General features: G+C 50.4%; 45 protein-coding genes and 1 tRNA gene (1 of these 46 running past the window's edge). 23 read left to right on the top strand and 23 right to left on the bottom strand.

The window, feature by feature from the left end; genetic code table 11:
• Nucleotides 1-955 carry the 5' portion of a glycosyltransferase family 2 protein gene (locus CIK99_RS02510; protein WP_094379427.1) on the bottom strand. It extends 74 nt beyond the left edge of the window, so the window shows 955 of its 1,029 coding nt (coding positions 1-955); the start codon lies at nt 953-955; its stop codon lies beyond the left edge, outside the window.
• Nucleotides 956-1,423: 468 nt separating this feature from the next.
• Between CIK99_RS02510 and gltB the strand changes: the two genes are divergently transcribed.
• Complete coding sequence (gene gltB, locus CIK99_RS02505) at nt 1,424-5,893, top strand: glutamate synthase large subunit (protein WP_094379424.1); 4,470 nt, start codon at nt 1,424-1,426, stop codon at nt 5,891-5,893.
• Between the two features lie 62 nt (nt 5,894-5,955).
• Nucleotides 5,956-7,299: a glutamate synthase subunit beta gene (locus CIK99_RS02500; protein ID WP_094379422.1), complete on the top strand. Its 1,344-nt coding sequence runs from the start codon at nt 5,956-5,958 to the stop codon at nt 7,297-7,299.
• Between the two features lie 59 nt (nt 7,300-7,358).
• Here the strand turns inward: CIK99_RS02500 and CIK99_RS02495 are convergent, their stop codons facing one another.
• The gene (locus CIK99_RS02495; RefSeq protein WP_371590817.1) at nt 7,359-7,985 is read right to left on the bottom strand and encodes an epoxyqueuosine reductase QueH; all 627 of its coding nucleotides are present in this window, start codon (nt 7,983-7,985) and stop codon (nt 7,359-7,361) included.
• Between the two features lie 148 nt (nt 7,986-8,133).
• On the opposite strand from CIK99_RS02495, the gene CIK99_RS02490 reads away from it, so the two are divergent.
• From CIK99_RS02490 to CIK99_RS02430, 12 genes are all read left to right on the top strand, one after another.
• Nucleotides 8,134-8,994 carry a peptide chain release factor N(5)-glutamine methyltransferase gene (locus tag CIK99_RS02490; RefSeq protein WP_094379420.1) on the top strand — a complete coding sequence of 287 codons (861 nt, stop codon included), beginning with the start codon at nt 8,134-8,136 and terminating at the stop codon, nt 8,992-8,994.
• A gap of 100 nt (nt 8,995-9,094) precedes the next feature.
• Nucleotides 9,095-9,730: an orotate phosphoribosyltransferase gene (gene pyrE, locus CIK99_RS02485; RefSeq protein ID WP_094379418.1), complete on the top strand. Its 636-nt coding sequence runs from the start codon at nt 9,095-9,097 to the stop codon at nt 9,728-9,730.
• A 23-nt stretch (nt 9,731-9,753) separates the two neighbouring features.
• Complete coding sequence (locus CIK99_RS02480; protein WP_094379447.1) at nt 9,754-10,227, top strand: SRPBCC family protein; 474 nt, start codon at nt 9,754-9,756, stop codon at nt 10,225-10,227.
• A gap of 8 nt (nt 10,228-10,235) precedes the next feature.
• A complete protein-coding gene (gene argH / locus CIK99_RS02475) occupies nt 10,236-11,579 on the top strand; it encodes an argininosuccinate lyase (RefSeq protein WP_094379416.1) in 1,344 nt (447 codons plus the stop codon).
• A gap of 176 nt (nt 11,580-11,755) precedes the next feature.
• A complete protein-coding gene (locus CIK99_RS02470) occupies nt 11,756-12,289 on the top strand; it encodes a hypothetical protein (RefSeq protein WP_094379414.1) in 534 nt (177 codons plus the stop codon).
• Between the two features lie 130 nt (nt 12,290-12,419).
• Nucleotides 12,420-12,505 (top strand) — tRNA-Leu (locus CIK99_RS02465).
• Nucleotides 12,506-12,617: 112 nt separating this feature from the next.
• Nucleotides 12,618-14,288: a hypothetical protein gene (locus CIK99_RS02460; protein ID WP_094379412.1), complete on the top strand. Its 1,671-nt coding sequence runs from the start codon at nt 12,618-12,620 to the stop codon at nt 14,286-14,288.
• A 29-nt stretch (nt 14,289-14,317) separates the two neighbouring features.
• Nucleotides 14,318-15,325: a DUF4369 domain-containing protein gene (locus tag CIK99_RS02455; RefSeq protein ID WP_094379410.1), complete on the top strand. Its 1,008-nt coding sequence runs from the start codon at nt 14,318-14,320 to the stop codon at nt 15,323-15,325.
• Between the two features lie 47 nt (nt 15,326-15,372).
• Entirely contained in the window at nt 15,373-16,920 is a 1,548-nt protein-coding gene (locus CIK99_RS02450) for a YifB family Mg chelatase-like AAA ATPase (RefSeq protein WP_094379408.1), read from the top strand.
• 357 nt (nt 16,921-17,277) lie between these two features.
• Nucleotides 17,278-17,697, top strand: a complete 420-nt coding sequence (locus CIK99_RS02445; RefSeq protein ID WP_094379406.1) for a hypothetical protein — start codon at nt 17,278-17,280, stop codon at nt 17,695-17,697.
• Nucleotides 17,698-18,355: 658 nt separating this feature from the next.
• On the top strand, nt 18,356-19,066 hold the full coding sequence (locus CIK99_RS02435) for a transposase (RefSeq protein ID WP_094379402.1): 711 nt from the start codon (nt 18,356-18,358) through the stop codon (nt 19,064-19,066).
• The gene (locus CIK99_RS02430) at nt 19,048-19,938 is read left to right on the top strand and encodes an IS982 family transposase (protein ID WP_371590816.1); all 891 of its coding nucleotides are present in this window, start codon (nt 19,048-19,050) and stop codon (nt 19,936-19,938) included. The genes CIK99_RS02435 and CIK99_RS02430 overlap by 19 nt, the downstream gene beginning before the upstream one ends.
• A gap of 362 nt (nt 19,939-20,300) precedes the next feature.
• Here CIK99_RS02430 and CIK99_RS15680 read toward each other — a convergent pair whose 3' ends face one another.
• Genes CIK99_RS15680 through CIK99_RS02385 form a run of 10 tightly spaced genes read right to left on the bottom strand, consistent with a single transcriptional unit; the run spans nt 20,301 to nt 32,062 of the window.
• Nucleotides 20,301-21,404 carry a TlpA disulfide reductase family protein gene (locus CIK99_RS15680; protein ID WP_254047694.1) on the bottom strand — a complete coding sequence of 368 codons (1,104 nt, stop codon included), beginning with the start codon at nt 21,402-21,404 and terminating at the stop codon, nt 20,301-20,303.
• Between the two features lie 8 nt (nt 21,405-21,412).
• The gene (locus tag CIK99_RS15675; RefSeq protein WP_254047693.1) at nt 21,413-22,447 is read right to left on the bottom strand and encodes a TlpA disulfide reductase family protein; all 1,035 of its coding nucleotides are present in this window, start codon (nt 22,445-22,447) and stop codon (nt 21,413-21,415) included.
• Nucleotides 22,448-22,465: 18 nt separating this feature from the next.
• A complete protein-coding gene (locus CIK99_RS02420) occupies nt 22,466-23,812 on the bottom strand; it encodes a hypothetical protein (protein WP_094379400.1) in 1,347 nt (448 codons plus the stop codon).
• Nucleotides 23,813-23,835: 23 nt separating this feature from the next.
• Nucleotides 23,836-24,702, bottom strand: a complete 867-nt coding sequence (locus tag CIK99_RS02415; RefSeq protein ID WP_094379398.1) for a DUF4105 domain-containing protein — start codon at nt 24,700-24,702, stop codon at nt 23,836-23,838.
• Nucleotides 24,692-25,399 (bottom strand): fibrobacter succinogenes major paralogous domain-containing protein, encoded by a 708-nt coding sequence (locus CIK99_RS02410; RefSeq protein WP_094379396.1) that lies wholly within the window; start codon nt 25,397-25,399, stop codon nt 24,692-24,694. Before CIK99_RS02410 ends, CIK99_RS02415 begins: the two co-directional genes overlap by 11 nt.
• 11 nt (nt 25,400-25,410) lie before the next feature.
• Nucleotides 25,411-26,325, bottom strand: coding sequence for a hypothetical protein (locus tag CIK99_RS02405; RefSeq protein WP_144007874.1), 915 nt, complete (start codon nt 26,323-26,325; stop codon nt 25,411-25,413).
• Between the two features lie 30 nt (nt 26,326-26,355).
• On the bottom strand, nt 26,356-27,960 hold the full coding sequence (locus CIK99_RS02400) for a RagB/SusD family nutrient uptake outer membrane protein (protein ID WP_094379393.1): 1,605 nt from the start codon (nt 27,958-27,960) through the stop codon (nt 26,356-26,358).
• A gap of 20 nt (nt 27,961-27,980) precedes the next feature.
• Nucleotides 27,981-31,526 carry a SusC/RagA family TonB-linked outer membrane protein gene (locus tag CIK99_RS02395; RefSeq protein ID WP_254047692.1) on the bottom strand — a complete coding sequence of 1,182 codons (3,546 nt, stop codon included), beginning with the start codon at nt 31,524-31,526 and terminating at the stop codon, nt 27,981-27,983.
• A gap of 51 nt (nt 31,527-31,577) precedes the next feature.
• Nucleotides 31,578-31,763: a DUF4974 domain-containing protein gene (locus CIK99_RS02390; protein WP_094379391.1), complete on the bottom strand. Its 186-nt coding sequence runs from the start codon at nt 31,761-31,763 to the stop codon at nt 31,578-31,580.
• Entirely contained in the window at nt 31,763-32,062 is a 300-nt protein-coding gene (locus tag CIK99_RS02385; protein ID WP_254047691.1) for an AbiEi antitoxin N-terminal domain-containing protein, read from the bottom strand. Before CIK99_RS02385 ends, CIK99_RS02390 begins: the two co-directional genes overlap by 1 nt.
• Before the next feature lie 874 nt (nt 32,063-32,936).
• Between CIK99_RS02385 and CIK99_RS02380 the strand changes: the two genes are divergently transcribed.
• Nucleotides 32,937-33,965, top strand: a complete 1,029-nt coding sequence (locus CIK99_RS02380) for a hypothetical protein (protein ID WP_094379389.1) — start codon at nt 32,937-32,939, stop codon at nt 33,963-33,965.
• 7 nt (nt 33,966-33,972) lie between these two features.
• Here the strand turns inward: CIK99_RS02380 and CIK99_RS02375 are convergent, their stop codons facing one another.
• The 11 genes from CIK99_RS02375 to CIK99_RS02325 form a co-directional block, all read right to left on the bottom strand.
• The gene (locus tag CIK99_RS02375) at nt 33,973-34,785 is read right to left on the bottom strand and encodes a DUF4249 family protein (protein WP_094379387.1); all 813 of its coding nucleotides are present in this window, start codon (nt 34,783-34,785) and stop codon (nt 33,973-33,975) included.
• 56 nt (nt 34,786-34,841) lie between these two features.
• A complete protein-coding gene (locus CIK99_RS02370; RefSeq protein WP_254047690.1) occupies nt 34,842-36,908 on the bottom strand; it encodes a TonB-dependent siderophore receptor in 2,067 nt (688 codons plus the stop codon).
• Between the two features lie 258 nt (nt 36,909-37,166).
• Complete coding sequence (locus CIK99_RS02365; RefSeq protein ID WP_144007873.1) at nt 37,167-38,198, bottom strand: hypothetical protein; 1,032 nt, start codon at nt 38,196-38,198, stop codon at nt 37,167-37,169.
• Nucleotides 38,199-38,363: 165 nt separating this feature from the next.
• Nucleotides 38,364-38,768, bottom strand: coding sequence for a hypothetical protein (locus CIK99_RS02360; RefSeq protein ID WP_144007872.1), 405 nt, complete (start codon nt 38,766-38,768; stop codon nt 38,364-38,366).
• Nucleotides 38,768-39,955, bottom strand: a complete 1,188-nt coding sequence (locus CIK99_RS02355; protein ID WP_094379381.1) for a hypothetical protein — start codon at nt 39,953-39,955, stop codon at nt 38,768-38,770. Before CIK99_RS02355 ends, CIK99_RS02360 begins: the two co-directional genes overlap by 1 nt.
• A 97-nt stretch (nt 39,956-40,052) precedes the next feature.
• A complete protein-coding gene (locus CIK99_RS02350; RefSeq protein WP_094379379.1) occupies nt 40,053-41,174 on the bottom strand; it encodes an OmpA family protein in 1,122 nt (373 codons plus the stop codon).
• A gap of 33 nt (nt 41,175-41,207) precedes the next feature.
• Nucleotides 41,208-43,853 carry a hypothetical protein gene (locus CIK99_RS02345; protein WP_094379377.1) on the bottom strand — a complete coding sequence of 882 codons (2,646 nt, stop codon included), beginning with the start codon at nt 43,851-43,853 and terminating at the stop codon, nt 41,208-41,210.
• Nucleotides 43,854-44,133: 280 nt separating this feature from the next.
• Nucleotides 44,134-44,907, bottom strand: a complete 774-nt coding sequence (tatC, locus tag CIK99_RS02340; protein ID WP_094379441.1) for a twin-arginine translocase subunit TatC — start codon at nt 44,905-44,907, stop codon at nt 44,134-44,136.
• An 11-nt stretch (nt 44,908-44,918) separates the two neighbouring features.
• Nucleotides 44,919-45,119 (bottom strand): twin-arginine translocase TatA/TatE family subunit, encoded by a 201-nt coding sequence (locus CIK99_RS02335; RefSeq protein ID WP_094379375.1) that lies wholly within the window; start codon nt 45,117-45,119, stop codon nt 44,919-44,921.
• Between the two features lie 17 nt (nt 45,120-45,136).
• Nucleotides 45,137-46,531: an aldo/keto reductase gene (locus tag CIK99_RS02330; RefSeq protein ID WP_371590815.1), complete on the bottom strand. Its 1,395-nt coding sequence runs from the start codon at nt 46,529-46,531 to the stop codon at nt 45,137-45,139.
• Between the two features lie 25 nt (nt 46,532-46,556).
• Nucleotides 46,557-48,077 (bottom strand): 4Fe-4S binding protein, encoded by a 1,521-nt coding sequence (locus tag CIK99_RS02325; protein WP_094379371.1) that lies wholly within the window; start codon nt 48,075-48,077, stop codon nt 46,557-46,559.
• Between the two features lie 167 nt (nt 48,078-48,244).
• On the opposite strand from CIK99_RS02325, the gene CIK99_RS02320 reads away from it, so the two are divergent.
• The 8 genes from CIK99_RS02320 (at nt 48,245) to CIK99_RS02280 (ending at nt 57,497) form a co-directional block, all read left to right on the top strand.
• Nucleotides 48,245-49,123, top strand: coding sequence for a YicC/YloC family endoribonuclease (locus tag CIK99_RS02320; protein WP_094379369.1), 879 nt, complete (start codon nt 48,245-48,247; stop codon nt 49,121-49,123).
• Nucleotides 49,124-49,140: 17 nt separating this feature from the next.
• A complete protein-coding gene (gene gmk / locus CIK99_RS02315; RefSeq protein WP_094379367.1) occupies nt 49,141-49,713 on the top strand; it encodes a guanylate kinase in 573 nt (190 codons plus the stop codon).
• A 2-nt stretch (nt 49,714-49,715) separates the two neighbouring features.
• On the top strand, nt 49,716-52,166 hold the full coding sequence (gene nadD, locus CIK99_RS02305; protein ID WP_371590814.1) for a nicotinate (nicotinamide) nucleotide adenylyltransferase: 2,451 nt from the start codon (nt 49,716-49,718) through the stop codon (nt 52,164-52,166).
• Nucleotides 52,167-52,289: 123 nt separating this feature from the next.
• On the top strand, nt 52,290-53,333 hold the full coding sequence (locus CIK99_RS02300) for an acyltransferase (protein ID WP_254047689.1): 1,044 nt from the start codon (nt 52,290-52,292) through the stop codon (nt 53,331-53,333).
• Between the two features lie 58 nt (nt 53,334-53,391).
• Nucleotides 53,392-54,435 (top strand): acyltransferase, encoded by a 1,044-nt coding sequence (locus CIK99_RS02295; protein WP_254047688.1) that lies wholly within the window; start codon nt 53,392-53,394, stop codon nt 54,433-54,435.
• Nucleotides 54,432-55,295, top strand: a complete 864-nt coding sequence (locus CIK99_RS02290; protein ID WP_094379363.1) for a decaprenyl-phosphate phosphoribosyltransferase — start codon at nt 54,432-54,434, stop codon at nt 55,293-55,295. The genes CIK99_RS02295 and CIK99_RS02290 overlap by 4 nt, the downstream gene beginning before the upstream one ends.
• Nucleotides 55,296-55,373: 78 nt before the next feature.
• Nucleotides 55,374-55,982, top strand: coding sequence for an HAD-IB family hydrolase (locus CIK99_RS02285; protein WP_094379361.1), 609 nt, complete (start codon nt 55,374-55,376; stop codon nt 55,980-55,982).
• A 75-nt stretch (nt 55,983-56,057) separates the two neighbouring features.
• Nucleotides 56,058-57,497 carry a DUF6080 domain-containing protein gene (locus tag CIK99_RS02280; protein ID WP_094379359.1) on the top strand — a complete coding sequence of 480 codons (1,440 nt, stop codon included), beginning with the start codon at nt 56,058-56,060 and terminating at the stop codon, nt 57,495-57,497.
• Nucleotides 57,498-57,671: the final 174 nt, after the last annotated feature.

The raw sequence follows: 57,671 nt of genomic DNA, 5'->3' as shown, positions 1-57,671 counted from the left end.
GTAGCAAGGGTCGGTATCTTAATGTCTTCACCACCTTATAATATATCATGCCCATGGAGCGGACAGACGCATCTCGCGAGAAGATGAGTTTGTGGTAAATGGAAAACGGGCTGCAGTCGTAGTCAGCGGGTAGATAGTCGATGAGCGACGACGGCTCGCGTTTGTTCAGCACCGCCGTCTTAAACACGTTCTCGATGCCGAAAGCCAGGTCGGTCTTATACGAATTGAAGTCGGCTGTGGAACGGAAGAAGTCATACACCATCGTGTGAGCTTTCATCAGCGAGACAAGATTCTTGTCGCTGATGCTATGCGTATAGCTATTGGCATTATCAACCCTGTAGTAATACACATAAGCATCCACTGCCGCGCGCTTAGCCAGATACAACACCTGCGGTACAACCGAAAAGTCCTCTGCATAATCTACACCTTCCTGATGGAATATGGCATTATCGACGATAAGACTCCTTCTCATCAGCCGTCCCCAGATACGGTTATCGACAAGTTCTGACGAACTAACCAGCAGTTTGATATTTATCTCCGTTCTGCCCTCGAAATGTCTGAATTCCTTTGCCACACGACTGTCGGTGGCATGATAATAATTTCCATCCACCAAGTCGGCGCCCGTCTTCATAGCCTGTTCGGCCAGTGTCGCCACCATGTCGGGACTCACCCAGTCGTCGCTATCCACATGTATCACGTAGTCGCCAACGGAAGCCATCAGCGCCGTCTTTCTGGCAGCCGCCAACCCCCGGTTTCTGTCGTGTCTTATGATTTTCACCTTGTCTCTCTCAGGGTATCTCTTCCTTACTTCCTCCAGGATTCCTATACTATTGTCAGGCGAACAATCATCGACAAAGACATATTCGATGTCATTGCATGTCTGTTCGAACAAGGACACGGCACATTTCTCTATGTACTTCTCCACCCCATATACAGGAACTAGTATTGAAACCATAAACGCAATAGTCAAGAATCTAAAAAATTACATATCACAAGCTGTTTGGACATTCCATGCCTATCCATAAAGCATTGCAAATATATTACTTATTCTGCAATTATCGTTTATTACATCCGCATTTTTAGGCATATTTAACTCCGAGTTCGCAAATCAACGACATTAAGTAAGAGGTTTCCCCGAGCAAAGCGAAAAAAGAAGGCAAAGAAGTAATGGCAGCACCTCCTTTGGGTTGTTTTATATCAAGGAATACCATGTATTTTTATCCATATAATAAAATGTTAGTAATTTATGCCTTTTACTTTCACTTTGTACAAAGTAGCACTTCTTTTTCTTTCCTATTGTAATAAGTCAGCATTTTCTAAACACAAAGAGCATAAAAAGAATGTCATTTAGACAGAAATATAGTAATTTTGCACGCAAAATGTAAGTAAAACAGGATTTAATTTAACTTAATGCAACTAAAATATGGCAAATGGATTGTATAATGCCGAATACGAGCACGATGCGTGCGGTGTCGGTATGGTGGTAAACATCCACGGTAACAAAAGCCACGAGCTGGTTGACAATGCGCTAAAAGTACTTGAAAACATGCGCCATCGTGGTGCAGAAGGTGCTGACGGCAGAACCGGCGACGGCGCGGGTATCATGCTTCAGATACCCCATGAGTTTATTCTTCTCCAAGGTATTCCCGTGCCCGAGAAGGGAAAATATGGTACTGGACTTGTCTTCCTTCCCAAGGACGAGAAGGCACAGAGCGACATCCTCTCGATAATGATCGAGGAAATTGAGCGCGAGGGACTCTCGCTCATGCATCTGCGCAACGTGCCTACAAATCCTGACTGCCTCGGCGACGCTGCACACACTACAGAGCCAGCCATCAAGCAGGTGTTTGTGACGGGCGTGACCGATGACAAAGTGCCTACCTTCGAGCGCACCTTATATATAATAAGGAAGAAGATAGAGAAGCGAGTGAAGGACAAGGACTTCTATATCTGCTCGCTATCGTCAAAGAATATCGTATATAAGGGAATGCTCACCTCGCTGCAGGTAAGACAGTATTATCCCGACCTGACAAACAACTATTTCACAAGCGGTCTGGCACTAGTACACAGCCGTTTCTCAACCAACACCTTCCCCACATGGAGCTTGGCACAGCCGTTCCGCCTCCTTGCCCACAATGGCGAGATAAACACCATCAGAGGCAATCGTGGCTGGATGCAGGCACGTGAGAGCGTGCTTAACTCGCAGGCTCTCGGCGACATCAAGCAGATCTCGCCTATCGTACAGCCCAACATGTCTGACTCGGCTTCGCTCGACAACGTGTTTGAGTTCTTTGTCATGAGCGGACTGTCGCTGCCTCATGCTATGAGCGTCATGGTGCCAGAGAGCTTCAACGACAAAAACCCCATTTCGGAAGACCTCAAGGCGTTCTACGAGTACCACTCCATCCTGATGGAGCCATGGGACGGCCCTGCTGCTCTTCTCTTCAGCGACGGCCGCTTCGCTGGCGGTATGCTCGACCGCAATGGTCTGCGTCCCGCACGCTATACCATCACCAAGAACGACACTATGGTGGTTGCGTCAGAAGTGGGCGTGATGGACTTCGACCCGACAGAGATAGCCGAGAAGGGTCGTCTGCAACCTGGTAAGATCCTGCTCATCGACACTCAGGAAGGCAAGATCTACTACGACGGAGAGATCAAGGAGCGCCTTGCCGCCGACCATCCTTATCGTCAGTGGCTTTCCACCAACCGCATACAGCTCGAGAAACTCAAGAGCGGACGTAAGGTGGAGAACAGCGTTGACAACCTGCTGCAGCACGAGATTTTGTTTGGCTATGGCGAGGAAGATGTCGATGGCACAATAGCACCGATGGCCACGAAAGGCATGGAGCCTACCGCCGCCATGGGTAACGACACTCCGCTTGCCGTGCTTTCAGACAAGCCGCAGATCTTCTTCAACTACTTCCGCCAGCAGTTTGCACAGGTGACAAACCCCGCCATCGACTCTATTCGCGAGGAACTTGTGATGTCGTTGACGGAATATATCGGTCGCGTGGGATCGGGCATCCTTTCACCCGACGAGACCAACTGTAAGATGGTGCGCCTGCCGCATCCTATCTTGAACAACACGCAGCTCGACATCCTCTGCAACATTCGCTATAAGGGTTTCAACACCGTGAAACTGCCTATCCTCTTCGAGTGTGCCAAGGGCGAGGAAGGACTCCGCGACGCTCTCGACCAGTTGTGCAAAGACGCCGAACGCAGTGTTGACGACGGCTATAACTACATCATTCTCAGCGACCGCGACGTCAATGAGACTCATGCCGCCATCCCGTCGCTGCTGGCCGTATCTGCCGTTCATCATTACCTTATCTCTGTCGGCAAGCGTGTGCAGACAGCCCTTATCGTCGAGAGCGGTGAGATACGTGAGACAATGCATGCCGCCCTGCTGCTCGGCTACGGAGCGTCGGCGCTCTGTCCATATATGACATTCGCCATCCTCGACGACCTCGTGAAACGTCACAAGATACAAGAAGACTACGCCACGGCTGAAGCCAACTATATAAAGGCCGTGAAGAAGGGCTTGTTTAAGATCATGGCCAAGATGGGTATTTCCACCATACGCTCTTATCGTGGCGCAAAGATATTCGAAAGCATCGGTCTGTCAGAGAGTTTGCTGAAGAACTATTTCGGCACAAACGTCTCCACCATCGGCGGGATTGGCCTTAAGGAGATAGCCAAAGACGCCATACGCATGCACGACGAGGCGTTCTCGAAAAATATGCAGAGCGACTTCTTGCCAAACCTCGGACAGTTCCACTATCGCAAGGACGGCATCAAGCATGCCTGGAATCCCGAGACCATTGCCACCCTGCAACTGGCCACCCGCACGGGCAACTACGCTAAGTTCAAGCAGTACTCTAAGCTCGTCGATGAGAAAGACGCGCCGATATTCATCCGCGACTTCCTCGACTTCAAGAAGAATCCTATACCTGTAGATCAGGTGGAACCGGTAGAGAATATTGTCAAGCACTTCGTGGTGGGAGCCATGAGCTTCGGTGCGCTCTCTATCGAGGCACACGAGGCCATCTGTCTTGCCATGAACAAGATCGGCGGGCGCTCAAACACTGGCGAGGGCGGCGAGGACAACGCTCGTTTCCATGCCTTCGTTGACGGCGTGTCGCTGTCGTCAAAGACAAAGCAGATCGCCTCAGGACGTTTCGGCGTGACGACAGAATATCTTGTCAACGCCGAGGAGATACAGATCAAGGTGGCACAGGGAGCCAAGCCAGGCGAAGGCGGTCAGCTGCCTGGTTTCAAGGTCAACGAGATCATCGCCAAGACACGCCACTCCATACCTGGCATCTCGCTCATCTCTCCTCCACCTCATCACGACATCTACTCCATCGAGGACCTCGCCCAGCTCATCTTCGACTTGAAGAACGTCAATCCGAAGGCGGCTGTCAGCGTGAAGCTCGTGGCAGAGAGTGGCGTCGGCACCATCGCTGCTGGTGTGGCAAAGGCAAAGGCCGACCTCATCGTCATCTCGGGTGCCGAGGGCGGAACGGGTGCCAGCCCTGCATCAAGCATGCGCTTTGCCGGTATCTCGCCCGAGATCGGTCTGTCTGAGACACAACAGACGCTCGTAAAGAACGGACTGAGAGGTCACGTAAGAGTGCAGGTTGACGGACAGCTGAAGACTGGCCGCGACATCGTGCTCATGGCTCTCCTTGGAGCTGAGGAATACGGCTTCGGTACGGCAGCCCTCATCGTGCTCGGCTGCGTGATGATGCGTAAATGTAACCTCAACACATGTCCGTTGGGCGTAACCTCACAAGACCCTGAGCTGCGCAAGCACTTCATCGGTAAGTCGGATTATCTCGTCAACTACTTCACATTCCTTGCACAAGAAGTGCGCGAGTATCTGGCCGAGATGGGATTCACCAAGTTGGAAGACATCGTCGGTCACACCGAACTGATAGAAAAGAAAAAGCCGACAAGCGAGAAAACAGCTACGCTTGACTTCACCCGTCTGCTCAACAAAGAGGCCAACACATGCTCTCTATATCACACCATCAACCAGCCGCACGACCTCGACAACGTGCTCGACCAGCAGATCATACGTGCCGCACAGCGTTCCATCGCCGACAAGGAAGAGGTAAATCTCGACTATGCGATAAAGAACACCGACCGTGCCGTAGGTACAATGCTCAGCGGTATGATTGCTGAACGTTATGGCGAGGACGCTCTGCCCACAGACACTATCAACGTGCGCTTCAAGGGATCGGCTGGCCAGAGCTTCGGCGCCTTCCTCGTGAAGGGCGTCAACTTCAAGCTCGAAGGCGAGACAAACGACTACTTCGGCAAGGGACTCAGCGGCGGTCGCATAGCTATCCTGCCGCCTACACGTAGCAACTTCTCTGCCGAAGACAATATCATCGCCGGAAATACAGGTCTCTATGGCGCGACAAGCGGCGAGCTCTACATCAACGGTAAGGTGGGCGAACGCTTCGGCGTACGTAACTCAGGCGCCATAGCCGTCATCGAGGGCGCAGGCGACCACTGTTGCGAATACATGACAGGCGGACGCGTGGTGGTGCTCGGCGAGACTGGACGCAACTTCGCAGCCGGAATGTCGGGCGGTGTGGCTTACGTATGGGACAAGAACCACAACTTCGACTACTTCTGCAACATGGATATGGTGGAAATCAATCTCGTGGAAGACAGCAGCTATCGCAAGGAGCTCCACGAACTGATACGCCAGCACTATCTCTATACTGGCTCTAAGCTCGCACGCACCATGCTCGACGACTGGAACCACTATGTGGAAGACTTCATTCAGGTCGTGCCTATCGAGTACAAGCGTGTGCTCCAGGAAGAGCAGGTTAAGAAGCTGCAACAGAAGATTGCCGACATGCAGAGAGACTACTAAAAAATATTGAAAAAATGAAAGATTGAAAGATTTCAATTCTTAAATTTTTAAATTTTAACGATATGGGAAATCCAAAAGCATTTTTGACCATTCCGCGCCAAGAGGCGGGATATAGGCCAGTTCACGATAGAATACACGACTTCGGCGAGGTCGAACAGACACTCAACAGTAAAGATCGCCGCACTCAGGCCAGCCGTTGCATGGACTGCGGCGTGCCCTTCTGCCACTGGGCATGCCCCTTGGGTAACAAACCGCCAGAGTGGAACGACGCCCTGTACAAAGGCGACTACGAGTTGGCTTATCGCCTGCTCAACGCAACCAACGACTTCCCTGAGTTCACTGGCCGTATCTGCCCGGCTCTCTGCGAGAAGGCTTGCGTGCTCAACCTCACCATCCACGAGCCCACCACCAACCGTGAAGACGAGGCTGCCATCACCGAGATGGCGTTCCAGGAAAACTTCGTCCGCATCGCTCAGCCTGAGCGCAACGGCAAGAAGGTGGCAGTCATTGGTGCCGGCCCAGCAGGTCTCGTCGCTGCCAACCAGCTGAACCTGAAGGGATATAGCGTTACTGTATTTGAAAAGAACGAGGCTCCGGGCGGACTACTCCGCTATGGCATTCCAAACTTCAAGCTCAACAAGGCCATCATCGACCGCCGTATCAACGTGTTAGAGAAAGAGGGCATCGTGTTTAAATATAACCAGGACATCGACGTGACCAAGTTGCCCGAGGGCTTCGACGCTTACGTCATCTGCACTGGCACACCTACCGCCCGCGACCTGAAGATTCCCGGACGAGAACTCAAAGGCGTGTATTTCGCCCTTGAGATGCTTTCTCAACAAAACAGAGTGCTGGCGGGCATCGAATACAAGAAAGAAGAGCTGGTCAACGCGAAAGGCAAGGACGTGCTGGTCATCGGCGGCGGCGACACCGGCTCCGACTGTATCGGAACGGCTCACCGCCAAGGCTGCAAGAGCGTGACACAGATAGAGATCATGCCGCGTCCCGTCGAAGGTCCGTGCGACCCAAAGAATCCTTGGCCCGAATATCCTCGCACTCTGAAGACCACCTCGAGCCACGAGGAAGGTTGCACCCGTCGATGGAACATCAACTCGCTCGAGTTCTTGGGCAAGGACGGCAAGCTCACTGGCGTAAAAGTTCAGGAGATAGACTGGAAGCCTAATCCCGAAGGCGGCCGTCCGCTGATGGTGGAAAAGGGCAAGCCAGAGGTTATCAAGTGCGAGATGGTGCTTCTCGCCATGGGCTTTCTCAAGCCCGAACAGCCTAAGTTTGCCGACAATGTGTTCGTCGCCGGCGATGCCGCCAATGGCGCTTCGCTCGTCGTCAGAGCCATGGCAAGTGGTCGCAAAGCTGCTCATGATGTGGATATTTTCCTTTCAAAATAAATCCATCATATTTTAGTTCAACGATTGAAGAAGGGGTCAGACGTGATGTCCGACCCCTTCTAATTATTTTTCCTTCCTCTCATCGAGAACTCGCACCCGCAGTATTGCTGGTTGTAAAACGCATATTCACGGAGGAGCTGGTTGCGGCGATCTTGCAGTCCTCCCTTGCGCCAGTTCTGCGCCCAGAACGTAACGGGGGCGGCAGCCGTGGCTACAGCTGCAGCAGCGGCCTCGCCAGCTTGCGATATCTGCTCAAGACTCTTCCATCTCGACGAGGCTAACGTGGTGGCGAAATGCCTTATGCCAAGACGTTGGGCTTGCAGGGCGGTGGTGGTAAGGCGCAAGCGGAAACAGTGCAGGCATCGTCCTCCCCGCTCGGGCTCGTCCTCCAGGCCCGATATGTCGGCAAGCCAGCGCTCGTGGTCGTAGTCGCCGTCTATCCATCTTATGCCGAGCTTCTCAGCGTGGCGCTTGCTCTCTTCCTTCCTCATCTCGTATTCCTCTCGCGGATAGATGTTGGGATTATAATAGAATATTGTGGGACGGACACCGTTTGCCAACATCCATTCCACTATTGCCGACGAACAGGGTGCACAACAGGCATGCAGCAGCACCTCGGTCATGCCGTCGGGCTTCTCTATCGCACCACGACGTGTTTTCTTTCTTCCTTTGTCATTGTATTCCATAACTGTCGTTCTCTTTCTTTTTTTGACGTCCATTCTCAACGAAAGTCGTCCATCCACCTAAAAAGTCGTTGTTTTTGCGTGCAAAAGTAATACATTATTTCGACATTCTCATTATTTTATTGTAATTTTGCACCCAAAATCATTGGAAATGAATTATCAGCAACTCTCTAAAACACTTGCCGAGGCGAAAGATAGCTACGGGAAAGCTCTCTACGACGAGCACGAGGCGCGTGCCATAGTGCGTGTGTTCTTAGAGGATTATCACGGCTTCACGCTGTCTGACATCTTCAGCGGCAGAAGCGTCGAACCCGACGCTGAGGTATGGGGAAAAATCCTCAGCGGCATGCCCATACAGTATGCCGTAGGGCGTGCCTTGTTCTTCGGACGCTATTTCGCCGTGAGGAAGGGCGTGCTCATTCCACGTCCCGAAACAGAGGAGCTCTGCGAGTGGATCATTGGCGAGAGCAACAACACCGACAGCATACTCGACATCGGGTCGGGCAGCGGATGCATCGCCGTCACCCTCGCCTTGGAGACTGGCGCCGAGGTGACGGCATGGGACATCGCCGACACGGCCTTGGCGACCACACTCGAAAACGCACTCGCCTTGGGCGCAAAGGTAAATGTGGAAAAGTGCGACGCGCTCAACATAAGTATGGAAAGACACGACGCGCTCAACAGCGGCGCCACCGACCGTCGATGGGACACGATCGTTAGCAATCCGCCGTATATATGCCACAAGGAGAAGGCCGCCATGGAACACAATGTGCTTGACTACGAACCTTCGTTAGCTCTCTTCGTGCCCGACGACGACCCGCTGTTATTCTATCGCGCCATAGCCCGTTACGCCACCCACACGCTTCTCCCCGGTGGACGGTTGTATTTCGAGATCAACCCCTTATACGCAAAAGACCTTGTAGAGATGCTCGCTAAGGAGGGATTCACCGACATCACCTTGCGCAACGACCTTTACGGCCGACAACGCATGATTCGCGGCACAATAAGTTAACGACAGACAGAGTAAATATGAAAAAAATGCTTTTTTTCTTCGCTAATTCAATTTTTCTTGTTACTTTTGCAAACGAAGACAATAATAAATCACAATAATTATGGAAATAATAAAGCAAACTTTCGCAAAGAAGCTCCTTGATGTCAAGGCAATAAAGCTTCAGCCAAACGACCCCTTCACATGGGCATCAGGTTGGAAATCACCGATATACACCGACAATCGCAAGACCTTGGCTTACCCCGAACTGCGCTCGTTTGTAAAGCAAGAACTGGTTCACCTCATCCATTCAGAGTTCCCCGAGGCTAACGCCGTGGCTGGCGTGGCTACAGGTGCCATCGCCCAGGGAGCCCTCGTGGCCGACGAACTGCTGCTGCCCTACTGCTACGTCCGTCCAAAGCCGAAAGACCACGGCATGGGCAATCAGATCGAAGGCACCATCCCCGAAGGCTCGAAGGTGGTGGTGGTCGAGGACCTTATCTCCACCGGCGGTTCGTCGCTGAAGGCTGTCGAGGCTCTGCGCAACGCTGGCTTCGAGGTGGTGGGCATGGTAGCGTCATACACCTACGGATTCCCCGTTGCCGAGGAGGCTTTCAAGGCTGCCAGCGTGCGTCTCGTCACCCTCTCAGACTACGAGCACACTACAGCCATCGCCGCCAAGACGGGATATATCAAGGAGGAGGACCTCGCCGTATTGGCTGAATGGCGTAAGTCGCCAAGCACTTGGAAACAGGATTAACCCCTAACAACACCGAAAAGAAAATGGCAAAATACGAAAGTAGTGTCCAGCAGGTCAATGCCCCTGTGGAACGTGTGTATGCTGTGCTCAGCAATCTTGAGAAGCTGCGCCCCATGCTCGAAGTGGCTCAAAACAACGAGATGCTGAAAGAGAAGATCCGCGGGGCAGGTCAGGATCCTGCCATGCTCGAGAAGCTGAAGGACGTCACCCTCACAGCCGACCGTATCTCGTTCCCCGCTCCCATGGTAGGCGAGGTGGCGTTGACCATCATCGAGCGCGAACAGGACAGATGCGTGAAATTCGAGACAGAGAAGTCGCCCATCGAAGCTAACCTGTGGATACAGGTGCTACCCGTCACCGACCTCACGTCTAAGATGCGTATCACGCTCAAAGCCGACCTCAACCCAATGATAAAGATGATGGTTGGCTCCAAACTGGAAAAGGGCATCGACGACTTCGCCAAGATGCTGAGTCAGATTCCCTATAACTTTATATAACAAGACGAATGAAACTCTGGGAAAAAAACTTTGAGATAAACAAGGAGATCGAACGCTTCACCGTAGGACGCGACCGCGAGATGGACCTCTATCTCGCCAAATACGACGTCCTCGGCTCCATGGCTCACATCACCATGCTCGAAAGCATCGGACTGCTCAAGAAGGAAGAGCTCGCGCCGCTGCTCACCGAACTGAAAAACATCTACCGCATCTGCGAACGCGGAGAGTTTGTCATCGACGACGGCATGGAAGACGTTCACTCGCAGGTAGAGGCTATGCTCACCGAGAAACTGGGCGACATGGGCAAGAAGATACACAGCGGACGCTCGCGCAACGACCAGGTGCTCGTCGATCTGAAGTTGTTCACACGCCACCAGCTGAAGGATATCGCCGAGGAGGTGAAGATTCTCTTCGACGAGCTCATACAGAAGAGCAACCAGTACAAGGACGTGCTCATGCCAGGATACACCCACCTACAGGTGGCCATGCCCAGCTCCTTCGGACTGTGGTTTGGCGCCTACGCCGAGAGCCTCGCCGACGACATGCTCTTCCTGCAGGCGGCTTACCGCATGACCAACCGCAACCCGCTCGGTTCGGCGGCAGGCTACGGCTCGTCATTCCCGCTCAACCGCAGCATGACCACACGTCTGCTCGGCTTCGACACCATGGACTATAACGTGGTCTATGCACAGATGGGACGCGGCAAGATGGAACGCAACGTGGGCTTTGCCATCGCCACCATCGCCGGCACATTGGCGAAGATGGCTTTCGACGCGTGTATGTTCAACAGCCAGAACTTCTCCTTCGTCAAACTGCCAAAGGAGTGCACCACGGGCTCGTCGATCATGCCTCACAAGAAAAACCCCGACGTCTTTGAACTCATCCGCGCCAAGAGCAACAAACTGCAGAGCCTGCCACAGCAGATCATGCTGATGATGAACAACCTGCCAGTCGGCTACTTCCGCGACTTGCAGATTATAAAAGAAGTGTTCCTCCCTGCCTTCGACGAGCTCAAAGACTGTCTGCAGATGGCGGCGTACATCATCAACAAGATCGAGGTCAACGAGCACATCCTCGACAACCCTATGTACGACCCTATGTTCTCCGTTGAAGAGGTCAACCGCCTCGCAGCCGAAGGAATGCCCTTCCGCGACGCTTACAAAAAGGTGGGGCTCGACATCGAGGCTGGCAAGTTCACGCCCGTCAAGGACATACACCACACCCACGAGGGCAGCATAGGCAATCTGATGAACGACAAGATAGTAGAGCTCATGGACAGCATCTTCCACGACTTCCACTTCGAACGGATGACAGAAGCGGAAGCAAAACTGCTGGAAGAAGTAAAGGAGTAAAGGAAGTTATGGAGGTAAGGACGTTAAGGACGTTAAAGAAGTTAAAGACAACAGTCTTTCGGTTCCGAGAAGGGAAGTACTTTCGGGAAGAGAAGTACTTTCGAGAAGGGAAGTTTTCTCTTCTTAAACATACGTCTTTAACTTCCTTACCTTCCCATATTCTCAAAATCGCCTTCGTGGTCCTCTTCACTTCACTTATCCTCCTCACCTCCTGTTCCACCGACGGCAACAGGTACTCCACCGCCTATCCCTGCAACTTCACCTTCTATGCCAGCTATCACCAGACCAGCATCCTGGCACGCGTACTCGACAATCCCGGACTCTTCGTGTGGATAGAAGTAAAGAAGAAGGCGGGGGTAAACCACCTCTATGTCCATCCCAACAACGGCGACATCCAGGAAGATATCGCCCTGACCACCGAGATAGAAAACAACCGGCTCAACTACGACAACATGGGCGCCAACGGACAGCTCATCGTCGGCTGCACGCCCTTCGGCGAATGGCGCGCCTACGACCGCCAATGCCCTTTCTGCCTCGACAACACCTCCACCACCTCACATCCACTCGCCTGGACCGCCAACGGACAGTCTGTGTCATGCAGCCGCTGCCAACGCACCTTCAACCTCACCTCGGGCATCTCCAACGACGGCGAACGCCTCAAAGAATACCGCATACAGACCAACGGGACGATGATACAAATCCACAACTAACACCTTGAAGAGGCAAAGAGAAAACAAAAAAATAGTTAAAAGACAGAAAATCTTACGCCTATATTCTTCATTCTACATTTTTTGTCGTACCTTTGCAAACGCAAAACGCCACAACGCTTTTTAAGCACAAGCCGCAATGGTGGAATTGGTAGACACGAGGGACTTAAAATCCCTTGGCCAGTAATGGCTGTGCGGGTTCGAGTCCCGCTCGCGGCACTTATCAGTTAATATTACATAAAAAGCACGCGTTATTTCCCCGCCTTTATAAAGAATTTTGTAACTTTGCACGCGAAATAGCTACGTAATCGTTTAATTAACTTATAAAAATATGCAGAAGAAAAATTTATTGCTTTTGTCGGCAGCTTCAATGATGATCCTGTCGTCTTGCTCTAAGCTCGGAGCACTCTCATCGGACAATTTCAAGGTTGACCCTAACCCACTGGAGACAACAGCAGGTCAGGTGCCCGCCACCATCAATGGCATGTTCCCGGAGAAATACATGAAGAAAAAGGCCACTGTCACCGTCATCCCAGAACTCCGCTATGGCAACGGACAGGCCGTACAGGGCACTGGCGCCACATTCCAGGGCGAGAAGGTGCAGGGCAACAACCAAACCATCTCTTACAAGGTCGGCGGCAACTACTCTATGAAGACCAACTTCAAGTATGTTCCCGAGATGCAGAAGAGCGAACTCTACCTCACTTTCGATGCTTATATCGGAAGCAAGAAGGTTGACGTTCCCGCAGTGAAGGTGGCTGACGGCATCGTCGCTACATCTGAACTCAGCGGCCGCACCGTAAAGTCGGCTCAGGCAAGCGTGGCTCAGGATGCTTATCAGCGCATCATCGAGCACAAGCAGGAGGCTAACATCAAGTTCCTCATCCAGCAGGCCACTCTCCGCAAGAGCGAACTCAAAAATAACTCTGTTAAGGAGTTCGTTGAGATGCTGAAGAAGATCAACGCCGACAAGGAAGGTCTCAACCTCAAGAACGTAGAGGTTTCTGCCTACGCTTCTCCTGATGGCGGTCTGAAGCTCAACGACAAGCTCGCCGCTCAGCGCCAGAACAACACCGAGAAGTTTGTCAACAAGACCCTCAAGAACACTAAGGTAGAGGCTCCCGTTGACGCTAAATACACCGCTCAGGACTGGGAAGGCTTCCAGGAGCTGGTAAAGGTATCTGACATCCAGGACAAGGACGTTATTCTCCGCGTGCTCTCTATGTACAAAGATCCAGAGGAGCGCGAGCAGCAAATCAAGAACATGAGCGCAGTGTTCCGCGAGTTGGCAGACGGCATCCTGCCCGAACTCCGCCGCGCACGCCTCACCCTCAACTATGAGGTCATCGGCCGCAGCGACGCTCAGATCGTAGAGCAGTTTGGCAACGACGCTTCTCAGCTCAGCAACGAGGAGCTCATCTACGGTGCCACACTCGTCAACGACGCTCAAAAGGAAGCATTCTACAAGAAAGCAGCCGAGCTCTACAACGACGCACGCGCTTACAACAACCTCGCTACACTCGCCTTCGCAAAGGGCGACCTCAGCGCAGCAAAGAACTATGCACAGAAGGCTCAGAGCGTAGATGGCAGCAATGCTGAAAGCAACGCCAACCTCGGACTCATCGCTCTCGCTGAAGGCAACGTTCGCGACGCTGAGAACTATATCGCCAAGGCAGCCAACGCCTTCGGTCTCAGCGAGATCGTAGGTAACCTCAACCTCATGAAGGGCAACTACGCACAGGCTGAGCAGGACTTCGCCAACATCAACAGCAACAGCGCTGCCCTGGCACAGATCCTCAACAAGAACTACAACGCCGCCACAAGTACACTCAACAACATCAAGAACGGCGACGCCACAACTGAGTATCTCAAGGCCATCCTCAACGCTCGTCTTGGCAACAACAGCGCAGCTGCCACAGCCCTCAAGGCTGCCATCAGCAAGGACTCTTCATACGCCAAGTATGCTGAGAACGACCTCGAGCTCGTTAACGTAAGCAAGTAATACTGACGTTACACTCTTAACATGTCATAATGAAGAAATTCATTGGATATATACTACTCACCCTGGTTCTGGTATCCTGCGGTGCCGAGAGCGGACATTTCCGCATCTCCGGTCGGCTAAGGAACTTCAACCAGGGTGAGTTCTATGTTTATAGCACCGACGGCGCCATCCCCGGCCTTGACACCATAACGGTCAGCCAGGGACGGTTCGAATACGACACGCCGCTCGACACCACCGCCACGTTCATCATCGTCTTCCCCAACTTTTCCGAACATCCCGTCTTCGGCGAGTCGGGTGCCACCGCCAAACTCAGCGGCGACGCCTCCCATCTAAAGGAAGTCGAAGTCAGTGGCACCGACATCAACGAGCAGATGACCGAATGGCGACTCATGGCTGCCAACCTCACGCCGCCCGAGGTGAAACGCGAGGCCGAGAAGTTCATCAACGCCAACCCCACATCCATCATCAGCCGCTACCTGCTCCGTAAGTACTTCATCGACAGCCCACAGCCCGACTACAAGAAGGCTGCCCTCTTGGCAAAGGACATGAAAAAGGCCAATCCGAGCGATGCCGCCACCGACCTTCTCCTGAAGCACCTCGACACTCAGAAGAACATACAGGTAGGCGAACCTCTGCCACGGTTCTCCGCAATCGACATCAACGGAAAGAAAACCAGCAACAGCGCCCTCACTGGTAAGTTCAACATCATCAACGTCTGGGCAAGCTGGAACTACGAAAGCCAAAACATCCAGCGCCTAATAGTAAGGAAAAAGAAAGAACACGGCAACGACATCGAGGCCATCAGCATCTGCCTCGACGCGAGCATCAAAGACTGTCGCCGCCGCGTCACCTCCGACTCTATCAAGTGGAGCAACATATGCAACGGCAACATGTGGCAGTCGCCCATCCTCAAGACCCTCGGCATCGCCACAATACCAGGCAACATCATCTGCGACTCCAAAGGCAAGATCATCGCACGCGACCTCAGAGCCGACAAGATAGAAGAGAAAATCAAAGAGGTGTTGGGGAAAAAATAATATAACATTATAATAATTAATAATAACCAATTAAAACCGTTCATACATTGCTCGTAAAAACATTTTGCGCAGCCGTCAATGGCCTCGACGCCACCGTAGTCACAGTAGAGGTACATAAGAGTCGGGGAGTGATGTGTCATCTCACAGGACTGCCCGACAATGCCGTCCGCGAAAGCCTCGACCGCATCAAAGCCGCACTCGAAAACAACGGCTTCCGTTTCCCCGTGGCCGACATCACCATCAACATGGCTCCAGCCGACCTCAGGAAAGAAGGCAGCGGCTACGACCTCCCCATAGCCATCGGCATACTGGCATGCGATGAGAAGCTCAATGCCGACCGCCTGTCAGACTATATGCTCATCGGCGAGTTAGGACTCGACGGCCGTCTGCAGCCCGTGCGCGGCGCACTGCCCATCTCCATAAGAGCAAGGGCAGAGAAGTTTAAGGGCCTCATCGTCCCGAAAGCCAACGTCAGGGAAGCTGCCGTGGTCAACAACCTCGACGTCTATGGCATGGAAAATATCGCCGAGGTCATCGACTTCCTAAGAGGAGGAGAGGCACAACCCGAACTTATCGACACACGAAAGATATTCTACGAGCAACAGAGCCATTTCGAGTTCGACTTTGCCGACGTCAAAGGACAGCAGACCGTAAAGCGCGCCATGGAAGTGGCGGCTGCCGGCGGCCACAACATCATCATGATAGGTCCTCCAGGCAGCGGCAAGTCGATGATGGCAAAACGCCTCCCATCCATCCTCCCACCCCTCTCGTTGGCTGAGAGCCTTGAGACCACACAGGTACATAGCATCGCCGGCGCCCTCAGCCGCGACACGTCACTCATCTCCCAACGCCCGTTCCGCTCGCCCCATCACACTATCTCGCAGGTGGCGCTCGTTGGAGGCGGCATCAATCCCCAGCCAGGCGAGATCTCGTTGGCACACAACGGTGTGCTCTTCTGCGACGAGCTGCCTGAGTTCAACCGCAGCGTGCTCGAAGTGTTACGTCAGCCCCTCGAGGACCGCAAGATCACCATCAGTCGCTCCAAATACACCATCGAATATCCTTGCTCGTTCATGTTCGTCGCCTCCATGAATCCTTGTCCCTGCGGATATTACGGCGACGCCACCCACACCTGCGTGTGCACAGCCAACCAGATACAACGCTACATGAACAAGATCAGCGGACCGCTGCTCGACCGCATCGACATACAGTGTGAGATACAGCCCGTGCCGTTCGAGGAGATCTCAAAGGCAGAAAAGGGCGAACCCAGCAGCAGCATCCGCCAGCGTGTCATCGCCGCGAGAAAGATGCAGGAAGAGCGATACAGGTCAATTCCACACATCCACTGCAACGCACAGATGACCGAGCGCATGATCCACGAATATGCAGCACCCGACGAAGCCGGCATCACCCTCCTGAAGAAAGCCATGCACAAGCTCAACCTCAGCGCCAGAGCCTACAATCGCATATTGAAAGTAGCACGCACCATCGCCGACCTCGACGCGTCAGCCGACGTCAAACCCATCCACCTCGCCGAAGCCATCGCCTACAGAAGCCTTGACAGAGGCGACTGGGCAGAACGGCCATACCGGTAGCATTTGAATAAGAGTCAACAAGCATTACAAATAATAAATTAACTTGGCAACCTGTAATATAAATAAGACGATAACTTGTAAAATTAAATAGTTGAACCACAACTTAAATAGATAAACCACAAAGATATCAACTGAATACTCTTGTGACACGACAGTACCACAGTTAGCGACACGAGTGTTCCATAGTTATGGTACGGTCGTGACACCAGTTGTGGTACGACCGTACCAATGGCTATGCTTATACCACAACGAGAACGTAATGCTTTTAATGTAGTATTAGTAAGCGTCTCCACGATGACGTATTGCGTTGTCCAAATTAATTGTTTACCTTTGCCGAGTTTTTTAAAGGAGGTAACAATGAAAACAGCAGAAGAACGTTATGAGGATACTTGGAACAGTTATCTTGAGCTTCTCGTCAAGGATCCGCGGGCAAGCCTGGTATCCTTTACAAAGTTAAAGAGTGTGTATTATCGCGGCATGACCAAATGGATGTCGCACAATGGGCTTAGCGTTTATGATGCCAAGGCTAAAATCAGGGAGTGCCATCGTAAGTCACTGTCAGGCGAACCTGTCTCATGCAATACGACTTCAATGTTCCTGCCAGTCACAGCGGATGAAACGGCATCCGGCAACCCCATGCCAGATGCGGACTTGTTGTCCGGTGTGTCGCTCACTTTCCCAGACGGGACGATTGTCAACATCAAGCGCTGCAGCGCCAAGGCGTTGGTGTCTTTCCTGTCCCTTTACCGGAAAGGAGGTGAGCCATGTTTGGGTTGACCGAAGATATCATCGAAAGTACAAAGAAAATTTATATTATTTAAGGTTTTTGTGAATTACTGTAGTGAATGTATCATCTTGCTCGTTGGAAATGTATAAAGAAAGGGGAAATGAATTTGGATAAAAAGGGGAATTGAGTTATATTCCGCAGTGCGGAACGTACGTTCACCACTGCGGAATGTACATACGCCACTGTGGAACGTACATTCCGCACTGCGGAACATAAACCATTTGCCCGATTGTGATACATTTACTTTGGGTATCCACTATAAATTATAATGGGTATCTACTAAAATTATGATTAGGTATTATTATGACATCTGAACACTGCTATATCATGAGAAAAACCATAGCATTATTAGTAAGCGTCTCCACGATGACGTATTGCGTCGTCCAAATTAATTGTTTACCTTTGTCGCGTTTTTTACAAAAGAGGTAACAATGAAAACAGCAGAAGAACGTTATGAGGAGACTTGGAACAGTTATCTTGAGCTTCTCAACAAGGATCCGCGGGCAAGCCTTAAGGCGCTTCTTGTCCAAAAGGGAGAGGAGGAGGAAAAGACGAAAAGGGCATTGAAGGTCCTCGGCAAGCTCAACCGCAACAAGTCGGAGAAGCAGACACCGCCCGCACAGGAGACTGAAACACCCGACAGTAACAATGATACTGAATCGGAAGAGTCTCATGACAAAAAGGAGAGACCGCACACCAACAACGGCGCCAAGCGCAAGGTTTACTATGATATCGAGACAGTGCCACAGGACATACAAGAGCGCGGGGAAATGGTTCCTCAGACTTGCATGTTTCCAACATGTGAAAAGGAAGTTCCTCGACTGTGGCGAAGACTTCGACTGCAAGGTGATAGTCAGGCTGATAAACTACATTTACCATCTGGATCACAAGCACATTATCGGACAGAATGGGTGGATCGAGGCCAAGCACAGGAAATGGAGGAAGGACATGTGCAGGCCGATAATGAAAATCATAAGGAAAAAGCTCGACCGGATGGCAGCCGACAAGACAATACTGCCAAAGACGGAGAAATATGACGCTGTGCACTACATGCTCGGAGAATGGGATGCGCTGATGAACATCTTCAAAAGGGGAGACTACCATCTGGACAACAACGACATCGAGAGACTAAACCGCTACATCTCGCTGTCAAGGAGGAACTCGCTGTTCTTCGGTTCCCACAAGGGGGCCGAACGGGGAGCCATGTTCTACTCCCTCGTGTGCTTGTGCAGACTCAACGGCGTGAACTTCTTCGAATACATATCGGACGTTATTAACAAAGCTGCAGCATTGCCTCCTAATACACCTTTGGAGAAATACAGGATGCTTCTGCCTGACAAATGGAAAGAAAACCGCTAAGCTCGCCTCTTAGCGGTTTTTTGATATATGCAATACGTCATCGTGGAGACGATTACGATGATAGACGTCGCCGAAGGCAATCCGCCTCAATGTCAGACAGTGAAATAATGACTATATTACTGCTGTTTCACTTTGGAAGCTTTCGCAATTTCAAGCACTATTATTTTACATATATAAAGGGTGTCCTCAGGAGCTATTTCCCAACGGCAGTGTCGTATAATCGTTTCGTTGAACTGGAAGGCCGCGTTTTCTTTCAACTTATGTTTTTCCTGAACCTTCGTGCCTTTGGCAGGTGTATGGGGATATCATTTGTGGATTCCACAATGATTCCGATATGCCACAATTTGAGGCGTTATGCCAACAAGGTTTTTGACGGCATTGCCACGGATGGCAAGGGGACTATGGGCTGGTGTCATGGTTTCAAACTACATTTGGCCTGCAATGACAGAGGAGAGATTATCGCATTCGTCCTAACAGGTGCCAATGTCAGCGACAAAAATCCTGAGGTATTCAAGGTCCTTGCTAAACGCCTCTATGGCAAGCTGTTTGCAGATAAGGGATATATTTCTCAGAAACTCTTCGACTTCCTTTTTGAGGATGGAATACACTTGGTTACTGGACTGAAAACGAACATGAAAAACAAACTCATACCATTTTATGACAGAATGATGCTACGCAAAAGGCATATCATAGAAACTATTAATGACCTGCTTAAAAACACTGCACAGATTGTGCATTCAAGACACCGCTCTGTAGGCAACTTCATAATGAATCTCATATCAGCATTGGGGGCATACTGTTTCTTTGAAAACAAACCTAAGGCTTTACAAGGATACTGTATAGAGCAGACCCGGCAACTGGAATTGTTCTAACTACACCAAGAGTCATTTCGAAATAAAAAACTTTAATTCCTAAAGCAAATCGCCCGCTTGGGACTAAGAGTTATGCGCAATTCCACCAAAGGCAATTTATGTAAATGAATGGGATTATAAACCCGAACTGGGGTAATACTTTACAAAACCAGCCCGTCACATTCTGCGTGGGAAAGTAGATTTTGCAAAAGAAAGTGCCAATCATAAGTGAGCGTGTAAAATAGGGATGTAAAACCGCTTACTTCAAATAATTTTCCGTATATTTGCAGCTGATAATGCTACACGTTCAGAAACAAAGAAACTTATGCTCAGCAAGAAAATCAAACTGAGCATAAGAATACTTTTTCTTTTATTCAAAAACTTTATTTCAGCAACTCAGCCATTTTGTCAAGCAAATCCTGGCCACGCAGGTTCTTGGCAACAATCTTTCCTTGCTGGTCAATAAGCACATTGGCTGGTATTCCCTTCACATTGTAGAGGGCAGCACCGGCACAACCCCAGCCCTTAATGTCGCTCATGTGAGGCCACGGCATCTTCAGCTGGTCGATGGCTTTTATCCATGCTTCCTTGTTGTTGTCGAGCGACACGCCGACCACCTCGAAGCCCTTGGCGTGATAAAGGTCGTAGGCCTTCACCACGGTAGGCATCTCCGCACGGCAAGGACCGCACCATGAAGCCCAGAAATCGATGAGCGTGTATTTGTTCTTCTTCACGTAGTCGGAAACACTAATCATCTTGCCTTTCGGGTCGGGCATACTGAAGTCGGTGAATTGTGCTCCGATGCCTGTACGCTGGTCGATGGCCCGCTGCTCCATGATGCCTTTATAGGCATAGAACTGCTGCTTTTGCTGCCCAAAGAGTTTCAGCAGTTGCACCTGCTCTTCTTTCGTGAAGTCACTCTGTGTCTGAGCCAGCAGATAGTCGGCCACGGGAGTGCCTATGTGCTGCAGCATGAAGCGTTTGGTATAGTTCTTGCGGTCGGCGGAGTAGGTATTCACAAGCAGGCGCTCCTTAATCTTATTGTCTTCGGCCACAAGTGTGTCCAGACATACGCTCCAGTCGGCAGCCATCCGGTCGTCGAACTCTTTGGCTCCGCGCTCATACTCATCCCACAAACGGGCGCTGGGACCGCCCACGATGATGTTTTTATTCTCGTCTTTAAACATCTGCACGCTGATGGGCGCATTCTCCAGCAAAATTGCTGCCATGGCCACATACTCGCCCTTGTGCATGGCAAGCAGATAGCGATGGGTGCAACCGTCAAACTGTCCGGTAAACTCGAACTTGCCTTTTTTCACGATAGCGGTGTCGAGAGGCACCATGGCAAACCACCCTTGCATTTCGCAAAGAAGGATGGTGTCGCCCTTCACTGTTCCTTCTGCCGTACCAGTGATGGTATAGCCGTTCTGGGCAGAAACACTAGTCAGCAGCATGGCCGACATGATAGTCAACAATAGTTTTTTCATCGTCTTCATTATTTTTTTGTTGCAATTCCATTTAGGTACTCACGCACATCAGAAGGATGCTCGGGCGAGGTGATGACCTTGCCGTCGGGAGCCACAAGCAGATAGTAAGGCACGCCGTTGCCCACCTGGTATTTGTCGAAGAGGTCCTGATAGCCTTGCTTGGTGGTGATATACTGTGGCCAAGGCTCGGGATGTTTCTCCATCGCCTTGCGCCAGGCGGCATCTTTCGTGTCGATGGACACACCTATCACACAGAAGATGTCATTGAAGTCCTTGGCTATCTCTGCCACTTCGGGCATGGCATGCAGACACATGCCGCACCACGAGGCCCAGAAGTCAATCAGCACATATTTGCCACGAGGCATCACACCCGCCAACTGACAACGTTTGCCGTTCACATCCAGCAAGTCGAGGTCGGCCACGCCGCTGCCCTTCGTAGTATACTTAGCAGCACAGATGCGCTTGGCATACTCTTTCTCGCGCACCGCGTCGACACCTTGCGGCTGGATGGTCTTTTCCAGATGAGCCACCTGCTCGTCGGTGAGGTTGTAGCCGCGCTGCAACAGGCGGTTGGCCAGATAGAGCGAGATAACAGATTGCGGATGCTTGTCGATAAACGCGAAGGCATCGGCACTCATCTCGCCGCCCATGTCGAGCAGGTCGTTGTAGTCGCGCTGCACTTGTGTGCCGATGAGACGGTAGTCGGGCGTAAAGGTAAGATTGCCGTCAGAGAGGAATATCTCATTATATGTCCAGCGGATAGAGTCGGTGGGCCAGTGGTTTTTCTCCACGAGTTCCAGATTGTTGGTCATGAGCGTACCCTTGGCCGGACTTTCCAGATGCTTGCCCTTGAGCACGAACTGGCCGTCTTTGATATGACTATCGGCAATAGACACCGAAAAGCTGGTGTCGGTTTGGCAGACGATGCCCACAGAATATCCGTCGGGCAAATTGACCTGTCCATGAATGATAAAACCCATCTCCTGGGCTTGCATGGTATGGAAGCTCAGAAGAAGGGTCAGTAAGTAAAAGAACTTTTTCATTGTTCTGCGTAAGAGAGATTACTTGTCTTTACGATAAAGCACTTTCTTGCCATCATAGATGTAGATACCCTTCTGCTCCATGGCGTTGACACGGCGGCCGTCGATGGTGTAGATGCCTTTTCTGATGGCAACGGGCTTGGCCACAGGTGCGGCAATGCCTGCAGCGATGCTCGACAGATTTTTCAAAGGAATGGTGGCAGGCACCTCTTTACTGGCGTTGGTGAACACGCTGTCGGGTATTCCCACATAAACCGTGTTGGGGGCGATTGTACCGCTCACCTGATTGAATACGACCGCATTGGTGTCGAAGGTGTAGTACTTTTTCTCCACATCAAGCGTGTCGATTTTCACACCGTCAGCACCCGAATAGGCAAAGAGGTTGTCGCCGAAACCGTAAGGAATGGCAGGAGTCTTCACAATTTGGGCATCGCCTTTTCCGTAGAGGATTGTCGGAAAGCCAGGGTCCACGCTGTAGCGATAAGGACTGGGCTTGGCAACAATCTCGTCACCCTCTTTCTGTACGCTGTCGGCATAGAGGACAAAGTAATTCACGTTCGAAGGAATAGAAATGCGGGTGTCGGGACTATACCACACCTTATATTCACCCTCTTCAGCGAAGTGCAGCACTTCGGCAGAGTCGGCAGTGAAATGAGCCAGATAAGTGGCAATGCCAGTCACATCCACATCGATAGAGGCCTCTGTCGACACGTCTTTGCCGTCGAGTGTCCATTTCACGAAGTGGCAGCGCTCATCGTTCGGAGTGGCCGTCAGTGTCACCTTGTCGCCAATATAGTTGGCCAGTTTGCTGATTGCCGTTGAGCCCAGAGCATTCTGATCGTCAAACTCATCGACAGCCACATGGGTGAAGATGGTTTTGAAACTGTTGTTCGGATCCAACGGCATCAGTGTCGCTGTGGTGGCAGAGTCGGCATCCTGCTCCTCGCCCGTAACCGGATCTATGATTTTTGTATAGATGCCATTAGGCATGGAGACGGTGATGTATTCCTGATCAGGGTAAACAATGTTGGACAGTGAATCCACATATACCCACTCCTCGTTTTCGTTGAGTTCGTCGGTCGTCACACCAATGCACTGCCATCCCTCATTAGCCTTGGGATAGACAAACAGCGTGCCATCTTTAGAAACAATCTCCTTGGTCTGTCGCTCACTATACTGGCGCTCCGACTCGGGAACCCCAAATTCTGTAGAGATATACACCTGTCCGGCACCCGTGGGGTATGCTTCTACCTGCGCATGATAGGCATACCATGTTTCACTGGCTGATGCCGGGAGTGAGAACACAGCTATCAGCGATGCTGAAACCATCAGCCGCTTAGCATTCAAATTGATAAAGAACTTTTTCATATATAAATCTTTCTATTAAATTGTTAAACATTTCTTTTTCGTTTGTGCCAGAGCATGCCACCCGCAGCCAGTACCACTACCACCACCATCCATCCCGCCATGCAGGGCGTGACAAGCGGACTGGTCAAGGCCACCTTCTGCTGGCAGATTGTTCTGCTGCCGACAATCATCGGGCGCTGGTTACCCGCAGAATCCTCTATCTGCGAGTCAGACCACACCGCTGCCAGCACATCGGGCACCATCTTCGCATCGGGTGTACCTATATCATTGCGCCTGGAGAAGAGCCTGATGTTGAAAAACAACTCCATCCACGGCGAATGGGCCGATATCTCATGCAGCAACTCCTTGTATGGCCGACTCAGCGCTGGCGGCATGTTGCGGCAGAAAAGACGCTCGCCCGTGAGTGCCCTCTGAACGATCCACACACACATCGACGTGCAGTTGACGGTGATGAAATCATACTTCCAGTAGGCCCCTTTCACGATTTCCTCGTCGAGCAACCGCCACAGCTGCTGTTCTTCCAGCGGCAGTAGGTTCAGCTGATACTCGCTCACGGCACGGCCTTCTTGCCTGTACTGCTCAACAAACCGATCGGTGGGGACGGCCTGGAATCCAGCCTTGGCCGTACCGGCAACAAATTTCAACGGTGCAAGGCCAGTGTCGCTCATGTTAAACGAGAAACAATAGTCCAGTTGCTTCGACTCACACTGCAAGCGTATGGCCGCATGGCCGTAAGCCGACACGGCATCGTTGCCGGGTCCGATGGTGACCAGATACACATGGATGAACTCCGGATGCTGAGCTGCCTTGTTGATGGAGTCGGCATCCTGAGCGCTCACTGTCAGCGAGCCCATCCACAGGGTCAAAAGGATAAGCAGCCTAGTGAGCATCTCTTACGTATCTGACGTATAGTTTCACTTTCTCTGACTCGATGCTCTGCCTGCACACCTCGTTGCGGTTGTAGGCAAACTTGCGATAGAGATAATACATGCCCTCTTTCTGCTCGTCAAGACTCGATGACCAATAATAGCCGAAAAGGCCCATCATGCGGTAGGGCGAGCGGCTCATATTGATGTTTGTGGTCCAATAACCTCCCAACCGCAGGTTCAGGTCGCACGGATCATCTTCCAGCGAAAACATGCGATGCGCAATGTTTCCGCGCCAGTCCATCTTTGCAGCCTCATCGGGAGACATACCCAGACAGCACTCCAGGTTCTGCCAGTCGGCATCGGTAGGCACGCGCCACCCCTCGGGACAAGCCTCCAGTGCTCCGGGCAGATTGTATAGTCTGCCATACTTAGCCAGGTTCTTGGTGCTTGCCCGGTTATACTGATAGTCTTCGGCATTCAGATAGACGAGGCATCTCTGCTCGTTTTTCAAATCATAACTGAAATTATCTGCCATCCAGTCCAGACTGCCATATCTCACCCAACGATACTCATGTCCGTCGCGTTCGTCAACAAAGGTTCCAGATGCCGAGGGAGCAATTTTTCCCATCACTTCCTCATCGTCCTTGTCGCACGCAGCGACAGTCAGGAGCAACACCCATGCCAGCAGGGGCAAAACCATAGATTGATATTTCCTCATGTCTCGTTCAATTAAAAAATATAACCAAGTCGTTCCAAAGTCTGTTTCATCAGCCTGTGCTTCAGCATCACAAGCTCGTATTTGCCATAGCGCTGCTCCAGCTGCTCGTCGGTATAGGCGACCACATTGGAGGCATACGACGAAATGTCGTTCGAGAGGTCGGTCATGTAGCCCACTGGACTACCTGCCACCAGGAAGCCATACTGGTAGAGCTTTTCCTGGTTCACATTCTCCAGTCCCAGACTGCTGTACGAACGTCCGTAATAGTCGTGGCTGACAGCCTCGAACTCTCCGAAGGCATCTGTCTGGGCTTTCACCATCGAGCTGACCATGATGTTCAGAACACGCGAAGCATAATTTTTTTTCTGTGCTTCGGTGCGCTCACGCTGCGTCAGATAGTTGCAGGCCACTGCCACGCACCGCTGGTTCACCACTGCATAGGGACTGAAGGTCTGTGCCGAGTCGTATTTGTCCATCTTACCAATGATGGTTTTCGTGAGCAGCCATGAGTAGGGACGCATGGCATCGCTGAAATGCGGAAGGATATAAGTCTCTAAATACTCCGTCATGGCGAGTTTTTGCTCGAAATTGGGAATATAAGTAAATGTGTATGACGACAGCGAAGTACCATAGCCCGTCTGTCCTACGGTATAAGTCAAGTCGATAGTCTCGACGAAATAGCGCGGGTCGCCATTGATATCTTTTCCCAGATACACATTCTGCAGCGTATCGTTGAACAGCAGATACGACCCATAATCGGCGAAGAACTTGCGCCGCAGTTGCGCCTCCTCGCTATTGTCGTCGGCAGCGGGCTGGAAATAGTCGGAGGGATTCTTGTAGTCTGGCTCCAAAGCATCCTCACTCTCACACGAGAAGAGGCAAATGCCCGACAATATGATTGCAAATGAATAGAATAATCGTTTCATGATGTTTTCTGATGTATAATGTTTTAAGGATTACTCGCTAGTGGGAACAACCGTATATTCCCGCCACTGGTTGCCATTGTTCTGCATGTCGGTGTTGTATTCCAACACTTCGTTAGGGATAGGCAATGTCCACGAGGCATCGTCCTCGGTTAGGACAAAACGATGGGTTTCTTTCACTTCTGCCCTTCCACGTTCTGCATAGATGGTGTAGTCGTGAGTGATTGAAATCTTCTCGGGCTCAACACTGCACACACGATAGCGGCGCAGGTCAAACCAACGGTGTCCCTGCAGCATCAGCTCTTTACGGCGCTCCAACCGGATGTCTTTTATCAGTTGACTGCCGTTAGATGTAATATTCAGCCCTGCTGCGTCTTTCTTGATTCTTGCGGCGCGCAGTTTGTTCACGGCAGAACGCGCTGCATCCTCATTCCCCTGATAAGCCTCAGCCTCAGCCAGATTGAGGTAGGCCTCGGCCGACCGCATCCAGAAGATAGAGGACACTTCAGGGATATATCCTCTCAATCCTTCGCTATAAGCATACCAATAATAACGGGGTTCTGTCTTTTCGGGCAGCTGATTGTAAGTTTTGGTAACCTCACGCATGGTCAGTCCCTGGAATTTACCCGATTTCCATAACCATTGTGAACGGCGCAAGTCATTGTTGGTATAAATGTCGTACTGGCTTTTGCTTACCCGCAGTCCCTGATACATGTATTTAAACATGACAGGCAGGTCATCGCCGCCCATAGAGAAAATGTTCTCGGCATTGCTTTTGAGCATAAATTTGTCGGTATTTGTGTTCAAATCCACCAAGCGCGAGTGTCTGCTGATAACCTTCTGGGCATATTCGGCAGCCTTCTGCCAATTTTGCATGTACAAATGCACACGGCTCAGCAGCAGATAGACCGCTGTCAGGTCTGCCCGATAGATAGATTTCTTCTCTGCCTTCACCTTTCCGAAAGCTTCCTCGGCAGCCTGCAAGTCACTCAGAATTAAATCGTAGGTCTCTTGCACCGTGTTTCGGGTGTACTTGATGTCTATCACTTCCGCATTGGTTTTCAATGGCACTCCCAAGTCGGTGCTTGCCGTCGACGGGTTGTAAGGCTTTCCGTACAAATTGACGAGGAAGAAATAGTAGTATGCCCGTAGGAAATGAGCCTCGCCGGTCACCTTTGCTGCACCTTCTATTTCTGCATCTTTGTTCTGTGGCACTTTGTCGATGCTGAAAAGCACGTTGTTGGCAATATTGATGCACTTATAAATCTTCGTCCAAGTGGTATTCTCAGTGGCAAAACCCGTGTAGTTCTCGTTGATACCCACACGCTGCTGCCAGGTGTAATAGCCAAACTCGGCCGGATGGTGGTCAAAGTCGGCACTCGAACCGTCGTATGCGCAGTTGTTTTCTTCCACCTCGTCGGCAATCAGATGCAGGAACTGGGCATAGTTGGGCTGATAATAGAATCCGTCTGTTCCCTGAGCACTCAAATAGCAGTCGCCGATGAGCAGCTCGTCAAGGTCTTTCCAAGAGCGAATGTAATCAACGTCTTGCGAATAATCCTCCAGGAAACTACCGCATGAGGCAGTGGCAGCCAGCACTCCCAGCATGCAGAACAATTGATATATGACTTTTTTCATATCGTTCTATCCTCCTTAATTTAGAAATTTATATTGATGCCTAATGTATAGCTCGGTGTGTCGGAGAGCTGCACCTGGCTGAATCCTCCCTGAGTGGGAGTTTGGCCCCTCAGCTTGCTGTCGCACCATGTCTTCAGGTTATAGGCGCTCAGCGTGATGGCCAGACGCTGGAGTTTCAGCTTTGCCAGTTGTTTCTCTGACAGCTCGTAGGTCAAGTTCACGGTGGACAGTTTCAGGTAGTCACCGCTGACCACACGCACATCACTGTAGTCATACATTGTCCATGAGTTTGTGGCAATAGCAGGGTTGCCCGACCAGCCACTCAGTCCCGGATCGGCCCAGTGACTGCTATAGTACTGATTGGCCGGGTTGCCATAGCCAAGAATAGCCGGAATGTTGGTGTGTTGCTCATCACCGGGTTTCATCCAACGGTCGAGCATGTCGCGGCTGACATTCTGCTCGGAAGAATAACCCATTCCGTTCAATCCGTCGAAAAGACGGAACAAACGGGTTTTGGCTCCCAGATTGTAAAGCAGCGTAAAACCTAAACGCCATTGGCGATAAGTAATCGTGTTGTTGAAGCTGCCGGTGATGTCGGGTTCACGACGGCCTGAAGGTGTGAGCACACTGGTATAGATGAAGTAGTTGCCTCGGTCTTTCAACTCGTTCCAGCGGTCTTCCCAGTCATAGAAATAGGGACCTCCGTCCACAGGGCTCAGTCCGGCGAACCTGTAAGAATAGAACGTGCCCACAGGCTGACCCTCAACCACGGCAGTACCCGAGAGGAAGTCATTCAGCTCGTAGGTTTCTGCGCCAGGAACAGTCTTCACCTTATTAAATATTTTAGACATGCTGCCCGACACAATCCAGTAGAAATCCTTGAACTTGACAGGAGTAGCCGTGAGCGTGACGTTGTATCCTCGGTTCTCGATGGTTCCAGAGTTAACGATATACGACTCGAAACCGTTCACATCGGAAATCTTCTTACTCATAAAGGCGTCGGTGGTCTTCTTGAAATAATACTCAGCCTCCAGCTGCAGGCGGTTGTCGAAGAATCCCACCTCAAACCCCAGGTTGGTAGAGTGAGTTTTCTCCCATTTCAAGTCGGGATTGGCAAAATAGGCGGCAGTAGATGTCATCTCATTATAGTAAGCCGACATGTTTCCTTTCTTGATAATCATTTCCGGCGTCTGGTTGTCGAGCATGTTTCCCTGCTCACCATACGATGCCTTCATACGGAGGAAGGTCAGCCAGTTGGCCTTAATGCCAAAGATCTCCTGAAGATTGGCATTGCCCGATACCGACCAGATGGGCAGCAGATTCTCGTTACTGCGGCTGCCGAACTTGTTGGAGCCATCGTAACGGCCGTTGGCATTGAGCGTAAACAGTTGTTTATAAGAATACGACAATGTGGCATAAGCCGACACCATGTTGCTCTTTGTGTCGGTGATGTGGGGCACATTGGTCCTCACCCAACTCCAATAACTGGCATAGTCGAGAGGGATGCTGCTGGCAAAAGTGCGGCCACGGTCGTGATAATAGCCACGCTGCGTATAGTTGTCACCCTTGTAGTTAGAGCTGGATGCCTCAAGACCAAGCGCCACATTGATGTTATGGTGTTTGTTCTCGCCCAGATACTTATTGTAGTTTCCTTGCAGACGGGCCGTCCAACCTACGTTGCGGTTTTTCTGCAAGGAGAGCTCGCCACCATAGGGCATGGTGCTGGTCAGTGAGGGTTCCTCACCCATCTCTGCTTTACGCAGACTTGACGCATAGAAAGTGTTCTCGCCCCACCACCCTTCAAGGCTCGAATTAGAGATGTTGGCCGAGAGCACTGCATTGAAGAAAAGATCGTCGGTGGCCTGATAACGGGCATTGGCCGTAGCGGTCACGGCATTTGTCTCCTGCTTGTTATAGCTGTTATCCAATTCATTCAGGATGCTGAAATTATAGAATCCATTGTTGCCAGCCTTCAGATAGTGGGCATAGCTGCCGTCGCTGTTGTAGGCAGGAATGGCGCGGCTAGTGTTATAAGCATAGTTGATGGGGTTGTTGTCCGACTGTGCATACTGGCGATTGTTCAGATAGCCATTCAGATTGAACTGCACCTTCAGTTTTTTTGTCAGGTCAAAGTCAATTTTCGCCATGGCCGTATAACGACGGTTTATGGTGTTGTTGATTACATCGTCCTGATCAGTATAACCTATAGAAGTATAGTAACGCACTTTCGACGAACCGCCAGAGACCGACACGGAGTGATCGTGAGAGAAAGAGTTGTGGCAGAGGATGTCGAACCAGTCGGTGTTCATGGTTTGCATCCTTGATACTTGCTCATCGAAAGTCTGCTGGTCGTAAATGCCCAGATAGAGGTTGCTCAGAGCCTGCTCGTAGCCCACCTTAGGCATGTTGGGCGGATAGATGTAATGTTGCTCTGCCAGATATTGCGAGAACTGGATGCGTTCCACCGAGTTCATCAGATTGATTTTATCGTCTGTATAATAGGGACGTTTACGAAAGGTGAACTGTCCGGAATACGTGATAGTGGGTTTGCCCTCGCGACCACTCTTGGTGGTCACCACAATCACGCCATTGGCCGCACGCGTTCCGTAGAGAGCGGTGGCGGCAGCATCTTTCAGCACGTCAATGCGCAGAATGTCTTGCGGGTTGATGCCAGCGATGGCATTACCAATGCGGTTGATGTAGTCGGGATCGTTCAGCACATCGGGCGACAAGCCTACAGGGTCGGAAAGGATGATGCCGTCGAGCACCCACAGCGGTTCGCGGTTACCGATGAGTGTGCTGGTTCCGCGAATACGGATGCGGTTGGTAGCATTGATTTCTCCACTACTACTAAACGACACCAGGTCGGGAATCTTACCTTCGAGCATCTTCGAGAGGTCGGCCACACCGGGAATCTCAAGTTCGCTCATGTCCTTACTGGTGACCGAACTGGTCAGGTGGCGGCGGTCCAGCTGCTGGTAGCCGGTCACTACCACACCCTCGAGCATCTGCGTGTCCGACTTCATGTTAATCACCATATTGCTCTTCACGGGCAGGTGAACTGTCTGCATGCCGATATAGGTGATCTGCACGCGCGCCTTTTCGGGCATCGTCTGGTCGAAATAGAACTCACCGTCGACATTGGTCACGGTATTCATCTTCGTGCCCATGATTCTCACTTGCGCGCCAATCACCGGCTCTTTGTTCTCGTCGACCACATAGCCTCTCACGGTGTGGCGGCTCTTGCCTTCCTTCACCAGTCTGACCACCACGATACCGTTGTTCTCCTTGATCTCACAGCCAATGTCGGCCATCACCTTCGTAATCACCTGCCGGGCTACGGCATTGGTCTCCTTCACGGTGACACGCAGGTCTTTCACTTCGTCGGTATTGTAGAGGAACTCGATTCCTGTCTGACGCTCCACTTCATCGAGAAACTGCTTTACGGTGGCATTCTCCATCACCACGGTAATACGCGATTTGTCGAGAGCCTGGGCGGACACCATCTGGGCGACCATCAGCGCCAGGATGAGCAGCAGACTTCTTTTCACGATTCTTTTCATCATCTCTTTTCTTTAAGGTGTTTTTTATGTATTGTTACCAGTTGTTTGCTTTTCTCAGTTGCTCACCGAGAGCGTGTCGTTCTGCAGCACGATGTTCACGTCGCAAGCCATCATGATGGCCTTCATGATGCGCTCAGCGCTGCCATAGCGCTTAAGGTTGCCCGTGAAGTGTATCTTGCGCAGCTTGTCGTCTGTGTAGATCACTTTCTTGATGTCGTACCATTGTGCCAGCACGTCCATTAGGTGCTCCAGCGTGCTGTTCTCAAACACGAACAGACCCCTCCGCGAAGTTCCAAAGCTGTATATGCACCTACAACACAACTCTTACTAAGTTGAGTGTTGTATGACGATACAGCAGCAAATAAGTTCGGGTCTGTTCCATGTATCTTATAAACCCCTTTCGATATACGGTCAAGCCATCCACTTTTCATATAAGCATACTGACCACGGGCATCCAATCCCTGGCTTGAAAGCCATGAACCAAATAAGACAGATTCATTGGGTGCCGTCTCTAATATTTGCTGTATTTTTGTAGCCATCTTCGTTTATTTTATGAATACCAGCCTAAATTTGTTGCAAAATTACTCTTTTTATTTTATCAAGCAAACATTTTCTCAAAAAAAATGTAATTTTTATATAAATTTATCTCCAAATTCGTATTTATAGCGAATTTAAGAGCAAAAAAAACAAGCATAGAACTAATAATGGAGATACAATTGCCGTCCAAAAGAGAAAGATAACAGTATAAAGTGGATAGAACTCGGTACGGTTTAGTTTATTTGCATTTAATATATCCATAACCTAAACTAAACTATTTATTCCGGCAAATAATATAATAAGAGTTTCCCACACCCACAGAAGCAGCTGTAGTGGGGATTGACTCTTTTAAAAATAGATATTAAATTAACTTGGCAACCTGTAATATAAATAAGACGATAAGTTGTAAAATTAAATAGTTGAACCACAACTTAAATAGATAAACTACAAAGATATCAACTGAATACTCTTGTGACACGACAGTACCACAGTTAGCGACACGAGTGTTCCATAGTTATGGTACGGTCGTGACACCAGTTGTGGTACGACCGTACCAATAGCTATGCTTATACCACAACGAGAACGTAATGCTTTTAATGTAGTATTACTATCATTTGAATGTGACTTTCGACATGCAAAATTGTGAAAAAACTTTTAAAAATGAGGGAAATGAGGGGGAATATCGGATTTTTTTTGTACCTTTGCGCAGTCGTGTTGTATGCTAATGGTATTTTTGTATTTCGCTACGACAAAGATGGCGACATAAGTGACGGCGACGACATGCGACGATAGTGTTGCGACAATATAATAATAACTGAGAAAAGAATAGTAAATTATATCGATATAAAGGCTAAACATAGCAAACAAAAGATGAAAATGAAAAAGATGATAAAGACATTGTGCTTAACTGCACTACTGATTATCGCCAACGGCGCTATGGCACAGAGCGACACCATCGTCAGTGTCAAGCCATTCAAACATCTGGATCTTAACATCACAACGGGTACAACTGGATTAGGCATAGAACTGGCCACACCGATCTCTGACATGTTTAGCGTCAGGGCTGGATACTCGTTTGTACCGAAGTTCCATCACAACATGGACTTCGCCATTCAGGTGGGCGAGGAAGCTGAGAGCAAATGGGACGAGAACGGCAACAGGGTGGAGACGAAATTCGACCGACTGGCCAAAAGGCTGGAAGAGGTGACGGGAATGACGGTGGACGACAACGTGAGGATGATAGGCGAACCGACATTCCACAACTGGCACCTGCTGGTGGATGTGAGGCCGTTCAGAAACAAGAGCTGGCACCTTACCACAGGATTTTATTTCGGTCCGTCGGACATTGCGAAGGCTTATAACTCCACGGAGGAGATGCAGACGCTGATGGGTGTGAACCTGTATAACAATATCTACGACAAGGTGCTGAACCGCGAACCTATATACGGCGACATCTACCTCAGCCCGTGGGAGGGCATAGGCGAACAACTGATACAATACGGAAGGATGGGAATATTAGTCGGCGAATTTGCCAATCAATACAAGACCGACAGCGACGGCAACATCATGAAAGACGCCGACGGCAACCCCATACGTAAGACTTACTTCATGGAACCTGATGCCGACGGCATGGTGAAAGCCACGATGAAGGTGAACAGCTTTAAGCCGTACTTGGGCTTCGGCTACGGCGGACGCATATCGAAGAAGAGCGACGAGTATTATATCTCGTTCGACTGCGGTGTGATGTTCTGGGGCGGCAAGCCCGACTTGATTACCCACGACGGCACAAACCTCTCAAAGGATGTGATCATAGCACGAGGCGACGTGAAGAGCTATGTGGATCTCATGAACAAGTTCTGCGTTTATCCTGTCATCAACCTCAAGCTGACGAAACGTATCTTCTAAACGCTGCTTACTCTTCTTCCACGTCTGCATAGCTGAATACGAGGGAGCGGGTGGCCTTGCCGTAGGCGGAGAAATAGCCGAGACAGCCCCCTGAGAAGTTGGCGATGGGGTTTGACGCCACGTGCCCCATCTGCTGGAGGGAGTGGAGATAGTCGTAAGAGGCTTTGTCGATGGCCCGCAGCTCCATCCTCACGTTGTCGCCGTCGAGGAGCTTGTCGTCGTCACCGTCGTCGGTGTCCTCGGTCATGCAGTTGAAGAGCTGCTGCAGTTCGCCGTTGGAGTTTACATTATCCTTGAGCACAGCCCAACGGTAGCCTACCCCATTGCGATAGAGATGCATGAAGAAATAGTTTGTCTCGTGGCAGAAGTCGTCGAAACGCAGATCGGCGAAGAGCATCCTCGTTGACAACATCTTCTTCCACACGAAGCGTAGCGACTTGATGACGGGCGTGCGTTGCATGACCGACGACGAGGTGAAGCGTTGTCCTTCGACCTCGACGACGATGTCGTATCTCACACCAGCCTTTCCCTTGCCGGTGGAAGAGTAGATGCCGTTGACGCTGCGCGTGAGGGTCTGCAGGGAGCCGTTGGAGCCGCTGATGGTAATGACAGCCCCGTCAACGCCAGTCTTCGCCTCGCTCGAGTTCATTGCTCTCGTCTTGTTGACGGCGATGCGCGTGCGCTGGTTGTCGAGTTCCGCTTCCACCACATAGAGCGGCTCAGCCTCCTTGAAGTCGAGGTCGAGATCCTTGGTGCAGGCGGTAAGACAGGTGATTGCCCACGAGAGGGTCAGGAGTGATATGATGTTTTTTCTCTTCATAATGCCTTTTTGAAATATTGATGCCCATCGGGAAGGATGCCTGACGGGGGAGGAAATCAGAAATATACCGAGTATGCCACAGACGGCAGTATGCCGAAGAGACTGTATTGCTTTGCCTTGGTGCGTGCGCCGTCGCTGCTGTCCTCGAAGTCGATGAGCAGTGCATTGTAGCGGTTATAAGCGTTATAGATGCTGAACGTCCATTGGCTCAGTGTGCCAGTCTTCGGCGTGCGTTTGCTCCATGTGGCGCTGAGGTCCATGCGGTGGTAAGCCGGCGCGCGGTAGCTGTTGCGTTCGGGATAGTAATACACCCAGTTGTCGATAATCTCATATTTGCCGTATGGGGCGGTGAAAGCCTGTCCGGAGTTATATACCCATGTGGCAGCCACCTTCCATCTCTTGCTTGCCTGGTACATGCAGACGATGTTAATGTCGTGGCGGCGGTCGTTGTTGGCATCGTACCATCGGCCACCGTTGATGCCGTCGATCCTCGTCTTCGACCACGCGAGGGTGTAAGAGAGCCATCCCGTGAGGCGGCCTTTGTTTTTCCTTATGCTTGTCTCGATACCATATCCACGACCTTTTCCTGCAAGGATGAGTCTTTCGATCTCAATCTCGGAACTGAACGTCTTTCCGTCGCGGTAGTCAGCCACATTGCTGATGGTGCGCCAATAAGCCTCAATAGACATGTCGTACATCTCGTCGGGCGTGACGGCGAAGACGCCGGCACTGATCTGATCGGCTATCTCAGGCTTGAGGATATTGCTCGTGAGGGCATAGCGGTCGAAGGGTGTGGAGAGGCTCTGGTTGCGCAGAGCGTGGATGTTCTGTGTGGTGCGTGTATATCCTGCCTTGATGCTGACGGAGGGCGAGAGAAGGAGCGTGGCGCTAAGTCGCGGTTCGAGGTTGACCCATGTCTTGACGATCTCGTTGCTCTTTTTCTTATACAACCGGATTATCTCCCCTTCCTCGTCGATGCCGTAATACATTGTGCCGCCAAGTGCGCTGTAGGAGTCGAGGCGCAGTCCTGCCGCGAGTTTCAGCCACTGGCCGAAGTTGAGGTTGGCGTTTATCCAGATGTTGTTGTCCCAGCTGCGGCGTTTCTCTTTCTGATGGTTGTTCACGATCTGCCATTCAGCCGACTTCACGTCGAGCAGCGTCGTCTGCAGTCCCGTCTCTACAATGTGTGAGCCTGTCTGGATATGGAAGTTCTGTCGGAGTCCCACCTGACGGATATGTCCCGTGAAAGACTGCTCCATGCCGAGCAGGTCGATGCCGTTTTCGGTATTATATCCGGAATAGTAGAGCGAGGTCTGCGAGTGTGAGTGTGTGCCTGTGCGGTGTGTCCACCGCAGTGTGGAGGCGAGGTTGGTCCATTTCATTCCCATCATGTCCTCGAGGCGTATGTTGTCGTAGCCGGTGAAGAAGGTAAGGCTGACCCTGTCGCGGCTGCCAAGGACATAATCCACCTTGGCGTTGATGTCGTGGAAGTTGAGGGTGTTGTCCTTGAAGTCGGGGATGAGTTTCATGAAGAGGTCGAGATACGACCTACGAGCAGCCACGAGGACAGAGCCGCGACCGCCGTCGAAGGGTCCGTCTATTGAGGCTTTGGCAGCAAGCAGTCCGATGGTGCCGCCGCCGTGCCAAGCGTCGCGGTTGCCGCTCTTTGCGTTGACGTCGAGCACAGCAGAAGATGCTCCGCCGAAGGCGGCCGGTATCATTCCTTTATATAGTGTAGCCGCGGAGAGAGAAGCGTCGTTGAAGGCAGAGAACAATCCTGCCAAATGGCCTACATTATATACAGGGGCGTCGTCATAGAGCACTTGATTTTGTACGGATGTGCCGCCACGTACTTGAAAACTGCTCGATGCCTCGCTTTCACTCTTAACGCCTGCCAACAGTTGTATAGACCTCATGATGTCGTTTTCGCCAAACAGCGCTGGCGTGATTCTCAGGTCGTCGAGTTCGAGCTGTTCGGCACCCACCTGCACGTCGCTGACTCGCTGTCGCGGCGACTGTGCCGTGACGACTATCTCACGTATGGTGTCGTTGCGTGTGACGACGGTGTCGGCAGGCATGCCGTTGAGAGACAATAGCGTTAAAAGTGATGAAATGATATTCATTGTCGTGTTACACGAATAATCCGTCCCTGCTGCATGGCAGGGACGGATTTCGTCTAATTATTGATTATTTTATTCAATATTTGAAGTGTCAATACAAGTTGTTGCCGAGGAGACGCGGCGGTATAGCGGCGGCGATAGGCGGGCGGTCTTACATAAAGTAAGACCCTACAACGGCAGCAACTGCAGTATCAACTCGTCAACTGAACATTCAACTTGTCAACTCGTCAACTGAACATTCAACTTGTCAACTTGAAAGGATTATCTCCAAGACTCTTCCTCTACCTTCATGCTTGCGATATCGTCGATAGGATATGGCTTGAAGGAGTTCCAGTTAACGAACTGTCCGGCTGGCTTAGCCCTATTGCTTCTGTTGATGGTAAACTTCATTACTGTGGTGTGGTCGCCATTGCCTGCTCCTACAGGATATTCACCGATGGCAGGATTGCCGTAGCCCTCAACCACGTTGTTGAGAAGTTCCTTGTTGTAGCGTGCGAGCACTGCCCATGATGTGGCAATAGAGCGATCGCAGTTTGACCACATGTCAACCTGAACGATATATTCACCATCTTCCACAAGGATTTCAGGGATGAAAATGTTCTCGTTGTTCAGTCCGTCAATATTACAACCTGCGTTTGAGTCCTTGTCGAGACCAAATTCTACAATACCTTCAGATGTGTTAACAGATCCGCCACGGTCGCCGAAGTAGATGTGTTTTCCTGATGGTGTATAGAGATGGAGGTCGATGTCCTTCTCGTTGTTGAAGCTGAGGTTAATCTCGAGGTCGCCGCTCTTTGTCTCAACGAAAGAGATTGGGAACTCGGTGATCTTTGTATATTCGCCAGACTTTGTCTTTGCGCTGACAAGGATGGTGACGTTAGTGTCGAAGAGAACGCTATAGAGGATTGGGATGAGATAGCCATTATCGGTCTTTACAGCGCTGTTTGCTGCGCCATTACCCTCGGCTACAGGAGCCACTTCCCAATAACCGTTCACATTCTTTACACCTACGAAGAACTTCTCATATTCCGTCTGAGTGGTGATGGTAACGATGTTTGAGCCACCGGCAATAGCCTGTCCGTTCATGGTGATGCCTCCGATACCAGATGTGATGGTTGGTGTAGGCATGGCAGCATCAACATAAGTTGCGTCAACGATGCTGAAATAATACTTTTCAAGAAGGCTTGGTCCACCTGGTGTTGGAGTTGGATCTACAGGATTGTCGCTTACTGAACATGCGGAGAATCCAACGACACCTAGTACGAGAAGAAGGTTTAGCAATAACTTTTTCATAATATGATGTTTTTTGTTAGTTTCGCCCCGTTCATTATTCATTTCCTAATCCACTTTCCTGTTGGGGCGTATTGACAGTAGGTGAACTATATTTGTATGCAAAGATAGTGATTATTGTTTAATAATGATATAAATCAAGTGAAAAATTAAGTTTTATTAACTCTCTCACTTTTTCTCTAACCACAGCGTCACCTCGATGTCTTGGTCTGAGTCTTTGTAATGCCATACTAACGAGGTGGCGGTACAACTCATAATCTCGGCGAGTAGCCTTTGGCGGCGTCCGTCCTCGTCGTACTCGAGGCGAACATAAGCGTCGCCTATTTCGTATTGACCGGAATAGGCGACATAGTCGTCGTCGTCCCACTTAGTTTCCTTGGCATAGAGGCGGAACGACATGTCGGCGGCAAACACCACTCGGGTATATAAGAGCTCGATGTCGGTCTCAGGCTTTATCTCATACTTCGTGATGTGCCATTCTCCCACGGCGATATCGGCGGGATGAATGTCGTCGTCGCTGCCACATGCCAAGAAAACTAACAATGGTAAGACAAAAAGAAGGAACTTCCTCATTACTTCACACGCTGTTGACCGTCAACGATATAAAGTCCTGAAGGAAGGCTGTCGAAGTCGTTCGTGTCAGCCACCTTCTGGCCGGCAACATTATACACGCCACGATTCTTTGCGCTTGCGGCAGCATCGTTGATTGTTACTCCATCGATGCCAGCGGTGATTTCGTTATACTCTTCAGAAGTAACGAGAGTCAACTCGTTAGGGAAGTCGCTTGGCACTTCGAGATAGGCGGTGTTGACAGGCAGGACTGAAGCCGTGCTGTTATAGACGAAGCCGAGTTTGCCTTCGCTGGTCACGCCGAGCATACGCACGGTGGCAGTGTTATCAACCTTATCGACAATCTTGGTCTCTTCACAAGAGCGGTAAGCTGCACGGAGAACGTTAGGTGTGGTAATAGCCTCAGGAGCGATGCCGTTGAGCTGCATCTTATTGTCGGAGGGATTGGCTGAAGCGCACTTCAGGATGACTGGTGTGCCGACGGGAAGGTCTGATGTGACTTCCTTGTAGATGGCGTACGCCTTACCGTCAGAGAGTTTCTTTATGGTGTTGATGGCATAGACTTTGATGTCAGAGGAAACGAAATGTACGGGGAAATAGACGGCCAAGGCATCGTAATAAGCGCCATTGTGCTCCAGACGTGGAGCCACTCCGATAAAGTTGTCAGCCTCGTCAACACGCTTCAATCTCCATTTCGAACCGCTGTCGCTTATCTTTCCTGTCTTTACAACACCATCCAACCATTCGTAAGTGTCTTCATCACGAGTTTTACTTGCCGTGAGATACTTCTGTGCCGCCACGCCGTTGACAGTAGCTGTAGCGGTGGCGTAGAACAGGTCGCCGTCAGCCTTCTCGATATAGAACTTTGCGTTTCCGGCAATGGTCTTTGCGCTAACGCCTTGTCCTTCCATATCAATCTCGTAAGCAGCGCCGCCTCCCTTTACATCAAGAACGGTGATCTTCAATACTGAGGAATAGAGCGACTTGAGTCTTTCCTGATTAACGCAACCACGGATATTATCCAAGGGATATTCGCCCTTGGCATAGTCTATGTCCTGTGGGGTCTTTGACTTGAAGTAGATGCACTGTTGGATATCGTCGTTCTCAACGCGATAATATCCGTCGGTAACCTGTGCATTGGCGGTGGTGACAGCGGCTGCTGCGAATACTGTGAGTAATACTTTCTTCATAATATTGGGTTTTTATAAAGTAAAAAAGGCTGCACCTTTCCTTGTAGTCAAGAAAATAGTGCAGCCCATTTAGTGTTGTTTTGATAATGTTTCGATATTATTGTGCGATACAGATAGTCACACGGTTGAGATCATTCTCAGCGTATGGCTGCACGGTATCGCCCTTGAAATCGATGTCAATGCGAGAAGCGGAAATGTTATAGTCCTTAACCAACATACCTGCAACCACCTTTGCACGATGCTCAGAGAGGTCCTTGTTGATACGCTCGTTACCAGTACCCTTGTCAGCATATCCGGTCACGCTGACGCGTGAGTTTGGATTAGCCTTCATGTACTCGGCAATCTCGCGCACCTTCTGGCGCTCTACGTTGGTGATAGAGGTGCTGCGAATGGTGAAGAACACGTCGCGGCGGATAGGCTGAACAGCTGCAGGTGCTTCCTTCTCGACAACCTTTTCTACTACCTTCTCCACTACCTGTGGCTCAACTACCTGAGCGGCAGGAGCAACGGTACGAGTGGTGTAGGTCTTGCCGAGGTTGACCTTCACGCCAGCGAGGGCGTTGAAATACCAGTCGGCGTTGCCAGCCTTCTTTGAGTTGAAGTGGTCGCTAAGAGTATTAGCGTTGACCTCAAGACCGAGGCTTACGGCATCGCTAAGACGGAAGTCGGCTGTCACACCGGCCTGAGCGGCGAAGTTTGTCTTCGAGTCGTACCAGAGATAACGCAGAGGCTGATAGCCATCAGAGAAATTCTGATACTGTGCGATGGCGGCATTGGCAGCCTTTGCCTCGTCGTTAGAGAAGGCTATGTTGGCGCCGATACCTGCAAAGATGCCGAAGTTGAACAGACGTGTAGGATTATAGCCGCAGAGGAGGTTTGACATGTTTACTGTCACGTCAACCATAGGAGCGACATACTTCCATTTCCACTCGAAAGTTGCGTCATCAAACTCCGAGCCGGCTTTGCTTTGCCATGCGTTGACGGCCAGGCGAGCTCCAAGAACCGGGCTGAAGTTATAACCTACACCAATCTGAGCATTGTAGCTGTTTAATTTTCCAAAATCCAATTCACCGAGGGTGTGCTGGATGCCGAGGGGCTGGATCTGCACATACCAGTGAGGATTGAAGACATATTCTGTCTTAGCCTGAGGCTCCTGTGCGGATGCCGAGAGGCATACCGCAGACAGGAGACAAGCCATTATCGTCTGTTTGATTTTCATTACTTTCGTATTTTCAAATTATTGTTATCAAAATTAGCGTACTGGCTGGATGTAAGACTTAACACGGCTGTTGACACCTGAGAAGTCAACTGCGAAGTAAGATACCTCGAAGATGTAGTCTGCATAGTCAGCCTTTACAACGAATGGGAAGTCGCGTACTGAGCCAGAAACAACCTTTCCGAGCATGCCGCCACCATTGCTGTTTACATAGTTGAGTGCTTCCATACACTTAGCGTCGCCGTTCTGAGCTGTCTTCTTCACGCCACCCTCATAGCGGATAACGTTTGTAACAGCAACGAGCTTCTTACAAGCAGGAGCGAGGAGCTCACCAGTGTATGAAGTGGCAACGAGTGTAACCGCGCTCTGACCTGAACCTGCGAGCTGGAGCTTGGTAGGAACGAGGTAAGCATCGTTGATACGGGCGTATTTGCCGTTGTTGACGAAGAGGAGCACTGGCTGGAGCTTAGAGTCGATGTTCTTCACGAATCCCTCGAAGCGATCCAATACTTTGTTAACCTTGTTGATGTAGTTGTTGGCCTTAGCTGTGTACTCGTTGAGCTTGCCATTAACCTGATTCTGGAGGTTGGCAATCATGTTGTTAACCTGGCTCTCCATAGAACCTGCGATGTCGTCAGCATAATCCTCAAGAATATCTCTCAGCTCTACAGTTGTATTGAATACAGCATTCTGTGCAGGGATAGTAATTGTACCGCCATGACCATCGCTAACATTCTGTGCAGGAATAGTTACAGTACCGGTCACTGGAACAGAAGTTGTACCTGTAACGTTAACATCTACATTTATGTTCTGATTGAACTCGATGGTGATGTTGCCAATGGTAGCAATGCGCTTAGAGAGCACGCCAGTAGGCAAACCGTTAGTGCTGAATCTATAAGACAGAGGCTTGATAGTGGTCAGCGCGAGGTTGTAGTTAGAGAAGATGTTGTTCTCCTGCTTTTCTACGACATTGTTGTTTTCATCGATAGTGTATGAAGGATAAGAAGCCTTCACTGCGTAAGCATCGAGAACGTCAGAGAGTGTAGAATAAATGGTGGTAGCCATCTGTGTGAGGTTTACACCATTCTTATTGTCGAGCACATCCTTAGCCACATCCTTGATAGCGTCCATGTCAACACGAGCGCTGAGGCTTGGGATGTCAGCTTCCTTAACATAAGCCTTAGCCTCATAGAAGCCATTGTTGTTGCCAGCACGTGTCCAGCCGAACGAGAGCTTATAGTCTGATGGCTGCAGAGGAGACAGAGTCATTGGCGACTGCTCTGCTACGCTATTCTCGAGAGTCAGTTTCTTTCCTGTGAAGTCAACAGTATTTGGGTTAACAGTCACGTAGAGTGTACCTGCATAAGCACCCTTCTCCTTGTCGTCTGGATCGAAGTCGTAAACGCGCTCGTTAGCTCCAGCGATAGCCAATGGGTTGAAAGAAGCAAGCAGGTTGTCGATCTCCCAATCGTTAACAACTTGGTCGCCGCTAACATAAGCACTTGGGCTTACAGAAGGGAACTTAACAGCTGTGCCACCATTCTCACCACAGAATGCAGCGAGCATAGTAGAACGCGTGTCGAACGGCAGGTTCATGTAGCCGAGAACTGGGTTTACAGTGCCCTGGATGATTATACCAGTAACCTGATCTGCCATGCTCTGGTTGAGAGCTGCTACCTGAGCCTTGATCTTAGCTACATCAGCCTCAATTTTATCAAGTCTGTTTCCGTTGTCAGTGCAATACTGCTCGAATGCCCTCTGGAAAGCGCCGAGAGTAGAATAGGTGAAGCCTGCGCCCTTCAGTGCGTCGATAGCGTCGGTGGTGAAGCGCTTAGCGGCAATGAGGTTGTCATCTACTTTCTTTTCGAGTTTGTCAAGATCTGCACGGAGTTCGTTGACCTTATCCCACAGTGGCTGGAGGTCAACAGGTGAAGAGCCACCGCAAGCCTGAATGTGTGCGTTAAGCTGACGTTCAAGTTCATCTGCCTTGTTCTTTGCTGTTTCTGCGTTTGACTTAGCTGTGGCAACGTCCTGTATCAGCTGAGTGAGCGCAGGAGTCCATGTAGTGATAAAGCTATTGAATCCAGCAACAGCAGTCTCAAGATCGGTGATTCTCTGAGCGAAGTCAGACATTGCGCCAACAGTAGTCTCAAGATTGTTGAGTCTCAACTCACTGGCTCTGGCAAGGCGGAGAGCCTCTTGAGCGTCAGCGGCAGCCTGAGCGGCAATGATGTTAACGTCGTTGATCTGACGTTCGAGGTCGATATCCTTCTCCTGCAGATTACGAATATCGCCGAGAACGCCGTCGAGCTTACGGATAGCAGTTTCGAGTTCAGTTATCTTCTCGAGATAAGCCTCGATCTTTACATAGTACTTGTCAGCTTCTTCCTTTGTAAGATAGTTAGATTCTTTAATAGCCTTCTCTACTGCTGCAAGACGAGTCTTAACGTCAGCGAGCTCTGACTCGCATGCAGCCTTGGCTGACTCGAGAACAGAAACCTGGCTCTGGAGTCCCTTGATCTGAGCCTCAAGAACTTCCTTAAGAGAAGCATTCTCTCTCTGCAACTGGCCGCGAAGATCGGCAATTGCATCCTCATCAGTGTCCTTACAAGACACAGTTGTTCCCACGGCGCCAACGAGCAGTGTCGCCATGAGGAAACCATTGATAATTCTTCTTTTCATTTTACTTAATATTATGTTTATACTACTTATTATTCTATGTAACACGTACATACGCACATCTCTCATTAAAAAGATTTTCATAACGCACGAGTTGACTCTAGTCTATAATCCGCCACAAAGTTAATGTTTTTTATATTACCGACAAAGTTTTTCTTGCTTTTTTTTAAAAAAAGTCCAACTTTTTTCTATTTTCTTGATATAGATATTGCGAAAAACGAGCTTACACCTTATTATATATATATAGGAATATTTTATATAAAGACTCTGATGGTGTTGTAGTTCATGATGTTTTACGGCTCTCGGCTGTTGATTTTACTAACCAGATGCTCAGCTCGTACAGCACATACATCGGCATTGACACGACGAGCAAGGTAAACACGTCGGACGTGGGAGTGATGACGGCTGCGACAACGAGGATAGCCACGATGGCATGACGACGATAGCGGCGCATGAACGACGACGAGAGCAGTCCGGCATGGGCCAACAGCCATGCCACCACGGGAATCTCGAACACTATGCCCATGGAGAGCGTCATGGTCATCAGCGTGCTGATATACGAGTCGAGAGTGATCATGTTTGACACTTCGCCGCTCACCTGATAGGTGCCGAGGAAGCGGAACGTGAGCGGGAAGACGAGGAAATAGCTTACCGCCGCACCCAAGAGGAACATCAGATAGCCAGAAGCGACAATGCGCACCGCATAGTGACGCTCACGCTCGTAAAGGGCAGGCGAGACAAAGCGAAACAGCTGATAGACCACATAAGGCGAGGCGCAGATGGCGCCCACACACAACGCCGTCTTCACATGGATGACAAACTGCTGCGCCAGTCCAGTGCTGACAAGCTGGACGTAGAACGGCTCCATATCCTCGCCGCAGAGCGAAGATACGCGGTGCAGAAGCCTATAAGTGACAAAGTCAGCTTCCTTAGGAGCGAGCACCATGTCGAAGACGGGCATCTTGAACAGGAACGCTACGACGCCACACACGACGACGACGGCGATGACCTTTATGACGACGCCTCTCAACACTTCGAGATGATCCCAGAAAGACATCGAGCCATCCACTATTCCTCTTTCTTTACCGTGTCAGCCGACGAATCTTTTTCCTCTATGCCGTTCATTCCTTCCTTAAACGACTTCACGCCTCGTCCGAGGCCGTTCATGAGTTCGGGGATTTTCTTTCCTCCGAAGAAGAGCAGGACGACGATGGCTATGAGCAGCACTTCCTGGAAGCCTATGCCTCCAATAAAAGAGATTGTATTCATATTCAAGGTGTTATGTGTTACGATATGTTTTGTTTAAGTTCCTCAACCATGCGGTCGATGCGATGCAGCTCGTCGGGGATCTTGATGCGTTGCGGACAGTGCGACATACACTCTCCACAGCCTATGCAGTGGCTGGCCTGACGGAGCTTGGGGATGGCGCGGTCGTAGCTCACAAGGAAGGCACGTCGGGCTCTCCTGTACTCGTCGTCTTGTGCCTCGTGAGGCACGTTGCCCTCGTTGACGCATTTGTTGTAATGAGTGAGGATGGCGGGGATGTCTATTCCGTAGGGACACGGCATGCAATACTGGCAGTCGTTACACGGGATGGTGTTTAGTCCCGCCATGTCGTTTGCCACGTCCTGAAGGAATTCTATGTCGTCGTCGCTGAGAGGATCGAGTGGACAATAGGATCGGAGGTTGTCCTGAAGATGTTCCATCAGCGTCATTCCGCTGAGCACGGTGAGCACATTGGGATAGGTGCCAGCAAAGCGGAAAGCCCACGACGCCACGCTACGTTCCGGGTCGCGCTGCTTCAGCCGAGCCACAATGAAGTCAGGCACTTTGGCCAGTCGGCCGCCGAGCAGCGGTTCCATAATGATGGCGGGGATATTTCGTTTCTTAAGCTCCTCGTAGAGATATTCCGCATCGGTGTTGAAGGGGTTGGTGGCTTTGGCATGTTTCCAGTCGAGATAGTTCATCTGTATCTGCACGAAATCCCAATGATACTTGTCGTTCTCGGCAAGGAGATAGTCGAAGATCTTTATGTCGCCGTGATAGGAGAAGCCGAGATTGCGAATCCTGCCTGCCTTACGTTCTTCGAGCAGGAAGTCGAGCATTCCGTTGTCGATATAGCGATTGTGCAGTTCCTCCATGCTGTCCTTTCCGCCGCCCACGGCATGGAGCAGCATATAGTCGATATAGTCAACCTGCAGTTCGCGAAATGAGGCGCGGTAGATCTCCATCGACCCTTCGCGACTCCATGTTGACGGGTCGAAGTTTGACAGTTTGGTGGCGACGAAATATTTCTCGCGCGGATGCCGTTTCAGGGCGATGCCCGTGGATCTCTCGGAGAAGCCGCGGCAATAGGCGGGCGACGTGTCGAAATAGTTCACGCCATGGGCGATAGCATAGTCAACGAGCTCATTGACAGCCTCTTGATCTATCTCTTCCTCATCTTCCTTGTCGGGCACGGGACGATGGGGCAGACGCATCATGCCATAGCCGAGCAGCGACACCTTGTCGCCCGTGGAGTGACACACACGCATCGTCATCTTATCGGTGGGTATTTCTCCTTCTACAGACGTTCCCGTCGTCTTCTCCTCCTTCTTGCCGAGGCATGACGACAGCCCTGCAACGGCAGCTCCAGCCACGCCCAAGGTCTTCAAAAATTCGCGTCTTGTTATATCTTTCATTGTCTGTATTTTTATATTTCTAATTTCAAAACGTGCTCTGCCGTTCATGTCCCTCGACGTAGATCGCGCTGAAAGGCCGCGAAGGACACAGGTTCTCGCAGGCACCACAGCCTATGCAACGCTCGGTGTTAACCACGGGTATCTTTATCGACTCCTCGTCGTTGGCGTCAATGGGCACCATCTGTATGGCTCCCGAAGGACAATGGCGGGCGCAGTTGCCACAGCTCACTCCTTTCGCCACGGGCAGACAGTTTTTCTTGATCCACACGGCATGGCCTATCCTGGTAGATGACTTCTCCTCGCGAGTGATGGGCTTGATGGCATTGGTGGGACACACATCGGCACAGCGGGTACATTCCAGACGACAATAGCCTCGTTCGTACGACATCTCGGGCAACATAAAGTGGCGCAGGTCGGAAGAGGGACGGAGCACGCCATTGGGGCAGGCTGACACACACAGCTGGCAGGTGGTACAATGGTGCGAGAAATGCCTCATGCTGAACGCGCCGGGAGGCAGGATGCGGGTGGAACGCTTGGGCGCCACCTTTTCCTCAATCACCGCCAAGCCGCCATCCACCTTCTTAGTCTGTGCCTCGACAACCGCCGTGGCGGCGAGCACAGTAGAAGAAGTGACAAAGGCCCTACGTGTCTCATCAACCCCAGCAGACTTTGCAGTAGCGTGATTATCAGTATGTTTCGTTGCGTAATTATCATCAGCATCTTTCTTGCGAGCCACGAGATGAATCGCCCCGTGCTTGCAATTGTCGATACAGTTCATACACATCACGCATCGGCTATAGTCGATAAGATGGTGCTTGCCGTCGATGCAGGATGCCTTGCACTTCTTAGAACAAAGTCCACACTTGTTGCACTTCGTCTCGTCAATGTGGATCTTGAAATATGAATAACGGGAAAGGAAACCCAAGATGGTGCCTACAGGACAGATGGTGTTGCAATAGGTGCGGCCGCCACGCCATGCAAGAACAAAGAGGACGACTAACGAGACCACGGCCACCACAAACGTGGGCATGGACTTCATCCACACGTCGGTCTCGTAAAAGGCATAACTGTCGAGACGCTCTGCCGCAGAGGCAAGCACATTGTTGCCCAAGCGATAGACAGGAGCGAAAAGATTTGACGCTATGCGTCCGTAGGAACTATAAGGAGCAACAATGGAAGCCCACGAACCCAAGCCGCCAAGAAACATAATGACAAACGCCACTAACACTGACCGTCGCAGCCAACGGCGCTCGGGTGAGTAGCTATAACGCATGCGACGCTTCTTGCCCATGCCTCCAAACCAAGCGATGATGTCCTGCATCACGCCCAACGGACATATCACGGAACAATAGACACGTCCCAAAAGCAAGGTAAGGGCAACGAGGAATAGCAACACCAAGACATTGACAGCCAACAAGGCAGGCAAGAACTGAATAGAGGCAGTCCATGCAAGCCACTTGTGTGCCATCCCCGTGAAATCGAGGAACAAAAGAGTTACCGCCACGAAGAAGAACGCCGCAATAACGAGTCGGATTTTTCTCAGCATAATGACCAATAAATAATTATTATCGTGCAAAATTACACGTTTTTTTCAAATAACACACACAAAAGCAAAAAAAAGTAGCCCCAACGCTCTACTTTTTGGCAATTCATACCATTATCTTCTCTAATTTTTAGTAACTTTGCACCCAAAAACAATATAATTCGCAAGATATGATACAATCAATGACAGGCTACGGCAAAGCTGTAGTGGCTTTTGGAGACAAAAAGATCAACGTGGAGGTGAAATCGCTCAACAGCAAAACCCTCGACCTCTCCACACGTATCTGCCCTCTCTACAGAGAGAAGGAAATAGAAATACGTCAGGCTATAGCCAAGACGCTGGAACGAGGGAAGGTGGATTTCGCCATCTGGACGGAGAAAAACGCGGCGTCTGACGCCACGCCGATAAACAAGGAGCTGATGAAAGCCTACTATAAACAGATATGCGACATTGTAGCCACCACCGGCATTCCACAGCCACAAGACATCTTCGCCACCATTCTGCGCATGCCTGACGTGATGACAAGGACGGAGATAGAGGAACTGACCGACGAGGAATGGGCCAGGGTAAGACAATGCATAGACAACGCACTGGAACAGCTCTTGGCATTCCGCCGACAGGAAGGTGCCGCCCTGCAAAGGAAGTTCGAGGAGAAGATTGACAATATCGAAAAACTGCTGGCTGAAATCGAACCATACGAGAAGTCGAGAGTGGAAAAGATACGCCAACGCATCATCGACGGATTGGCAAGCATACCCGAGGTGGAATATGACAAGAACCGACTTGAACAGGAACTGATATACTACATCGAGAAGCTGGACATCAGCGAGGAAAAACAACGACTGACAAACCACCTGAACTACTTCCGCGAGACAATGAACGAAGACGAGCACGGAATAGGCAAGAAACTCGGATTCATAGCACAGGAAATGGGAAGGGAGATAAACACCACAGGCTCGAAAAGCAATAACGCCGAAATGCAAAATATCGTGGTGAAGATGAAAGACGAACTGGAGCAGATAAAAGAACAGGTGCTCAACGCATTGTAAAATAAGAGAACAAAGAAATGAAAGGTAAACTGATAATCTTCTCCGCCCCGTCGGGCACAGGCAAGAGCACAATAATCAATTGGCTCATGACCGAACACAAGGAACTGAACCTCGCCTTCTCTATCTCATGTACAAGCCGACAACCACGCGGCACGGAACAAAACGGAGTAGAATACTTTTTCCTCACTCCCGAAGAGTTCAGAGCGAAGATAGACAACGACGAGTTTCTCGAATATGAAGAGGTTTATACCGACAGATTCTACGGCACGCTGAAGTCGCAGGTGGATAACCAGACGGCTGACGGACAGAACGTGGTGTTTGACGTGGACGTGAAAGGCGGATGCAACATCAAACGACACTATGGCGACAAGGCGCTCAGCGTATTCATACAACCGCCATCGGTGGAAGAGCTACGCCGACGACTTGAAGCACGAGCCACCGACGCGCCCGAAGTGATAGACCAGCGCATAGCACGTGCGGAATACGAATTGGGCTTTGCCAAGGACTTTGACCGCATAGTGATAAACGACGACTTGGAGAAAGCCAAGACCGACACATTGGCTATCGTTTCTGAATTCATTAACAGATAAATATGAGAATAGGCATCCTTGGAGGTTCGTTCAACCCTATACACAACGGACACATAGCACTGGCACACCACCTGCTCGAAGAGGCTCAGCTCGACGAGGTCTGGCTGATGGTGTCGCCACAGAACCCGCTGAAGGACGAAGAGCTACTGACAGACGAAAGCCTCAGGTTGGAACTCGCCACAAAGGCATTAGTGGGAGAAAGCCGGATAAAAGTATCCGACTTCGAGTTCTCCATGCCACGCCCGTCCTATACCTACGACACGCTGAAGGCTCTCTCTAAGGCTTATCCCGACGACACGTTCTCGCTGCTGATTGGCGGCGACAACTGGGAACACTTCTCACAATGGCGCGACAACGACAAGATAGTCGAGGAATATGACGTCGTCGTATATCCACGTCCAGGCTCTTCTATCGACAACACCAACCTGCCGCCAAGGGTGAGAATCGTTGACACTCCGCTATATGACGTGAGCAGCACGGAAGTGAGACGACGCCTTGCCGAAGGCGAGGACATCAGCCCTCTTGTGCCGCCTTGCGTGGCAGAGAAGCTGCAGCCAAAGGCAGCACGCGGCCTCTCGCTCTGGAACAAAGGCATGAGACTGCTGTCGAAGGCGTTCGTCCCTATCAAGGTCAACGCTTGCTTCTTCATCTTCATGTTTCTCGTGGGCTACACATGCTGTATGCTCGAAGTGCCAAAGATGAAAGGTGCGAAACCTTATCCACTAACTACCATAGAACTATTTTTTGACCTTTATGCCGTGTGCCTCATCCTCTCGTTCATTCCGAGGAAGATACGCAACTGGATACGGTCGGCAATGTATGTCATTCTATACACGGTATCGATAGTTGACATGTATTGTTTCGTGAAATTCAAATCGACACTCACACCGACGATGCTGCTCCTCGTAGGTGAGACAAACAGCGACGAGGCTAAAAACTTCTTCAGCGCTTACTTCGATTGGGATATGTTTGCGTCACCATTAGGCATACTCGTCGGCATACTCGCCGCGCATATAGCATGCGCCCTGCTGCTTTCACGACACACGACGCATCCCGCCGTTAGACACAAGCTAACAGGACGATGGGGGCGGATGTACAAGAAGATGTCGCCTTCGGAAAAGGCAAAGGTGAGCATTGGTGCCGCGGCAGGAGGAATACTCGGAGCACTGTCCATCTGGATGCTGATCAACGGATGGATAGAGACCTCAGCAAACAAAGAAGCAACGGCACGACTGCTGTCGTACGACAATATCGGCGAGGTGGAACACGAACTGACAAGGAAAGACCGCGCCACACTCTATCTGCCTATCTACCGACTGGCATTCAGCATCTACGCCAACCAGTTGGCATCAAAACAGCTCGACAAACTCATCGAAGGCACAGGACGAGTAAGGGTGGACTCGTGCTCCTTCCGCAGTCCGCATATAGTATTGATAATCGGCGAGAGCTATAACAAACACCACTCGCAGCTTTACGGTTACGACCGCGAGACGACGCCGCTACAACTTGAGCGCACGAAAAAAGGAGAGATGGTGGTGTTTGACGACGTGGTGTCGTGCTGGAACCTCACGAGCTTCGTGTTCAAAAACATCTTCTCGCTCCATGCCGTCGGCGACAGCGGCGAATGGTGTGACTACCCGCTGTTTCCCGAACTGTTCAGGAAGGCTGGCTACAACGTCACCTTCATCACCAACCAGTTTCTGCCTCAGGCAAAAGAAGCGGTATATGACTTCAGCGGAGGCTTCTTCCTCAACAACCCGCACCTCAGCGAGGCGCAGTTTGACGTGAGAAACCAGAAGCTGCACAAACTCGACGGCGGCGTGATAATAGAATACGACCGACTGAAAGACTCTATACCCAACCCCAACGTCAATGGCAACAACAAACTGACGATACTGCACCTCATGGGACAACATACCACTTACGGCTACCGCTATCCAAAGAACTTCAAACGCTATCATGCCAAAGATTACGCATGGCCGGCGTTGAGCCACAAAAACAAGATGATACTTGCCGACTACGACAACGCAACGCTTTACAACGACTATATCATCGACGAACTGCTGAAGAGGATGGAAGACGAGGAAGTGGTCGTTGTACACATGTCGGACCACGGCGAAGAGGCGTTCGGCAACGGACAGCCGCTATACGGAAGACTACACTCGGCGGTCGTTGACTATCGACTGGCACACGAGGAGTTTGAGGTGCCTTTCTGGATATGGACATCAAAGAAATACAGGAAGGCGCATCCCGACGTGATGCGAAGGATAAAGGCGGCAAGCCATCTGCCGTTTATGACCGACAACATCTCGCACTTGTTGCTTTACTTGGCTGGCATCAGCTGTCCTGACTATCGCAGCGACTATTGTCCGCTGGAAGACGACTACAATGCCCAAAGACCGCGAATACTGAAGGGACAGGTGGATTACAACAAGTTGATAGAAGAAAAATAAGATTAAGAGTATGATGGTAGCATAACTTGAAAAGAAGTCTGTAGCATAACTCAAAAAGAAGCTGATGTCATAAGATGTCGGCATCATAATATAAAAGAAAGAGAATTGAAAAATAATGTCTTATTGTCACGCGCGGAATGCAACGCGCTACGTGGACTTGCCATTCTCGGCATCATGCTCCACAACTACTGCCATTGGCTGAGCTTTGCAATAAAAGAGAATGAGTATAAGTTCCGCTTCTCGCGCAGCCAACAGCTGGCTGACTATATTGCCGGAGGCATCGATGAGATGCTGCCCATACAGCTGTTGTCGTATTTCGGCCATTATGGCGTGCCCGTATTCCTCTTCCTCAGCGGTTTCGGACTTACATTGAAATATGAGCAAGCCTCATCGCAGACTCCACCGGCAATGAACTTTGCCCGCTTCCACTACCTAAAGCTCTTGCGCATGATGGTGCCTGGATTTGTAGCATTCGTCATTATCGACTTTATGACGATAGGTCCCTATAAATATCCTGCTGAAAACGTGCTGGCTCTCTTCGGAATGTGTGCCAACCTGATGCCTGAGCCCAACAATGTAATATGGCCCGGACCTTACTGGTTCTTCGGACTGATGATGCAGCTATATATCATCTACAGCCTGCTGCTATTCCGCCGACATTGGGGCTACACGGCAGGAGCCATCGGCGTGTGCTGGCTAATACAAGCGATGTGCGACCCCGAAGGCGACACGCTCAACTATATCCGTTACAACTGTATCGGCGGGATGCTACCGTTCGGCGCCGGACTGCTCATAGCTCGTTTCTCTTCTGCGGGAAAAGAGCAAATCTCGCGTTGGCATTGGCTCTTGCGCTGCCTATTACTCACGATAGCGGTAGTGGCAGGCTGCTTCTCCTTCCATACATGGCTTTGGGTTCCGCTGGCCGTGGTGTTCGCATCTATCTGTCTCGTCAAGGCGTTGCCACGCTTCATCAACGACAGACTGATATGGATAGGTTCCATCTCGGCGGCAATGTTTGTCATTCATCCCGTGTTGAGAAAAATATTCATCCCTATCTCACGTCACGGCGACGTCTATGACGGACTGTTATTATACGTCATATCGACCATCGCACTCGCATGGCTGACCACACTGGTGACAGAACGGATTCCGAGTCCGAAGCTTTAGGCAAGGGAAACGAATAAGAACAGATACCGAATCTGGGACTTTAACTAAGAGAAAAATCATGTGTAACAAACAAGACAACGCTGCAATGGATACTTCGGAAGAGAAGAAAAACGACATACATTGGGCTGACCTCAGTCGATACAGAGGGGAGCTGATGGGCTTTGCCATGATCATCATACTGATGTTTCATGTAGGCGGACCGCACAATGAGACCTTCGCCTACTGCCTTAGCAGATGCGGCAATATAGGCGTTGACATCTTTCTCTTCCTCAGCGGAATGGGGCTGTGGTTCGCATGGCAGAAAAGACCTACACTGAAACAGTTTTTCTTACGCCGTTATATCAGAGTCTATCCGGCATGGTTCATCATTGCATGCCTGTACTTCGTGCCTCTTTTCCTCTCAGAAAAGATGTCGCTGACCGACACATTGCTCAACATCTCGTTTTACTACGGCTTCTGGACCATCTACAACGAACTACATTTCTGGTACATACCAGCCATCATGGCTCTTTACACCATAGCTCCGGCATATATGACACTCATCTCGCGCGACCGCGCATGGACGTGGCTGCCAATTGTAGCCATACTATTCTGCATACTCATGCGCTATGACAGCGACTTGTGGGCGGCGCTACGCCATTTAGAGATATTCTTCAGCCGCATACCCATCTTCCTGATAGGAATAAACATGGGACAATGGGTAAGGGGGAAACGCAAAGACAACGCCACGGCTTGGGGACTTGTCATCATCCTCCTCTTGCTCAGCGCATGGATATGCACCATACTTGAGGGCGGATTGCGCGGACGTTTTCCGCTGTTTATGGAACGCATGGTATATATTCCTCTTTCCATCACGCTCTCGCTCTTGATGTGCAAGATGTTTGACATTCTGCCTGCCTTGATTATAAAAGCGTTGGCGTTTGTCGGTACCATCAGCTTGGAGTTCTATCTAATCCACGTGGAGTTTGTGCTGAAATATATCAGGCCCTATGATCTTGGCTATTGGCTCACCACCATTCTAACACTTGTCATCACACTGCCTCTCGCATGGCTCTTGCACAAAGCCATTGAGAAGGCAATAGTAAAAAGGATTAAAGTATGAATATAATAAAGATTCTCCGTCCTCACCAATGGGTAAAGAACACGTTTGTCTTTATCCCGCTATTCTTCGGAGGCAGCCTCTTTGATGCTGCCGACTGGATAGCCTCAGCCATCGCGTTCTTCGCTTTCTGCATGGCTGCATCTACCATATATTGTCTAAACGACATCATTGACGTGGAGGCGGATAGGCGGCACGAGAAGAAATGCCACCGACCTATCGCAGCCGGACTGGTCAGCAAGACTGAGGCTTACATTCTGGCTGCAGTGCTGGCCGTTGTCGCACTCGGCGTGCCTTATATATATAATAAGGTGTTGGCTGTCGTCATAGCCATTTACCTGATGATGAATGTCGCCTATTGCCTACGCCTTAAGCAATATGCCATCATCGACGTGTGTGTGCTATCCACGGGTTTCGTACTGCGCATCTTGGCTGGCGGAGTGGCATCTGATATCGTTCTGAGCCGATGGATAGTGATGATGACATTCCTGCTGTGTCTCTTTCTCGCCTTCACCAAACGGCGCGACGACGTGCTGATAATGAACGAAACGGGCGAAGCGCCAAGAAAGAGCACCACGAGATATAACCTCACATTTGTCAATCAAGCCATCACCATCACCGCCTCTGTCATGCTTGTCTGTTATGTGATGTACACCGTCTCGCCCGAGGTGATCGAACGGTTTCAAAGTCCTAACCTTTACATGACGAGTTTCTTTGTCATCATCGGATTGCTGCGTTACATACAGCTCACGGTGATTGACAGGAAAAGCGGCGATCCTACGTTGCTGGTGCTAAAAGACAGATTCATACAACTCGTCGTCATTGGATGGCTCGCTACGTTTGCAATAATAATATACTTGTAAGTCTTTGACAAAATATTCCATTGACGATTAAGATACATTGAAACAATTCACTTGTTAAACGTTTCCTCACAATACAGAATGAAAACATTATATGCCTTTGATTTCGACGGCACCATCACCGACCGCGACACGCTCATAGGATTTATTGCGTCGGTATTCGGCACAACACGCATGCTGCTTGGCTTTGCCGCCAACCTTCCGTGGCTCTTGCTAATGCGCCTGGGACTTTACGACAACGGCAAGACAAAGCAACGCGTCTTCAGCCATTTCTTCAGCGGCATGGATCTTGTCACTTTCAACAGGCATTGCAAGGCTTATGCAGAACAGAACAGGCACATCATCCGACCAGAGATGCTGCGTCTTTTGCAGACATTAGACAAGGAGAAGACCGACATGGTGGTGGTAAGTGCAAGCATCACCAACTGGGTGGCGCCATTCTTTCATGGCCTAAACATCAAGGTCATTGGCACAGAGGCGGAGACAGCCGGCGGCAGTCTTACTGGACGTTTTGCCACGCCCAACTGCTACGGCAGTGAAAAAGTAACCAGACTGTCTGCCTTCTTTCCTGAACGCGACACGTACAACCTCGTGGCTTATGGCGATAGCCGTGGCGACCGCGAACTATTAGAATATGCCGACGTGAGTTACTTCAAAGGACAGCCTTTTGCAAAGAATCCACATCTTTAGGGAATAAACATATCTTTATAATAACACAAATTTTTAAAATAATACATATCTATAGGAAATCCACATCTTTAGACAATGATAAAAGAATTTCTCAAGACCTTCCGTATCAAACGCGAGGAACTCGTCCCCTCGCTCGTGGCATTGGCATTATTCATTGCCGTCAATATCATGGCGGTAAGCAAGTATTTCGGCATCTTCAGCCTCACGGGCAAAGCTGTTTGGAAACAGTTTATGGGCAACTTCCAAGTGTCGGGGTTTGACCCAATAACATACACCATACTGACCATCTGGGACGCCACATACGACCCTTACCGGCATCCCTTGTTAGCTTTCTTCATGTATCCCTTCTATCTGCTCAACAAAGGCATCACCGAAGTCACGGGCATGAACCTTGTTCAGATTCTTGTGATGATACCTTTGATTTTCTTCGCTTACTATAGCTTTATCTTTATCTTCAGGATATGCCGCGAGATCATCGGACTCCAACGCACCGACTCGACCCTTCTCGCGTTCATGCTCTTCTCGTTTGCCTATGTGCTGCTGACATTTATGGTGCCCGACCATTTCGGCCCGTCGATGTTCATGCTCCTGATGACTATATACGTCAGCGGGAAATGTATGCAACGGGGACGACGGCTGAACATCCGCCAGACATGGCTTCTCTTCCTCTTCACTGCAGGCACCACGCTGAGCAACGGCGTAAAAATATATATCGACGCTTTTTTTGTCAATGGAAAACGCTTCTTCCGCGTCAAATATATCTTGCTCGGCATTATCGTACCCTGTTCGCTGATGTGGGCCTTTGCCACTTGGGAATACAACACCTTCACCGTACCTCACCAGAAAAAGACGAAAGAGAAACAAATCAAAGAAGGAAAGAAAGACTACGAGAAAAGACTCGCCGCATTCCGCGACACCACATCGATAAAGGACAGCGCACAGATACTGAAAGTGTTCAACTACCAGATGCAGGTGCACAAACACGAGATATGGCTCGCCAACCAAAAGAAACCACACAACGCACACAAAGGGAAACCCATAGAGGACAAGGGATTTATGAAGTGGACTGATATCAGCACACCTCGGTGGGAATCGGTTGTGGAAAACATTTTCGGAGAGTCCATACAGCTTCATCCGCGCTACCTGCTTCACGACACTCTGCGCAACCGCCCTGTCATCGTCACCTACAACCACTGGGTGCCCTACTCCTTGGAAGCCCTTGTGGTGTTTCTGTTTGTTGCCGGATTCATCTGCGGCCTTCGTTCCCGGTTCTTTCTGATGGTTGCCACTGGGGTTGCGTTCGATGCCTTCATCCATGTCATCTTGGGCTTCGGCCTGAACGAGGCATACATCATGACCGGCCACTGGATTTTCATCATTCCCATCTCCATAGCCTATCTCATGCGAAAGGTCAACGGCCGCTGGCTCGTGGCGGTAAGGGCGACGACACTGTTCCTCACCATCGTCTTCTACGTCACCAATCTCATTCTGATGACAGAGTATTTCTGTGGATAAGCAAGACTCTGCCTCCTAAAAAGCGCCCTCCACTCCTTTATATAAAACCTCAAATCCGCAACCTATAGGGTTTAGTGGGATTTTGCTTGCAAAGCGACAAAATTCATTTTATTGTACATATTTCTTGCACAACAGAAATGTCGCAGACACAAAATCCCCTTACCCCATAAAGCG

This window comes from Prevotella sp. P5-92 (genome assembly GCF_002251245.1).
Classification (GTDB): domain Bacteria; phylum Bacteroidota; class Bacteroidia; order Bacteroidales; family Bacteroidaceae; genus Prevotella.
The sequence above is the reverse complement of the archived record's forward strand: the minus strand, read 5'-3'. Positions and strand labels throughout refer to the sequence as shown.

Coding starts and splice junctions, on each gene's coding strand:
- gltB (WP_094379424.1), top strand. CDS start 1,424: ATGGCAAATGGATTGTATAATGCCGAATACGAGCACGATGCGTGCGGT.
- CIK99_RS02500 (WP_094379422.1), top strand. CDS start 5,956: ATGGGAAATCCAAAAGCATTTTTGACCATTCCGCGCCAAGAGGCGGGA.
- CIK99_RS02495 (WP_371590817.1), bottom strand. CDS start 7,985: ATGGAATACAATGACAAAGGAAGAAAGAAAACACGTCGTGGTGCGATA.
- CIK99_RS02490 (WP_094379420.1), top strand. CDS start 8,134: ATGAATTATCAGCAACTCTCTAAAACACTTGCCGAGGCGAAAGATAGC.
- pyrE (WP_094379418.1), top strand. CDS start 9,095: ATGGAAATAATAAAGCAAACTTTCGCAAAGAAGCTCCTTGATGTCAAG.
- CIK99_RS02480 (WP_094379447.1), top strand. CDS start 9,754: ATGGCAAAATACGAAAGTAGTGTCCAGCAGGTCAATGCCCCTGTGGAA.
- argH (WP_094379416.1), top strand. CDS start 10,236: ATGAAACTCTGGGAAAAAAACTTTGAGATAAACAAGGAGATCGAACGC.
- CIK99_RS02460 (WP_094379412.1), top strand. CDS start 12,618: ATGCAGAAGAAAAATTTATTGCTTTTGTCGGCAGCTTCAATGATGATC.
- CIK99_RS02455 (WP_094379410.1), top strand. CDS start 14,318: ATGAAGAAATTCATTGGATATATACTACTCACCCTGGTTCTGGTATCC.
- CIK99_RS02445 (WP_094379406.1), top strand. CDS start 17,278: ATGAAAACAGCAGAAGAACGTTATGAGGATACTTGGAACAGTTATCTT.
- CIK99_RS02435 (WP_094379402.1), top strand. CDS start 18,356: ATGATACTGAATCGGAAGAGTCTCATGACAAAAAGGAGAGACCGCACA.
- CIK99_RS02430 (WP_371590816.1), top strand. CDS start 19,048: ATGGAAAGAAAACCGCTAAGCTCGCCTCTTAGCGGTTTTTTGATATAT.
- CIK99_RS15680 (WP_254047694.1), bottom strand. CDS start 21,404: ATGAAAAAACTATTGTTGACTATCATGTCGGCCATGCTGCTGACTAGT.
- CIK99_RS15675 (WP_254047693.1), bottom strand. CDS start 22,447: ATGAAAAAGTTCTTTTACTTACTGACCCTTCTTCTGAGCTTCCATACC.
- CIK99_RS02420 (WP_094379400.1), bottom strand. CDS start 23,812: ATGAAAAAGTTCTTTATCAATTTGAATGCTAAGCGGCTGATGGTTTCA.
- CIK99_RS02415 (WP_094379398.1), bottom strand. CDS start 24,702: ATGCTCACTAGGCTGCTTATCCTTTTGACCCTGTGGATGGGCTCGCTG.
- CIK99_RS02410 (WP_094379396.1), bottom strand. CDS start 25,399: ATGAGGAAATATCAATCTATGGTTTTGCCCCTGCTGGCATGGGTGTTG.
- CIK99_RS02405 (WP_144007874.1), bottom strand. CDS start 26,325: ATGAAACGATTATTCTATTCATTTGCAATCATATTGTCGGGCATTTGC.
- CIK99_RS02400 (WP_094379393.1), bottom strand. CDS start 27,960: ATGAAAAAAGTCATATATCAATTGTTCTGCATGCTGGGAGTGCTGGCT.
- CIK99_RS02395 (WP_254047692.1), bottom strand. CDS start 31,526: ATGATGAAAAGAATCGTGAAAAGAAGTCTGCTGCTCATCCTGGCGCTG.
- CIK99_RS02390 (WP_094379391.1), bottom strand. CDS start 31,763: ATGGACGTGCTGGCACAATGGTACGACATCAAGAAAGTGATCTACACA.
- CIK99_RS02385 (WP_254047691.1), bottom strand. CDS start 32,062: ATGGCTACAAAAATACAGCAAATATTAGAGACGGCACCCAATGAATCT.
- CIK99_RS02380 (WP_094379389.1), top strand. CDS start 32,937: ATGAAAAAGATGATAAAGACATTGTGCTTAACTGCACTACTGATTATC.
- CIK99_RS02375 (WP_094379387.1), bottom strand. CDS start 34,785: ATGAAGAGAAAAAACATCATATCACTCCTGACCCTCTCGTGGGCAATC.
- CIK99_RS02370 (WP_254047690.1), bottom strand. CDS start 36,908: ATGAATATCATTTCATCACTTTTAACGCTATTGTCTCTCAACGGCATG.
- CIK99_RS02365 (WP_144007873.1), bottom strand. CDS start 38,198: ATGAAAAAGTTATTGCTAAACCTTCTTCTCGTACTAGGTGTCGTTGGA.
- CIK99_RS02360 (WP_144007872.1), bottom strand. CDS start 38,768: ATGAGGAAGTTCCTTCTTTTTGTCTTACCATTGTTAGTTTTCTTGGCA.
- CIK99_RS02355 (WP_094379381.1), bottom strand. CDS start 39,955: ATGAAGAAAGTATTACTCACAGTATTCGCAGCAGCCGCTGTCACCACC.
- CIK99_RS02350 (WP_094379379.1), bottom strand. CDS start 41,174: ATGAAAATCAAACAGACGATAATGGCTTGTCTCCTGTCTGCGGTATGC.
- CIK99_RS02345 (WP_094379377.1), bottom strand. CDS start 43,853: ATGAAAAGAAGAATTATCAATGGTTTCCTCATGGCGACACTGCTCGTT.
- tatC (WP_094379441.1), bottom strand. CDS start 44,907: ATGTCTTTCTGGGATCATCTCGAAGTGTTGAGAGGCGTCGTCATAAAG.
- CIK99_RS02335 (WP_094379375.1), bottom strand. CDS start 45,119: ATGAATACAATCTCTTTTATTGGAGGCATAGGCTTCCAGGAAGTGCTG.
- CIK99_RS02330 (WP_371590815.1), bottom strand. CDS start 46,531: ATGAAAGATATAACAAGACGCGAATTTTTGAAGACCTTGGGCGTGGCT.
- CIK99_RS02325 (WP_094379371.1), bottom strand. CDS start 48,077: ATGCTGAGAAAAATCCGACTCGTTATTGCGGCGTTCTTCTTCGTGGCG.
- CIK99_RS02320 (WP_094379369.1), top strand. CDS start 48,245: ATGATACAATCAATGACAGGCTACGGCAAAGCTGTAGTGGCTTTTGGA.
- gmk (WP_094379367.1), top strand. CDS start 49,141: ATGAAAGGTAAACTGATAATCTTCTCCGCCCCGTCGGGCACAGGCAAG.
- nadD (WP_371590814.1), top strand. CDS start 49,716: ATGAGAATAGGCATCCTTGGAGGTTCGTTCAACCCTATACACAACGGA.
- CIK99_RS02295 (WP_254047688.1), top strand. CDS start 53,392: ATGTGTAACAAACAAGACAACGCTGCAATGGATACTTCGGAAGAGAAG.
- CIK99_RS02290 (WP_094379363.1), top strand. CDS start 54,432: ATGAATATAATAAAGATTCTCCGTCCTCACCAATGGGTAAAGAACACG.
- CIK99_RS02285 (WP_094379361.1), top strand. CDS start 55,374: ATGAAAACATTATATGCCTTTGATTTCGACGGCACCATCACCGACCGC.
- CIK99_RS02280 (WP_094379359.1), top strand. CDS start 56,058: ATGATAAAAGAATTTCTCAAGACCTTCCGTATCAAACGCGAGGAACTC.